Source organism: Burkholderia arboris, assembly GCF_038723655.1.
GTDB lineage: Bacteria > Pseudomonadota > Gammaproteobacteria > Burkholderiales > Burkholderiaceae > Burkholderia > Burkholderia arboris.
In genome coordinates this window covers 2,506,367-2,562,786 of the sequence record NZ_CP109822.1, presented here as the reverse complement: position 1 = coordinate 2,562,786, position 56,420 = coordinate 2,506,367, and the positions used below count along the sequence as shown (strand labels likewise).

Below are 56,420 nucleotides of genomic sequence, written 5' to 3'. Positions count from 1 at the left end.
CGTGTCGCTCGCGCTGGCACGCATCTGCGAGGAAGCCGGCGTGCCGAAGGGCGTGCTGAGCGTGCTGCCGGGCAAGGGCTCGGTGATCGGCGACGTGCTCGTGCGTCATCCGCTGGTGAAGAAGGTGTCGTTTACCGGCGGCACCGAAGTGGGCCGCGGCATCGCGCGCATCGCGGCCGAGAAGCTGATGCCCGTGTCGCTCGAACTCGGCGGCAAGTCGCCGACGATCGTGTGCGACGACGCCGATCTCGATCACGCGGTCAACGGTGTGCTGTACGGCATCTTCAGCTCGTCCGGCGAGGCGTGCATCGCGGGTTCGCGACTGTTCGTGCAGCGCGCGGTGTACGACGAATTCATGAAACGCCTGGTGGCCGGCGCCCGCAAGCTGCGCGTGGGCGACCCGACGCGGCCCGACACGCAGATGGGGCCGTTGATCACCGCGAAGCATCGCGAATCGGTCGAGCGCTACGTCGCACTGGGCCTCGAGGAAGGCGGCCGCCTGCTGTGCGGCGGCGAGCGGCCGTCGGGTGACGGGCGCGAGCACGGCTTCTTCTATCAGCCGACGATTCTCGAAGGCCTGCCGAACAGCGCGCGCATTTGCCAGGAAGAAATCTTCGGGCCCGTGCTCGTCGCGATGCCGTTCGACGACGAAGCGTCGCTGATCGCGCAGGCAAACGACAGCGTGTTCGGCCTCGCGGCCGGCATCTGGACGCGCGATTACAAGCGCGCCTGGCGCATCGCGCGCGCGCTCGAAACGGGCACGGTGTGGATCAACACGTACAAGCTGTTTTCGATTTCCACGCCGTTCTCGGGCTGGAAGGAGAGCGGGATGGGGCGCGAGAAGGGCCGTCTCGGCATTCGCGAGTACATGCAGCAGAAGAGCCTCTACTGGGGCTTGAACGACGCGCCGCTGCCGTGGGCGAACTGAGCGAAGGGGAATGACGCAATGAGCATTTTGGGAATCGAGCAGATCACGTACGGCGTCGACGACCTCGCGACCTGCCGGCGCTTTTTCGCCGACTGGGGGATGAAGGAAGTTGCGCACGACGACACGTGCGCGCGTTTCGAGACGCTGAACGGCTGCACCGTGCTGGCCGTCAAGGCCGACGATCCGGCGCTGCCGCCGGCATTCGAAGCCGGCCCGACGCTGCGGGAAGTCACGTGGGGCGTGCCGACGCAGGCCGAACTCGATGCGCTGCGCACGAAGCTCGCCGGTCAGCCCGGCTATTACGCACAGGACGATGCGGTCGGCTGCATCGACCCGAACGGGATGGCGATCCGCGTCGAAGTCACGCGCAAGCGCGAACTCGACATCACGGGCTCGCCGTCGAACGTGTGGGGCCAGACGCTGCGCGTCGACCAGCCGAGCCCGATCTATGCACGTGCGGAGCCGGTCGAGGTCGGGCATGTCGTGTTCTTCACGAACTGCCTCGACGCGCAGGAAAAGTTCTATCACGAGTTGCTGGGCTTCGAGACGTCCGATCGCTACCCGGGCCGCGGTGCATTCATGCGCTGCGCGCCGCACGGCGGCCATCACGACCTGTTCCTGCTTGCATTGCCGAACGGCAAACGCGGCCTGAACCACGTCGCGTTCACCGTGCGCGACATCCACGAAGTGTTCGGTGGCGGCATGCACATCGACCGCTGCGGCTGGGAAACGCAACTCGGCCCGGGCCGCCATCCGGTGTCGTCCGCGTACTTCTGGTACTTCCAGAATCCGGCCGGCGGCCTGATCGAGTACTACGCGGACGAAGACATGCTGACGCCCGAGTGGCAGCCGCGCGAATTCGAGCCGGGCCCGACCGTGTTCGCCGAATGGGCCGTCGACGGCGGCCTCGACGGCAACACGCGCCGGCAGAAGGACGCGAAGGCGCCGGAAGGCAAGTTCATGACGGAGCGCAAATCATGACCGAAGCGAATACGCCCGCGCAGCCTGCGCCGGGTACGGTCGTCGTGATCGGCGGCGGCCAGGCGGCCGGCTGGGTACTGAAGACGCTGCGCGCGGAAGGTTACGCGGGCCGTCTCGTGATGATCGCCGACGAGGCGCATCTGCCGTACGAGCGTCCGCCGCTGTCGAAGGCCGTACTGGCCGGCGACGCCGACATCGAAACCGTGCGCGTCGTGCGTCCCGACGAATTCGACGCGCTGAACGTCGAAGCATGGCAGCCGGAGCGTGCGGCCTCGATCGACCGCGCACGCCGCGTGGTGGCGACCGCGAGCGGCCGCGAGATCGAATACGACCGGCTCGTGATCGCGACCGGCGGCACGTCGCGCCGCTTGCCCGATGCGATCGTCAATACACCGAACCTGCATTACCTGCGCACGCTCGACGAAGCGGCCGCGCTCGGCGAGCAGCTGCGCGCGAGCCGGCGCGTGCTCGTGATCGGCGGCGGCTGGATCGGCCTCGAAGTCGCGGCGACCGCGCGCAAGCTCGGCGTCGACGCCGTCGTGGTCGAAGGCGCGCCGCGGCTGTGCGGCCGCTCGGTGCCGCAGATCGTGTCGGATTTCCTGCTCGACCTGCATCGTTCGAACGGTGTCGACGTGCGGACCGGCGCCGCGCTCGCGTCGCTCGATGCGCAGCCTGACGACGCATCGAAGGTGCGTGCGACGCTGGCCGACGGCACGACGATCGACGCCGATTTCGCGGTGGCCGGCATCGGCCTCGCACTGAACGCGTCGCTCGCGAGCGACGCGGGGCTGGCGGTCGACGACGGGATCGTCGTCGACGAATACGGCGCGACCAGCGACCCGGCGATCTTCGCGTGTGGCGACGTCGCGAACCACCACAACGGCTGGCTGAAGCGGCGCGTGCGGCTCGAATCGTGGGCCAACGCGCAGAACCAGGCGATCGCGGCGGCGAAGGCCGTGCTCGGCGTGCGCGCACCGTACGCGGAGATTCCGTGGTTCTGGTCCGATCAGTACGACGTGAACCTGCAGATCCTCGGTGATCTGCCGGCCGATGCGCAGCTCGTCGTGCGCGGCGATCTCGCCGCGCGCCGTGCGACGCTGTTTTTTGTGGGCGACGGGCATGTGAGAGGTGTCATCGCCGTGAACAACGCACGCGAGCTGAAGCTCGCGCGCAAGTGGATGAACCAGGGCCGGGCAGTGGATACGGAAGCCCTGGCAGACACGACCAAAGCGCTTGCCTGACGGCCAATACGGCAAAAAGATCCAGGAGACACCCCGCATGAGCACTTTCGACAACGTCGTGGCCGGTCGCGCCACGATGGAAGCTGCCGCCTCCACGCCCGGCGCGATCATCGCGCGGCTCGAGCGGCTTCCGGCCAACTCGATGCAGATCCGTGCGCGCGTGCTGATCGGCACCGCGACGTTCTTCGACGGCTTCGACGTGATCACGATCGCGGCGACGCTGCCGTTGCTGATCCACAAATGGGGGCTGTCGCCGACGCAGATCGGCATGCTGATCGCGTCCGGCGCGATCGGCCAGCTGATCGGCGCCTTCCTGTTTCCCGCGCTCGCGGAGAAGCACGGCCGCGTGAAGGCGATCGCGTGGAGCTCGGCCGTGATCGGCATCACGAGCATCGCGTGCGGCTTCGCGCCGACCTTCGAAGTGTTCGTGCTGCTGCGGATCCTGCAGGGGCTCGGGCTCGGCGGCGAGCTGCCGGTCGCCGCGACGTACATCAACGAGATCACGCGTGCACATGGCCGCGGCCGTTTCGTGCTGCTGTACGAGATCGTGTTCCCGATCGGCCTGCTCGTGTCGATGGCGCTTGGCGCGTGGCTCGTGCCGCGCTTCGGCTGGGAGATCATGTACTTCGTCGGCGGGCTGCCGCTGATCCTGTCGCTCGTGCTCACGCGCCTCGTGCCGGAATCGCCGCGCTGGCTCGCGTCGCGCGGGCGGCTCCCGGAAGCCGGGCGTGCGGTCGGCGTGTTCGAAGCGTCGGTGCGCGGCGAGCTGCCGCCCGTCACGCAGGCGGCCGCGTTCGACGAGATGGTGCGCCAGCATCCGAAGCGCAAGATGAGCGACCTGTTCAGCGCCGCGTATCGCAAGCGCACGCTCGCGGTGGCGACGCTGTGGGCGACCTGCGGGTTCATCCAGTACGGGCTGTCGACGTGGCTGCCGACGATCTACAAGAACTTCTATCACGCGCCGCTGCAGCTCGCGCTGAACCTCGCGGTGATCGGCTCGGTGATGGGCGTGCTCGGGTCGCTGGCCTCTGCATTGCTGGTCGACAAGCTCGGCCGCAAGCCGGTGATCGTGTGGTCGTTCGTGCTGTGCGCGCTGTCGCTGGCGTTCGCGGGCATCTATCACGCGTCGTCGGTGTACGTCGTCGCGATCTTCTGCTCGCTGTCGCTCGGGTTGATGGCGTCAGGGTTCATCACCGCGTACGTCTACACGCCGGAGCAGTATCCGACGAGCATCCGCGCGTCGGGCTGCGGGCTCGGCAGCGCGTGGCTGAAGATCGCGTCGTTCGTCGCGCCGATGGTCGTGCCGCACGCGATCATCGGCGGAAACCTCGCGCCGGCGTTCTACCTGATCGGCATCGTGCCGCTGATCGCGGCGGTGACCGTGCACTTCGTCGGGATCGAGACGAAGGGGAAGGTGCTGGAGGCGCTGGAGGCGTAAGCACATTCCGCAATGCCGGATGAAGCGAAGGGAAAGGCCCGGGCGATGTTCCCCGGGCATTTTCGTTTTGGGGCGATCCGGTCGCCGCGAACGGGCGCGATTGTTGACGGTCGGCTTGCGTGTTCTAATTCACGATCCCGATTTCGTCAGACCATTGCCATGCCCCTGTTCGAACCCGTCACGCTGGATACCTCCCGCCTCGTCCTGCGGCCGCTTCGCGAAACCGATGCGCAGGCGTTCTTCGAAATCTGGTCGGACGCGCAGGCAATGCGCTATTTCTCGTTCTCGCCGATGACGCAGATCGAACAGGCCGCGGCGCGCGTCGCGCGCAACCTGACGACGTCCGCGAGCGGGCAGGACCTGATCTGCGTGCTCGAACTGCGGGAAACCGGCGAAGCGCTCGGCGAATGCGTGCTGTTCCATGCGAACGAACAATGCCGGCGTGCCGAGATCGGCTTCAGCCTGCGGCGCAAGTTCTGGCGCGGCGGATACATGCGCGAAGCGGCGACGGCCGTGATCGGCCACGCGTTCGGCACACTGAAGCTGAACCGGATCGAGGCCGACATCGATCCGCGCAACGTCGCGTCGGCGCAGCTGCTCGAACGGCTGGGCTTCGTCAGGGAAGGGCTGCTGCGCGAACGCTGGATCGTCGGCGGCGAAGTGTCGGACAGCGCGCTGTACGGGCTGCTGGCGAGCGATCGCCGCTGACGTTGCGCCTCAGCCGGATGACTTCGCGGCGGGAACGATCGCGAATGCATCCACTTCGACCAGCACATCCGTGCGGAACAACGACGCCACGCCTACGAGCGCGCTCGCGGGCGGGCATGCGGTATTGACCCAGCGGTCGCGCACCTCGCGAATCTGCGGCAACAGGCTCGAGTCGAAATCGCGGACATAGATCGTCAGCCGCGCGACGGACTCGAAGCCGACGCCCGCGGCACGAAGCGTAGCGGCGATGTTCCGGAACACCTGATCGAGCTGCGTCGCATGATCGGCGCCGACGACGGCGCCTTCGGCATCGAACGGGACATGTCCGGACAGATACAGCGGCTGACCGCCTTCGACGAGTATCGCCTGCGAAATGCCGGGAATCGTGGCGCCGGGGGGATTGATTGCACGCAGCATCGGAGCATCCTCTCAGGTTGATGCAGTTGTTCGGGGCGGCCGGATCGGGCTCGCCAGGTTCGACTCAACGGACGGCCGGCGGCCGTGCATGTCGCTCACAGCTTCGCGAGCCAGCCCTCGACCCGCTCCTTCCCGCGCAGCGTCGCGACCCATCGATCGGGCAATGCCGGTTCGCCATACAGCGCACCGGCGAGGCTGCCGGCGATGGCCGCGGTCGTATCGGTGTCGTTGCCGAGCGCGATCGCGTGCTTCACGCAGTCCTCGTAGCTGCCTGTCGACAGCAGGCAATGGATCGACGACCAGAAGCTGTCGACCACGTAGCCCGATCCTTGCGGTGCGTCGAAGCGGCCGTCGAGCACGATCTTCAGCTCGATTTCGTCGGCCGTGCCTTCGTAGCGCATCAGCAGTTCGTTTTCGGCTGCGCGCACCGCATCGGGCGCGGGTTGACCTTCGACGATTCCCATTGCAGTGAGGCTGTAGAGCGCACAGCCAAGCTGCGAGCGCACGTGGCCGTGCGTGACGACACTCTGCCTGCACGCGAGCCGGATCGCTTCATCGCGCGATGCGGCGACCATCACGACGGGAAAGCAGCGCATCAGCGAACCGTTGCCGTTGTCGCGCTCGTCGGCCGGCCCGGCGGCTGAAGGCGCCGCGCCGGCCGCCAGCGCATGGAACGCGCGCTGCGTCTGCAGGCCGACATCGAACACGCGGCCGTCCGGCGTGAATGCGCCGCGATGGAACCAGTCCTGCAGGTTGCCGGCGAACGTGTCGAGATTCAGGTCGCGGTCGTGCCCTAACGCGTCGAGCAGCGCGAGCGCCTGTGCGCCGTCGTCGCTCCAGGTGCCGGGTGGCACGCCGTCGTGCGCGCGTGCGAAGCCGGGCGGCGGCGTCATGTCGATCGCAGCGGGCGGCGGGATCGACGCGGCGTCGTGGAATTCGTACGGCACGCCCAGCGCGTCGCCGATCAGCAGGCCAAACAGGCCGCCGCGCAGGCGGGCGCTTCGGTTCGGAGTCGAGGTCATCGGAGGCGGTCGGGTAGGCGGCTTGCGTCGCGGAATACCGTGCAGACTAGACCAATCGCCCGCGCATGCCTAGCCGATACGCTGCGGCCGGTGCGAACGAATGCCGCATGGCCCGTGTGTGCTGCTGAACTAGAGTCGAACGGTAGCGGATCAAACGACACCGGGAAGACGACACATCATGGCCAAGAAATTTCCGCTGCATCCCGTGCATCCGGAGCGGATCTGCTGGGGATGCGACAACTACTGCCCGACACACGCGATGCGGTGCGGCAACGGCTCCAGCCGCACGCAGCACCCAAGCGAGCTGCTCGGCGACGACTGGTACCGATATGGCGACTGGGGCATCGAATGCGCGGATGCCGGCAACGACAGCAAACACGAACACACGACCGAAACCGGCGAGCGGTCGTAGCGACAAGTTGCCTTACCCGCACACGTTCCGTTTCTTGATCTGCATCACGGCCACGAAAAGCGCGCCGAAACATCATGAACAAAGATGCACACGAAAAGCATCTTGAAGCGGGCGGGATGCCCGGCGGCCAGGAACCTGCGTTCCGCCGCCGTCGCGCCGACCCGCGTCCCCATGATCGAGAAAGGAGAGCAGCGTGTATTGCTATCAATGCGAACAGACCGACCGGACCGGCGCGCGGCCCGGCTGCGCATCGGCGAAAGGCAACTGCGGCAAGGATGCGACAACCGCCGACCTGCAGGACCTGCTGGTCCACGCAGTGAAGGGCATCGCGCAATACGGCGCGATCGCGCGTGCGGCGGGCGCGCCCGATCGCGACGCGGACCGGTTCGTGCTGTACGCGATGTTCACGACGCTGACCAACGTGAATTTCCACGCGGCGCGCTTCGTCACGCTGCTGCGTGAAGCGGCGCAGACGCGCGACCGCGTGAAGACCGCATGCGAAGCGCATGCGCGGGCGGCGGGAGCGATCGTGCCTGCCCCGCAGGGGCCGGCGACGTGGCAGCCGGCGGCCGATCTGACCGGCTTGCTGGAGCAGGCCGCCTCCGTCGGCGTGGACAACGGGCTCGACATCGTCGGCGCGGACATCGTCGGCCTGCGTGCGCTGGTGCTGTACGGGCTGAAGGGTGTGTGTGCGTATGCGCATCATGCGCGTGTGCTCGGCTACGAGCGCGACGACATCTACGAAGGCGTCGAGGCGGCGCTCGCGTTTCTCGCGAGCGACCCCGACGACGTGAATGCGCTGCTCGCGCAGGCGCTCGAACTCGGCCGGCTGAACCTGACGGTGATGGAACTGCTCGACAGCGCGAACACCGGCCGCTTCGGCGCGCAGCAACCGACGGCCGTGCGCGTGTCGCCGGTCGCGGGCAAGGCGATCCTCGTGTCGGGCCATGATCTCGGCGACTTGCATGCGCTGCTCGAACAGACGGCCGGCACGGGCATCCACGTGTACACGCACGGCGAAATGCTGCCGGCGCACGCGTACCCGATGCTCAAGGCCTTTCCGCATCTCGTCGGCAACTACGGCGGCGCGTGGCAGGACCAGCAGAGCGATTTCGCGCATTTCCCCGGTCCGATCCTGATGACGTCCAACTGCATCATCGAGCCGATGCCGCAATACCGGCAGCGCATCTTCACGACGGGGCCGGTCGGCTGGCCGGGCGTGCGCCATCTCGAACATCACGATTTCTCGATGCTGATCCGCGCGGCGCAGGCGCTGCCCGGTTTCCCGGCCACGGCGCCGGAGGAATCGATCACGGTCGGGTTCGGCCGGCATGCGGTGCTCGGCGTCGCGGACCAGGTCGTCGAGGCGGTCAAGGCCGGACAGATCCGCCATTTCTTCCTGATCGGCGGCTGCGACGGCGCGGCGCCGGGCCGCAACTACTACACCGAGTTCGCGGAGCAGGCGCCCGGCGATACGGTCGTGATGACGCTCGGCTGCAACAAGTACCGGTTCAACCGGCATGCGTTCGGTGACATCGGCGGCATTCCGCGCCTGCTCGACGTCGGGCAGTGCAACGACAGCTATTCGGCGATCCGGATCGCCACGGCGCTCGCCGACGCGTTCGAATGCGGCGTGAACGACCTGCCGTTGTCCCTCGTGATCTCATGGTTCGAGCAGAAAGCGGCGGCCGTGCTGTTGACGCTGCTCGCGCTCGGCCTGCGCAATATCCGCCTCGGGCCGACGCTGCCGGCATTCATCACGCCGGGCGTGCTCGCGGTGCTGGTCGAACAGTTCGGCATCCAGCCGATCGGCGACGCCGGGTCCGACCTGGCCGCGTCGCTGGCGCGCAACGCCGCTTGAGCGGGATCGTTCGATGACCTACCGGATCGAGATCACGACACGCGACGGCGAGCGGTTCGGCTTCGGGTGCGATGCCGGACAGGATCTGCTGTCGGCGGCGGCCGACGCCGACATCACGCTGCCGTCGCAATGCCGGCGCGGCAGTTGCGGCGCGTGCCAGGCGACCGTCGTCGACGGCGCGTACGAGATGCAGCCCGACACCGCGGGCGTGCTGCCGGCCGGGCAGCGCGGCGCGGTCCTGCTGTGCCGGACCACGCCGCGTGGCGATCTGCGCATCGCCGCACCGTACGACCGGACCAAGGTGCTGCTGCATCCGGTGCCCGTGCGTGCCGCGCGGATCGCGGCGCTCGAGACGATCGCGGCCGACACGATGCGCGTCGAGTTGCAGGTCGAACCCGACGACGCATCCGGTACGGCCGTGGAGTTCGAGCCCGGCCAGTTCGCGGAGCTGGAGGTGCCGGGCAGCGGCCTGCGTCGCCCGTATTCGCTGGCGAACACGAGCAACTGGGACGGGCGCCTCGAATTCCTGGTCCGGCTGCGGCCGGGCGGGTGGTTTTCGACCTACCTGCGCGAGCGTGCACGGCCGGGCGATCCGCTGACCGTGCGCGTGCCGATGGGCGGCTTCGGGCTGTTCGCGGACAGCCTGCGGCCGCGCTGGTTCGTCGCGGGCGGCACGGGGCTCGCGCCGATCCTGTCGATGCTGCGGCGCATGGCCGACTATCAGGAGATGGCGGACGCGCGGTTGTTCTTCGGCGTCAATCAGGAAAGCGAACTGTTCATGCTCGACGAACTGGCGCGATTGCAGTCCGAGCTGCCGCAGTTGCGCGTCGATCTGTGTGTATGGCGGCCGGATGCGGAGTGGGCCGGGTATCGCGGTACGCCGGTCGATGCGTTGCGCGCGGCGCTTGCGCGGGCGGGGGCGCCGCCGGATATCTACGTATGCGGGCCGCCGCCGCTCGTGCAGGGCGCGCGCGAGGCGGCGACGGCAGCGGGGGTGCCGGATGCGCAGTTCGCGAGCGAGCGGTTTAGCGTGTGAGGTCGATGCGCGGCCGTTTCAGAGGTGGATGACTTGCCGGATTCACGGGGCGAACGTACGCTTTGCCGATACCACGGTCCACCACGGGTTCTCGACCATGCAAGCCCATCCCCTGCGTCTTTCCCCCGGCGACGACCTGCGCGGCGCCATCGAGGCGGCATTGCGCCGGCACGGCGCGCACGCCGCCTTCGTGATCCAGGGCATCGGCAGCCTGAGCGTCGCGCAGTTGCGCTTCGCCGGCGTCGACCAGCCGGCCGAGCTGCGCGGCGACCTCGAAATCCTGACGCTGGCCGGCTCGGTGTCGCCGGACGGCGCACACCTGCACATGGCCGTCTCGGATGCGGACGGCCGCGTAACGGGCGGCCATGTGGCGAGCGGCTGCGTGGTACGCACGACGGCCGAGATCCTGCTCGCGCTGCTGCCTGCGCATCGTTTCTCGCGCGAACCCGACGCGGGCACCGGCTTCAACGAACTGGTGATCCGGCGCGAACCAGGCGGCGACGCCGCATAAAAAAATGGCGCCGCGGCCATTCGGCCTGCGGCGCCATTGCGCGGTGCTGCGACGTCGACCACCCGCCGCAGCCCGACTTCGTGATTACATCTGCACGGTGTCGGCCACTTCCTTGAAGTCTTCGATCTGGTCGAAGTTCATGTACTTGTAGATCTGGTCGCCGTTCGCGCTGAGCACGCCCATGTCGGCCATGTACTCTTCCTTGGTCGGGATCTTGCCCAGACGCGAGCAGATGGCCGCCAGCTCCGCCGAGCCGAGGTACACGTTCGTGTTCTTGCCGAGGCGGTTCGGGAAGTTGCGGGTCGACGTCGACATGACCGTCGCGCCTTCGCGCACCTGAGCCTGGTTACCCATGCACAGCGAGCAGCCCGGCATTTCGGTACGCGCACCGGCCGTGCCGAACACGCCGTAGTGGCCTTCTTCCGTCAGCTGCTTCTGGTCCATCTTGGTCGGCGGCGCGACCCACAGCTTGACCGGGATGTCGCGCTTGCCTTCCAGCAGCTTCGACGCGGCGCGGAAGTGACCGATGTTGGTCATGCACGAACCGATGAACACTTCGTCGATCTTCGCGCCTGCGACGTCGGACAGCGTCTTCACGTCGTCCGGGTCGTTCGGGCAGGCGACGATCGGCTCGTGGATGTCGGCGAGGTCGATCTCGATGACGGCCGCGTACTCGGCGTCGGCATCCGGCGACAGCAGTTGCGGGTCGGCCAGCCACTGTTCCATCGCCGCGATACGGCGCTGCAGGCTGCGCGGATCCTGGTAGCCCTGCGCGATCATCCACTTCAGCAGCGTGATGTTGCTGTTCAGGTACTCGATGATCGGTTCCTTGTTCAGGTGCACCGAGCAACCGGCAGCCGAACGTTCGGCGGATGCATCCGACAGCTCGAACGCTTGCTCGACCTTCAGGTCGGGCAGGCCTTCGATTTCGAGAATGCGGCCCGAGAAGATGTTCTTCTTGCCTTGCTTGGCGACCGTCAGCATGCCTTGCTTGATCGCGTACAGCGGAATCGCGTTGACGAGGTCACGCAGCGTGACGCCCGGCTGCATCTTGCCCTTGAAGCGAACCAGCACCGATTCCGGCATGTCCAGCGGCATCGTGCCGGTGGCGGCCGCGAACGCGACCAGGCCCGAACCTGCCGGGAAGCTGATGCCGATCGGGAAGCGCGTGTGCGAATCGCCGCCGGTGCCGACGGTGTCGGGCAGCAGCATGCGGTTCAGCCAGGAGTGGATCACGCCGTCGCCCGGGCGCAGCGCGATGCCGCCGCGCGTGCTGATGAAGTTCGGCAGCGTCTGGTGCGTCTTCACGTCGACCGGCTTCGGATACGCGGCGGTGTGGCAGAACGACTGCATCACGAGGTCGGCCGAGAAGCCGAGGCACGCGAGGTCCTTCAGTTCGTCGCGGGTCATCGGGCCCGTGGTGTCCTGCGAGCCGACCGAGGTCATCTTCGGTTCGCAGTACGTGCCCGGGCGCACGCCCTGGCCTTCCGGCAGACCGCATGCGCGGCCGACCATCTTCTGCGCGAGCGAGAAGCCCTTGCCGCTGTCGGCCGGCTGGTGCGGCAGGCGGAACAGCGTCGACGGCGCGAGGCCGAGCGCTTCACGCGCCTTCGCGGTCAGGCCGCGGCCGATGATCAGCGGAATGCGGCCGCCGGCGCGCACTTCGTCGAACAGCACGTCGGACTTGACCTGGAATTCGGCGATCACGTTGCCGTCCTTCAGCGCCTTGCCATCGTACGGGCGCAGTTCGACCACGTCGCCCATTTCCATCTGCGACACGTCGAGTTCGATCGGCAGCGCGCCGGCATCTTCCATCGTGTTGTAGAAGATCGGGGCGATCTTGCTGCCGAGGCACACGCCGCCGAAACGCTTGTTCGGGACGAACGGGATGTCTTCGCCGGTGAACCACAGCACCGAGTTGGTGGCCGACTTGCGCGAGGAGCCGGTGCCGACCACGTCGCCCACGTAGGCGACCAGGTGGCCCTTTTCCTTCAGCGATTCGATGAACTTGACCGGGCCGCGCTTGCCGTCTTCTTCCGGCGTGATGCCCGGGCGCGCGTTCTTCAGCATCGCCAGCGCGTGCATCGGGATGTCCGGGCGGGTGGTGGCGTCCGGGGCCGGCGACAGGTCGTCGGTGTTGGTTTCGCCCGTCACCTTGAACACGGTGATGGTCAGGCTTTGCGGCACTTCCGGACGGCTCGTGAACCATTCGGCATCGGCCCAGCTCTGCAGCACGGCCTTCGCGTGCGCGTTGCCCTTGTCGGCGAGTTCCTTCACGTCATGGAACTGGTCGAACATCAGCAGCGTTTTCTTCAGTGCGTCGGCTGCGACTGCCGCGACTGCGTCGTCGGACAGCAGCTCGATCAGCGGCTGGATGTTGTAGCCGCCCAGCATCGTGCCGAGCAGTTCGGTGGCGCGCGCGCGCGAAATCAGCGGGCAGGCGGTCTCGCCCTTGGCCACGGCGGCCAGGAAGCCGGCCTTCACGCGGGCGGCTTCGTCGACGCCGGCAGGCACGCGATGGGTGATCAGGTCGACGAGCGTCTGCTCTTCGCCGGCCGGCGGGTTCGTCAGCAATTCGACCAGTTCGGCGGTCTGCTGAGCCGTCAGCGGCAGGGGAGGAATACCGAGCGCGGCGCGGGCGGCCACGTGAGCACGAAAGTTTTCAAGCATGGGGAGACCTGCTGATATTGCGTTTGAGGGGAAGGCCTTGCCGGCACTCCGGGGCTATTCCAGGCACTGCTTTGAGCGGGATTCTAATCTCAATGGTCTGGAACGTCAAATGTCTTATGTCTTATATAAGAGTTGATGCGCGTGGGGCCGGGAATCGTGGCGGCATCGCGCAGCCGGCCTTGTCTGGCGTGGCCCGGTGGGTGGCTTGCGGGGGCCGGATCCGGTGACAGGCACCGCACATTTCTGCACAAGCCCGCAGGAAACGGTACATACGAGGCGCGCTCGCACGTCTAGGCTTCCTGTCACCCGGCTTGCGATCAGGTTTCAAAAGCACGGGGCGGAAACGGGTGCGTGCCCGTCGATTCGTCCCGGGCGGTCGCGATCCCTCTTACTCCGACGGTCAAGAACATGCGTTCCAGAGATTCGATAGTCCTGATGCTGTTGCTCGTCGCGTCGTCGGTCGTGCATGCGGCGGCGACCGGCGACGCATCGCGTGGCGCGGCCAGCCGGCCCGTTGCACTGGTCTATCGCGGCCCTGCGGCGTGCGACGGCTGCCCCGAGGCCATTGCCGCGCGCTTGCAGGAATCGGACTACCGGTTCCGGGTGATCTACGTCGGGCCGGCGGAACGGCTCAAGATCACGCCTGCGGCGCTGGCCGGTGCCGCGTTGTACGTGCAACCCGGCGGCGGGCAGGATATCCCCGGCGCGGCCACCAGCATCGGGCGCAATTCAATCAAGGCCGTGCGGCAGTACGTGGCGAACGGCGGGCGATACCTGGGGCTCTGCATGGGCGCGTACCTGGCGGGCGAACGGGGTTTCCGGCTGGTCGCCGGCGACATCGACTCCGAGGTCGACCGGCCGGGCTCGACGCTTCACGGTATCGCCGATACGGTGACGCCGGTCGTATGGCGCGGGAAGCAGCGCTGGATCTATTACCAGGACGGCGCGATGCTCCCGGCCGTGCCGGCCGGCTCCGGCGGCGTCGTGCTGGCGACCTATCCGAACAACGACATCGCGGCCGCGACCTACCGTTACGGCAAAGGGCGCGTCGGGCTCGCCGGTCCGCATCCCGAAGCCGATGAAAGCTGGTATCGCCAGAACCGCCTCAAGAACCCGGACGGCGTGTTGCCGGACATGGCCTACGACCTGATCGACGCGACGATGAAGCCATAGCGGTGCGCGGCTTACTTCCGTTTGGCCCGATACGCGTCGAGATTCTTTCGGGCCTGCGCCCGGATCGCGCGCTGCATGAACGGCGTCCAGCCGAGCAGCGCGCCTTTCAGCCCGAGCGCCTGACGCGCCCAGCGCCACAGGTCGAAACGGTCGCGATGCTCGACGATGCGTCCGTCGCGAAACCGGAACCGCGCGTCGATCCGGTTGACCACCATCCGGCCGGTCGCGGTGAACCGGTAGTGCGCGATCCACTCCGCGCGCCCGGTGTGTTCGTCTGCCGCGACCTCGCCGAACGTCAGCGAAAACTCCTGCGCCCGCGCGACCAGCATGCGCCACATGTCGCGTGCACGTTCGCCGTGCAGTTCGCCGAACGCCGGATCGCTGAAGACGATGTCGTCCGCATAGCACGCGAGCATCGCGTCGATGTCGCGCTGCTGGAAGGCCGTGTAAAAACGCTGGATCAGTTCGGTGTTCGGATGACTCATCTTTTGATTGGATGTCGTTGTCGATGAAGCGGAATCGCGACGCGGCGGCCGGGCGCCGGGCAAGCCACTGTAGCGGAAATCGAATGCGCTGTCGCCGACCGGCGCGGCGGCATGAGCCGGTTTCTTCCGGCTGTTTCGCCCGCCGGGCAATTGATGGACAATCCGCGCTGGAGGCCGGCAGGGCCTCGATCCGCGAGCGCGCCATGACCGTCGAGAACCCATTCGTGAAATTTCGCGTTGAAGCGCCGTTGCGGCCAACGTGGCCGCTCGTGCTGCTCGCGCACGCATTCCCCGCTTTCGCGGCAGGGCTCGACTGTGCGCAGGCATCCAGCCCGACGGAAGAGGCCGTGTGCGCGTCGAACGACCTGCATCTGGACGACGGCCGGCTGTCGGCCTTTTACCGGAAGTTGTCCGGCGTGTTGCCTCAGGATCAACGCGCTGCGTTGCGGACCGCGCAACGCGGCTGGCTGACGACGCGCGATCGATGCGGCGCCGATCATGGCTGTATCGAGCAACGCTATCTGACGCGGATCGGCGACCTGCAATCGCAATTGGCCATGGTGCTCGCCTATCGCCCCGACGCCGAAGACAAGGCCGCGCTCGACGATTTGCGTACGCGCGTCGATCAGGCGCGCCGAACGGATGCGAGCTCGCCCGTCGAGCAGGTGATCGCAGGGCTGCGGATCAGGACGGCAGTCACGCGGTTTTCCAGCGCGTCCGATGACGGGCAGGGCGCGGCGTTTCCGACGACCCGGCCCGACGGCGTGACAGCCGACGAATGGAAGGCGTTGAAGGCGTCGCACGTCGATGGCGACGACACGGAGGCGAGCGCGTCCTACACGCTGATCGATCTGGATGGCAACGGGCAGCGCGATCTGGTGATCGAGTCGGCGGCGAACGGAACGGGGTTGTGGTCGTCGGTCGACGTCCTGCGCCGTAACGGCGGCAAGTTCGAGGTGCCCGGCGATTCGAACGGGGCGATCGAGCGCAGCCTGTACACGACGAATGGCCGCGGCGCGAATCAGGCGGCCGACTGGATTCGCTTGCGCGGGCGCGTCTATGCGCTGTATCGCGACAGTCACTACGGCGTCGATGATTTTTACTTGCTGCGACCGTTTACCGTCGTCGACCGGGTGCCGATGCTGACGGTGCATTACCGCTACCGCCTGTCGGTGCCGATCGAACAGCACAAGGACGGCAAGACGGGTTCAACGATGCTCGACGGCCCGCTGCAGATGGCGCTCGAGCAGGCGCTGCGCGATGTGAGCGACAGCCAGGCGCGCGATGCGGGCGCCGGCAAGCCGCTGTGCCCGGTTCCGTCCACGGTGCAGGGCGATGACCGCGCCGCGTATTCGAACTATGGGCCCGGCCACTATTCGTACGAGATCGTCGGCGACATGCCGGTGCATGTCGGCGGCACGTGCTATATCGGCCGCTTGATCGACTGGTTTGGTCAGTACGGCAAGGACGGCCTGATGGCGCAACTGTCGATGCGTCTTCCCGCCAACGATACGGACCGCGAGCAGACGTTCAGCGTGAACGGTGTCCGGACCGTGACGTCCGTCGCGGCGTCGATCGGGAAAATGACGGTCAACAGCGGGAATTGACGCGGGCGCGCGCGGCTTCGGTTCGGCCGTTTCGACTTGAACGCGACCGGCACGTCACCGGATTCCCGTCAACGGTTCGCCAGCGCGACGTCCTGATTGCCTCGACCGGTCACCAGGCAGCCCGACATGAAGGCCTCGCTCTGGCTGCCGGCGGCGGCTTCGCCGAAACCGCGGCCAAGCGCGTCGGCCTTGACCTGCGCTGCGCCTTGCTCGCACGCGAGCGGGCTGGCGTCGCGGCCCTGCGCATGCAGGATCGCGCGATCGCCGATGAGATAGGCCAGCAGCGCAAAAACAGCGATATGTACGGCTCGTCTCATGGTTCGTCTCCTCGTTGCCCAAGCGTAACGCGGACACGTTTGACGAAGCACTTGGGGCTTCCCCCGGTAAACGTCTGCTGAAAAAGGTGGCGGGGCGGGCGGGGTGATCCCGTCCTGTTTTCCGGATTTTGCGTGGAAAGGAGGGGGCGCGGCCCGGCGCGCGATTCGCGCGAGTTTGACGAATGTCAGGGTACGGTCAGGCGGAGACGGTTGTCCGGACGTTCAAAGCGATAGCATGAATGCATGATTTGACGGAACGCGATGGCGGATGAATGCATCGGTTCCGGCAAGCAGGTGCGTGTTGAACATCGCTGTCGAAATAGTGAGGAATCCAAATGTTGAACGTCTCTTCCGTCCTGATCAGTCTTGCCCCGTTGTGGGCCATCCTGCTGGTGGCGTCGTCGGCTGCCGCGTATTTCGTGTTCTGGCGCAAGGTCATCGACTGAGTGCTGCACGATGGCGGGTACGCGTGCGATGCACGGCGCCCGCACGTCCCTCGTCCCTCGTCCTTCGTCGCACGTTCGACGGTCGCGGGCGCAAGGCTGCGGGCCCGTCGGGCGGCCGGCGTCAGCTGCGCCGCCGTGCCGGATGCCCGTCATTGCACGGCCGTCACCGGCACGTTCGAAATGCGCACCAGCCGGCTCATCACGCTGCGGCGAAATACCGACATCAGCGCATGCAGCGGATCGTGCCGCGGCGCGACCACCACGATCTCGTCGCAGCCGGTCTCGGCTGCCGCGGTCGCGATCGTGTCGGCCACCGGGCCGACCTTCATCACGACGGTGTATCTGACACCGGCCTCTCGCAGAATCCGTTCCGCCATCGCCAGATCGTCGGACGCGAACTTCTCCTCGATCGAGCGCAGCCGCGACAGCGGGTAATAGGCCTCGAGCCGCGTCGATTCGAGCGGCGCCTGCACGTTGATCAGCACGATCTCCGACGCGCATCGTTCGCGATAGAGGAATGTCGCGTGGCGAACCGCCTGAAGCGAGCGGGGCGAGTGACCGACCGGAACCAGCAGCTTGAGCATGAACGATGTCCAGGGAACGAGATGCTTCCAGCGTAGCGTGCGGCCGGATCGAGCCATCTAAAGAAATCGGGCGGCCGCATAAAAATCGCGTTAACGCGTGCGGCCGCGTGACGCGCCTATTAGAAATATAAGAAATTTTAGTTTATGCGCATAAACGATTTCATCGGCCGGAACGGCGTGAGCGGTCCGGTAGGCGCTGCCCCGATTTAGTCGGATCCGCAATGAATCGCGACGGAAAATATCGGAGGTCGCCGATCCGGCGTCGCGTAGAGTAGAACATCGGCCGCGGCGCGGCCTCTCCCGGCCGGCCCGGGAGCGATCGCCGCCGCTACGCGGCCCGCCATTCCATCCCGATTCCAGGAGACCCCGCATGCCGCACGGCGCCCCGCAGTTTCTCGCCTCCGCTTCCATTTCCGTCGATCCGATCGTGCGCCTGTCGGCCAGCGAGCTCGCCGCGGCGATCCGCAGCCAGGCGGTGTCGTGCGTCGAGACGATGCGCGCGTATCTCGACCACGTCGAGCGCGTGAACGGCGCGGTCAATGCGATCGTCGCGCTGCGCGATCGCGATGCGCTGCTCGCCGAAGCGGCGCAGAAGGATGCCGAGCTGGCGCGCGGCGAGTACCGCGGCTGGATGCACGGGATGCCGCAGGCGCCGAAGGATCTGGCGATGACGAAGGGGCTGCGGACGACCTACGGCTCGCCGATCTTCCGCGAGAACGTGCCGCAGGCCGATTCCGTCGGCGTCGCGCGGATGCGCGCGGCCGGCGCGATCTTCATCGGCAAGACCAATACGCCCGAGTTCGGGCTCGGTTCGCACACGTTCAACGAGGTTTATGGCGCGACGCGCAATCCGTACGACCTGACGAAGAGCGCGGGCGGCAGCAGCGGCGGCACGGCGGCGGCGCTGGCGGCGCGGATGCTGCCGGTGGCGGACGGCAGCGATTTCGGCGGTTCGCTGCGCAATCCGGCCGCGTTCTGCAACATCTACGGCTTTCGTCCGTCGCAGGGCCGCGTGCCGCGCTGGCCGGGCGTCGACGTGTACATGCAGCAGCTCGGCATCGAAGGGCCGATGGGCCGCACCGTCGGCGACGTCGCGCAGCTGCTCGCGATCCAGGCCGGCTACGACGCGAACGATCCGCTGTCGCTCGCGGAAGATCCGGCCGTGTTCGCGCAGCCGCTCGATGCGGACCTGCGCGGCAAGCGCATCGCGTGGGTCGGCGACTGGAACGGCTATCTCGCGACCGAGGCCGGCGTGCTCGCGCAGTGCGAGCAGGGGCTGGCGACGCTGCGCGAGATCGGCTGCGACGTCGATGCCGCGCTGCCGGCGTTCGCGCCCGACCGGATCTGGCGCCTGTGGCTCGCGCACCGGCACCTGCTGTCGGGCGGCGGGCTGCTCGCGCACTATCGCGACCCGGCGCGACGCGCGCTGCTGAAGCCCGAGGCGATCTACGAGGTCGAAGGGCTGCTCGCGATGCAGGGCGCGGCCGTGTTCGACGCGAGCGTCGAGCGCACCGCGTGGCATCAGGCCGTGCTGCGTTTCTTCGACCGCTACGACTTCATCGCGGCGCCGACCGCGCAGGTGTTCCCGTTCGACGTCGACCAGCGCTGGCCGAAAGAAATCGCGGGCCGCCCGATGGACACCTACCACCGCTGGATGGAGACGGTCGTGCCGTGGACGTTGGCGGGCTGCCCGGTGATCAACGTGCCGGTCGGCTTCAACGACGCGGGGCTGCCGATGGGGATGCAGCTGATCGGACGCCCGCGCGCCGATCTCGCCGTGCTGCAGCTCGCACGCGGCTACGAGCAAGCGGCCGACTGGGTCAGCCAGCGGTTGCCGGCGTGGATGGCAGCGTAACGTCGCGACCGGCGGGAAGCCGGTAGCAGGCGGGCGAAACGGGCGGCGGCGAGCCGCCCGTTTCGTTTTGAGGCGATGCGTTGTGCCGCCGGCGCATGCCGGAACCTGCCTCCATTGATGCAACCGGAGAACGAATCGCAGGACGTGCATGACATCGCGCGGCAAACGCGCGCGAATCTGCGCGCCGGTGTCCGTTGGTCGCCGAATTGCAAGCGGTCGCGTGGCCTGATTTCGTTTCGATGTGTTTCAGTCGTTGCGGCGGCGCGCGACGCGCTTCGACAATATCGCCTCGACAATTCGGGCACGAGGGAAACACATGAAGCACATTCGCGCGACGGGCCGGCACCTGGCCTCGGCAGGCATCGCGTTCGGCATCCTGATCAGTAGCGCCGCACACGCGCAGCTCGACCTGCAATCGATCGGCGCATCGCTGCTCGGCGGCGCCGGCGGGCAGCAGCAAGCTGCGCCCGCGCAGGGCGGTGTCGCGCAGTTGCTGCAGGCGTATGTCGGCGCGAACCAGCAGGTGCTGACCGGCCAGTCGTCGCTCGCGTCGGCGATGGGGCTGACGGGTGCGGCCGGGCAGGCGCAGCAAGCCGCGAGCCAGCTGTCCGGCGGCGATGCGCTGACGCCGGCCGCGCTGTCGCAGATGGGTGGCGCGCAGCAGTCGGTGTCGCAGGCGCTCGGCCAGGCGTTCGCGAGCGGCGGCGCAACGCACGGCCCGGTCGACAAGCAGGCGTTCAGCAACGGCCTCGCGTCGCTCGGGCAGGGGCTCACGCAGTATTCGCAACTGCAGTCGGGGCTCGGCAATCTCGGTTCGACGAGTGCGGCGTCGCTGCTGCAGTCGGGCCTGAATCCGCAGAACATGCAGGCCGCGTCGTATATCGCGCAAAGCGCGCCGGGCCAGTTGCAGTCGCTTGCCGCGACGCTCAGCCAGGCCGTGCAGTTCGCGACGAGCCAGGGCATTTCGGTGCCGTCGGTCGCCGCGTCCGCGCTGAAGCTGCTGCCGTAACGCCGTGCAGGTGCGCGCGATGCGGTGCCGGCATCGCGCGCGGCGACGGACGATCGCGCCGCACAACATGGGGATGTCGCGCGATGCTATCGTGGCGTGTCCCTTTTATCGGTGCCGGTTCATGACTGACTCGTTCGACCTCTCGCGCTATTTCTCCCGCATCGGCTACGACGGCCCGGTCGAGCCGACGCTCGACGTGTTGCGCAGGCTGCATCTGCTGCATCCGCAGGCGATCCCGTTCGAAAACCTCAATCCGCTGACCGGCGCACGCGTCGCGCTCGACCTGCCCTCGATCGTCGACAAGGTGATCGAGCGCCGCCGCGGCGGCTACTGCTTCGAACTCAACAAGCTGTTCCATGCCGCGCTCACGACGATCGGCTTTCGCGTGACGCCGCTGATCGCGCGCGTGCGCTGGATGCGGCCGCCCGAGATCGTCACGGCGCAGACGCACATGCTGCTGCGCATCGATCTCGACGGCGCGGCGTGGCTCGCGGACATCGGCTTCGGCAGCGCGACGCTGACCGCGCCGCTGCGCTTCGTGCCCGGCGAGCGGCAATTGACCCCGCATGGCGCGTTCCGCGTGGTCGACGCGCCGGTCGACGGCGAATTCGACATGCAGTTCGAGATCCCCGACGGCTGGCAGACGACCTACCGCTTCTCGTTGAAGCCGGCCGAATGGATCGATTACGACGCCGCGAACTGGTTCACGTCGACGTATCCCGAATCGATCTTCGTGAACGACCTGATCGCATGCCGCGTGCTGCCGGACGGCCGTGCGGCGTTGCTCAACACGGCGCTGACGCTGCGCGACGCGGCGGGCGCCGGGCGCACCGTCACGTTCGACAACGCAGCCGAGTGGGGCGCGTGCCTGCGCGACACGATCGGCATCAATACGGCGGGTTTCGATCTCGACGCGCTGTTCACGCGGCTGGCCGCGCGCGCCGCGCGGTAACGCGCACGCACGATGCGCGCAAGCGGCCCGCCTGCGGGCCGCGCCTCGATGCAATCGATCCATTCCGCCGCAGGCGCGGTTGACATTTGCTAGATTGCTAGCATACTAGTATTCATGACCGACGAAGAAGTGAAGCAATTCAACGTGTACCTGCCGCTCGGCCTGATCCGGCAGGTCAAGCATCGCGCCATCGAAACGGAGCAGTCGCTGTCCGCGCTGGTGGCCGATGCATTGCGCGCGTACCTGGCCGCGCCGCCGCCGGGCGCGGCGCCGTCCACCAAGGAGGAGTGACATGTCATCCGAGCGAATCGAAGCCGTGTACCTGACGACGCACAACTGGGGCAAGTCGGCGAAGTTCTTCCAGGCGCTGGGCTTCAAGCTGGAATTCGAAACCGATCACCACTCGGGCCAGTTGCGCAGCGGCGACGGTCCGTTCCTGTTCATCGCCGAAGTGCCGCCGGGCGAGACGCCGGCCATGCAGGTCGTGCTCAAGGTGCCCGATGAGCAGGCGGTGCAGCCGCAGCCGATCGTCGAGGTCGTCACGCCGTTCGAGGATACTCACTGGGGCACGCGCGACATGACCGTGCGCGACCCGGACGGCCGCGTGTGGCGCCTGCAGGCGCCGGGCAAGCAAGGCGCGTGAGGCCGGCATGACCGACCTCCGCGAAGACGCCCCCGACAGCACGGCCGCCCGCGTCGCGCTGTGGCGCGCGCTGCACGTCGAACTCGACGCCCCCCCGCATGTGCTTGCCGACGAAGTCGGGCTTCGATTGCTCGCGCCGGAACCGGGCTGGCAGCAGCGCGGCGACATGGATCCGCAATTCACGCGGCCGTTTCGCGCGTCGATCGTCGCGCGGGCGCGCTTCATCGAGGATCTCGTGGCCGAGCAGGCCGCGCGCGGCGTGAGCCAGTACGTGATCCTCGGCGCCGGGCTCGACAGCTTCGTGCAGCGCCGGCCGGAGATGGCGTCGCGCGTGACCGTCTTCGAAGTCGACCCGCCGGCGCCGCAGGCCTGGAAGCAGCGCCGCCTGGCCGAGCTCGGCTACGGCGTGCCCGGCTGGCTGCGGTTCGTGCCGGTCGATTTCGAGGCGAAGCAGTCGTGGCGCGACGCGCTCGTCGGCGCCGGCTTCGATGCCGGCAAGCCGGCCGTCGTGGTGTCCACCGGCGTCAGCATGTACCTGACGCGCGAGGCGAACGCGGCCGCGCTGCGCGAAGTCGCGTCGCTCGCGCCGGGCTCGACGCTCGCGATGACGTTCCTGCTGCCGCTGGAACACGCGGACCCGGACGTGCGTCCGGGGCTGGAAATGGCCGCGAAGGGCGCGCGTGCGAGCGGTACGCCGTTCATCAGCTTCTTCATGCCGGCGCAGATCCAGGCGCTTGCGCTGGCGGCCGGTTTTGCGAAGGCCGCGCACGTGTCGGCCGCCGACCTGACGCGCCGTTACTTCGCCGATCGCACGGACGGCTTGCGGCCGCCGAACAACGCCGAAGCGCTGCTGGTCGCGACGGTCTGATCCGTCGCGTTCGTGACGCCCGTCACGCGCGTTCGAGTACGGCCATTTCCCGCACGACCACGAGCAGCACCGCCAGGCTCGCACCGCCCGATGCGCGCAGGTCCGTGAGCAGGTGCTCGTAGCGGGCAAGGGCGCTCTCGCGGCGTTCGCGCCACGCGCCGACGATCGTCTCGGGCGTCGTCGAATCCGGCGATTCCGCGAGCGCGCTCGTCGTCAGCGTGCGCTTCAGGCGCGCGACTTCCGCAAGCGCGGCCGCGCGCGCCAGCATGTCCCAGTGCGTCGGCGTCGGCAGTGTCGCCGCGCGCTCGCTGATCCATCCGTAGTTGAGCAGCGTACCGAGCGAGAAATAGACGCCCGCGACGAGTTCGAGGCTGCGGTTGCTGGTCGCGGCCACTTCGGCGATGTCGAGCAGCGCCGCTGAAATATCGCCGCTCGCGACGCGCACCGCGAGCGCGCTGTCGACGCCGGCTTCGACCAGCACGCGCTGCCGCTCGGACAGCGCATCGAGATCGTCGGCCGGCAGCAGCGACGGCAGTTGCGGCGCCAGCCGCTCTGCCGCATCGCGGCAGCGTGCGATCAGCTCGGCGACGCCGCCGTCGGCCACCGCGCCGGACTGCAGATGCCGCAGGAACCACAGCGCCGCGCGCTCCAGCAGCCGCGCGACGTCGACGAACATGCGCGCCTGCACGTCGTCGGCCACGCGGTTGTCGAGCGCGTCGATGTCGCGCCATACCGCATCGAGATCGAACACGTCGCGCGCCATGATGCACGCGCGCACGATGTCGCCCGGCTTCGCGTCGGTTTCCTCCATCAGCCGGTGCACGAATGCGCAGCCGACGCGATTCACGAGCGCGTTGGTCAGGTGCGTCGCGAGAATCTCGCGGCGCAGCGGATGGCGGCCCATCGGTTCGCTGAAACGCTGCTGCAGCGGCTTCGGGAAGTAGTCGACCAGCATCGCGGCCACCAGCGGATCCTCGGGCACGTCGGATTCGAGCAGCGCGTCGTAGAGCCACATCTTGCTGTACGCGAGCAGCACCGCGCGCTCCGGCGACGTGAGGCCGAGCTTCGCGGCTTGCCGCTCGGCGACTTCGTCGTCGGTCGGCAGGAATTCGATCACGCGGTTCAGCCGGCCCGCGCGTTCGAGCCAGCGCATCAGCCGCGCTTCGGCGTCGAGCAGTTCGACCGCATAGCGGCCCGCGATCGACAGCGCCTGCGTCTGGTAGTAGTTGTCGCGCAGCACGAGCAGCCCGACTTCGTCAGTCATTTCCGCGAGCAGTGCGTTGCGCTGCTTCTCGGTCATTTCGCCGTCCGACACGACGAGCCCGAGCAGGATCTTGATGTTGACTTCGTGATCCGAACAATCGACGCCGGCCGAGTTGTCGATCGCATCCGTATTCATGCGGCCGCCGCGCTGCGCGAACTCGATGCGGCCGAACTGCGTGCAGCCGAGGTTGCCGCCTTCGCCTACGACCTTGCAGCGCAGGTCCGCGCCGTTCACGCGCACCGCGTCATTGGCGCGGTCGCCGACCTGCAGGTGGGTTTCGCGCGCGGCCTTCACGTAGGTGCCGATGCCGCCGTTGTACAGCAGGTCGACCGGCGCCTGCAGGATCGCGCGGATCAGCTCGGTCGGCGGCAGCGCGTGCGCGTCGATGCCGAGCGCGGCCTGCACGGCCGGCGACAGCGGGATCGTCTTCGCGGTGCGCGGATACACGCCGCCGCCCGACGAAATCGCGGCCGGGTCGTAGTCGGCCCAGCTCGAGCGTTCGAGCGCGAACAGGCGTGCGCGCTCCGCGAAGCTCGTCGCGGGATCGGGGTTCGGGTCGAGGAACACGTGCCGGTGATCGAACGCGGCGACGAGCCGGATATGCGGCGACAGCAGCATCCCGTTGCCGAACACGTCGCCCGACATGTCGCCGACGCCGACCACGGTGAAGTCGGTCGTCTGCGTATCGATGCCCATCTCGCGGAAGTGCCGCTTCACCGATTCCCACGCGCCGCGCGCGGTGATCGCCATCTTCTTGTGGTCGTAGCCGACCGAGCCGCCGGACGCGAACGCATCGTCGAGCCAGAAGCCGTATTCGTGCGAGATCGCGTTCGCGTAGTCGGAGAAGGTGGCCGTGCCCTTGTCGGCGGCGACGACCAGGTACGGATCGTCGGGGTCGTGACGCACCACGTCGGGCGGCGGCACGATCGCGTTGCCGGCCAGGTTGTCGGTCAGGTCGAGCAGGCCGCGCAGGAAGGTCTGGTAGCACGCGATGCCTTCGCGCATCCACGCTTCGCGATCGCTCGGCGGCGGCGGGTTCTTCACGACGAAGCCGCCTTTCGAGCCGACCGGCACGATCACGACGTTCTTCACCATCTGCGCCTTCATCAGCCCGAGCACCTCGGTGCGGAAATCCTCGCGGCGATCCGACCAGCGCAGGCCGCCGCGCGCGACGCGCCCGCCGCGCAGGTGCACGCCTTCGACACGCGGCGAATACACCCAGATCTCGAACATCGGCTTCGGTTCGGGCAGGCCCGGTACCTTCGCCGGATTGAACTTGAACGACAGGTACGGTTTCGATTCGCCGTTCGCGTCGACGAGGAAGTAGTTCGTGCGCTCGGTCGCGTTGATCACGCCGAGGAACTGGCGCAGGATGCGGTCCTCGTCGAGGTTCGGCACCTGGTCGAGCGCGCCTTCGATCGCTTTCAGCAGCCGTTCGGCCTGCACGTCGCGCGTGTCGCCGGTGGCCGGGTCGAAGCGCAGCAGGAACAGCTCGACGAGTTGCCGCGCAATGGCCGGATTGCCGGTCAGCGCGCGTTCGATATACGCGTCGCTGAACGTCGAGCCGACTTGCCGCAGGTATTTCGCATACGCACGCAGGATCGTCACTTCGCGCGCGCTCAGGTGCGCACGCAGCACGAGACGGTTGAAATCGTCGTTCTCGATCCGGCCGCTCCAGATCCGGTCGAACGCGTCTTCGAACAGGTCTTTCACGCGTTCGATGTCGAACTCGGTATCGTCGGCGAGTTCAAGACCGAAGTCGTGTACCCACGCGTGCGTCGCGTCCTGCGTCTGGATCCGGTACGGCCGCTCCTCGTCGACGCGCACGCCGAGATGCTCGAGCATCGGCAGGCTGCGCGACAACGCGATCGGGTCGCCCGCGCGATAGACCTTGAAGCGGAACGCGCGCGGCTCGGCCTCGATCGGGCGGTACAGGTTCATCGCGAGCTGGCCGGTGTCCTTCACGCGCTCGATCAACTCGATGTCGCGCACGGCCGTGCGCGCCGGGTAGTCGTCGCGATAGCCGGCCGGGAACGAATCGGCATAGCGTTGCAGCAGGCGGTTGCCTTGCTCTTCGCCGAATGCGTCGAGCAGCGCGTCGGCGAGATCGTCCTGCCAGCGGCGCGTGACCTGCACGAGCCGCGTTTCGAGCTCGCGCGTGTCGACGTCGGGCATCGTGCCCGGTTCGGCATGGACGACGAAATGAATGCGCGCGATCGCCGATTCCGACAGCAGCGGCGTGAATTCGACGTTCACGCCGTTGAACGCGTCGACCAGCAGCTTCGCGATGCGGCGGCGCAGGTCGGTGTTGTACTTGTCGCGCGGCACGAACGCGAGGCACGACACGAAGCGGTCGAACCGGTCGCGCCGCACGAACAGCCGCGTGCGCTGGTGTTCCTGCAGCCGCAGGATGCCGAGCGCGATGTCGTAGAGCTGGTCTTCGTCGGCCTGGAACAGTTCGTCGCGCGGATAGGTTTCGAGCACCGTCACGAGTGTCTTGCCAAGATGCCCCTTCGGCAGGAAGCCCGCGCGCCGCACGATGTTCGCGCACTTGCGGCGCACGATCGGGATCTCGGCGCTCGACACCATGTACGCAGTCGACGTGTACAGCCCGATGAAGCGGCGTTCGCCGGTCACTTTGCCGTCCGCGCCGACGAGTTTCACGCCGACGTAGTCGAGATAGCCCGGCCGGTGCACGGTCGCGCGCGAGTTCGCCTTGGTCAGGAAGATCGGCCACGCGCCGGTGATGATGTCGGCGGCGGCCTGCGGCAGCGGCGTCACATCGGGTGCGCCCGACGGGCGCAGCGATTCGCGCAGGATGCCGTAGCCCGAGCCTTCGATGCCGCGCAGGCCGAAGCCCGTGCCGTCCGAGACCAGCGCATAATCGCGCTGGCCGAGGAACGTGAAGTGATCGGCGGCCATCCATTCGAGGAACGCGCGCGCCTCGATGTCTTCCGCGGTCGATTCGCGCGCTTTCATCTCCTTGATCGTCGCGCGGGCAATGTCGACGATCTTCGGCCAGTCCTCGACCGATGCGCGCACGTCGCCGAGCACGTGCGCGATGTCCTCGCGCAACGTGTCGAGCAGCGCGGCGTCGCCGCAGCGGTCGACTTCGAAATGGATGAACGACGCGAGTTGCGACTGGCCGTCGCCGGGCGTCGCGCCGCCCGCGTCGACGCGCTCGATGCCGCCGCCCGCGCCGCGCCAGATCCGGAACACCGGGTGCAGCGCCGAATGCAGCGCGAGCCCGAGGCGGTTGACGGCCATCGTCACCGAGTCGACGAGGAACGGCATGTCGTCGTTGACGATCTCGATCACCGTGTGATCGGAATGCCAGCCGTGCTGTTCGAGGATCGGGTTGTACACGCGCAGCCGTTCGCTGCCGGGCACGAATTTCTGGGCGGTCTGCCAGTGCGCCATTGCGGCGCCGTACAGGTCGGCGATGCTGCGGTTCTGCAGATCGTCGGCGTCGACGAAATCGTAGTAGTGACGCAGGAAGGGTTCGACGATCCGGAAGGTGGCTTCGGGCAGGCGCCCGCGCGCGAATTCGACGACATCGGAGAGCAGGTGTGCGACGACTTCCTCGTTCTTCGCTTCCATGGCGGTCTCCTCGTCGGGTGGCCATTGGCTGCTGCGTCTGTCCGGCATTATGGCGCCGATTGCGTGACAAAGCGATGTGCGGGCGCACAACGCAGGCGGCCCGGGGCGGCCGCGTGCGGCGCCCGTCGCGGGCGCCGCAGCGTGTGAATCAGTGCGGGGCGGGCGGTGCCGAAGCGGCGGCGCCGTCGACGCTCAGCGCTCGTCGCTCCACAGCTTGCCGGCCGTCGCCCAGTTCTCCTTCTTCACGTCGGTGAGGATGATATCGACCGAGCTCGGCGCGCAGCCGAGCGTCTCGCAGGTGACGCGCGTGATCGCTTCGACGAATTCGCGCTTCTGGTCGACGGTGCGGCCTTCGAACAGCTGGATATTGAAAGTCGGCATGACAAATGCTCCGGTTGGGATTGGACGATTCGGTTGAATGCAGCTGCGAGGTCAGTCGCGATACGACGGATCGATCCGGTCGAGGCGACGCAGCAGCGCCGGCCATTCCAGTTCGCCTTCGATCGCGCCGCCGTCGCGCAGTTGTTCGGCGGTGCGGTCCGCGATCGCCGGGTCGGGCAGCACGAGCGGCCCGCCGCCTGCTTGCGCACGCACCTGGATGTCGCAGGCCTTGATCAGCGTATCCATCAGCACATAGGCTTCGGCCACGGTGCGGCCGACCGTCAGCGTGCCGTGATTGCGCAGCAGCATCGCGGATCTCGCGCCGAGGTTCGCGGTTAGCCGCGCGCCTTCGGCCGGCGAGAACGCGAGCGCCTCGTAGTCGTGGTACGCGAGGTCGCCGTGAAAGCGCAGTGCGTGCTGCGACGCGGGCAGCAGCCCGTCGCGCTGGATCGACACGGCGATCCCGGCCGTATTGTGCAGATGCATCACGCAGACGGCATCGGCGCGCGCGGCGTGAACGGCCGCATGCAGCGCGAAGCCCGTCACGTTGACCGCATGCTCGCTGTCGCCGATCCGGTTGCCGGCCAGGTCGATCTTCACGAGGTTCGACGCGCGCACTTCGTCGAACGTGAGGCCGAACGGGTTGATCAGGAAGTGGCCGGGCTCGCCGGGCACGGTTGCCGACAGGTGCGTGTAGATCAGGTCGTCCCAGCCGTTCAGTGCGACGAGCCGGTAGGCGGCGGCGAGGTCGACGCGGCGTGCGCGTTCGGCGTCCGAGATCGGGCCGCCGGGTTTCACGGCATCAGGACGGTGTGCGAATGACGACATCGGGATCTCCGAGGGTGAAGCGGCGCGCGACGGCTACGGTCACCCACGACGCAAGCGCGAACGGGGCCGTGAACACGGGGAGGCCCGCGCGCATCGCGAGCCACTGGATCAGCGCGGCGAGGGCGGCGGCTGCAAGCGCCGCGCGCGGGCCGCGCGGCATCAGCGCCAATGCGGCGAGCGCGCCGTTGAAGCCGAGCAGGCCGTCGGCGAACAAGGCGCCGTTCGCGCCGAGCGCGACCAGCAGCACGGTCGACACGATCGCGCCGCCGAGCGCGAACGCGGCCGCGCGGCGCGACGCGATGGCGACGCCGGCGACGATCAGCAGTCCGGCCCAGGCGCCTTGCGCGAAGGTGGTCTGCGCGACGCCTGAAAGGAGGGCGTCGGCAGCGGAAGCAAGCGTCAGCGCGGGGGCGGCCGTCGCGCCGTCGGCATGCTGCAGCGCGACAAACGGCAGCCACGGCGCGGTGACGGCGAGACACGGGCTCGAATACGGGCACTGGCGCCAGCGGGCGAGCGGCCCGCGCATCGCGCGTTGCACGAGTGCCGCGCCGATCGAGACCAGCGGCACGAGCGCGACGGCGGCGAGTTGATGGGGCGCGAACAGCACGGCGATCAGCGCGGCGAGCGCGCCGTTGAAGCCGTGCAGCCCCTGTTCGACGTCGCGGCGCTCGGCGCCCGTCAGCACGGCGGTCATGCTGGCGGCGGCCGAGCCGACCAGCGCAGCGCTCGCGAGGTGCAGGTCGGTCAGCGCCAGCGCGGCGAGCAGCAGCGCGCCGGTGAGCGCATTCGCCTGCAGCACGACCTGCCCGATGCCGCGCAGCAGGATACGCAGGTCGATCGACGGCGGGACGGGGCGGGCGGTAGGCATGATGGCGGCGGAACAGGACGAGCCGCGAGCATAGGACACAATGCCATGCACCGGAATAGGGAATTCTGGATAGTCAGGATTTGTCGTGGATGCACCGAGGTGGGGAATGAGGCGCGGCGCCGCTGTTTGACCGGCGCTGCGTGAATGCTTTCCGATGCGAAATCGGCGTGACCAGCGAATGGGCGCATTCGCCGGCGTTTCCGTCGGCGGATTCGTGCGACGATGCCCGACATCGGGCAACCGGGAGGCGAAAGGATGCGCGAAGTGCGTTGGGCGTCGCTTGAGGGCGACGGGGTCGAACATCTGACGTTCGACCGGAGCGGCGGCGCGATCGTCGTCGAAAGCGCGGTGGTCGGCCAGCGGTACGGCCGCGCGTACGGGCTCGCGTATCGCGTCGAGTGCGATGCGCAATGGCGTGTCGCCTACGCGGTGCTCAAGGTGATGGGCGGCGGCACGCTCGAGTTGCGCAGCGACGGCGCCGGCCACTGGCGCGACGGCTCAGGCCGTGCGCTGCCCGGGCTCGACGGCTGCATCGACATCGACATCGCGGCGACGCCGTTTACGAATGCGCTGCCGATCGGCCGCCTGGGGCTCGCGCGCGGCGAGCGGCGGCCGATCGATGTCGCGTACATCTCGACGCCGGACCTGATGGTCACGCCGGTCAAGCAGGCCTACGCGTGCATCGAGCCGGGCCGGCGCTACCGCTACGAAGGGATCTTCCGGAATTTTACGGCCGAGATGGACATCGACGACGATGGGCTCGTCGTCGACTACGAGACGCTGTTCAGACGCCTGCCGGCACCGACGGGGCGCTGAACCGCGGCGGTCGTGACCGCCGGCCGCTCCTGCGCGGAGGCGAAGCGGTCGATCCGCTGCGCGATCATGTCGGGGTGGCGCAGCACGATCCAGTGGCTGCCGTCGATTTCCTCCCGCACGTGGTCGCCGAGCCAGCGGTCGAGGCCGACCGACATCTCGGGCGTCACGTAGCGATCGCGCACCGGCACGAGGATCTGCACCGGCGCCTGCGCGTACCGTTCGCGCGGCTTGCGTGCCCGCGCGAGGAAGTTCGCGCGGTACATCTGCATCCCGTTCAACGCATTCTTCAGCTGCACGGGATCGCGCTCGGCGCGCACGCGTTCGGTCAGCTGCAGCCAGCGCGGCCACAGCGCCGCGCCGCCGAGCCGCCACACCAGCGACGGCACGAGCGGCAGGTGGAAGAACGCGATGTACCACGACTTCAGGCTCTGCTTGAGCCGCATCTTCGCGCGGAACACGTGATCGAGGCACGGGCCCGAGATCGACGTGTACGACGCGATCCGGCCGCGGAACGCGGGGTCGGTCACGGCCTCCCAGCACTGGATCGAGCCCCAGTCGTGGCCGACGAGGTGGAACGGCCGGCCGCCGCAGGTCGCGTCGGCCACCGCCTTCAGGTCGGCGGCGAGCCGCTCGAGCGTGTAGTCGGCGCGGCGGCGCGGCGCATCGGACGCGCCGGCGCCGCGGACGTCGTATGCGATCACGCGGTAGCGCTTCGCGAGCCGCGCGCGGATCGGCGCCCACACGGCCGCCGAGTCGGGGTAGCCGTGCACGAGGATCAGCGGCGGCGCGCGACGCGACCCGCTCACGTAGACGGCGAGCTTCACGTCGCCGGACTGGACGGTCAGCATCTCGTGGGCGCGCGCCATGGCGTCATGCCTGCGGGACCGGGTGCAGCGGCACGCGACGCGGGGCGGCTTGCGCGGCGTAGCGCGCGTTGGTCGCGTCGATGTTCTCGAGCAGCGTGTCGAGCCCCTGCAGGTACTGGTGGTTGTCGTGGTCCCACGGGTGGAAGCCCGGGCGGAAGTAGTCGAGCCATTCGCGCGCGATGCTCGGAAACACGCCGTGCTTCGGGCCGTACAGATACTTCACGAGGCGCCACATGCCGCCGAACTTGCCGTGTTCGCGACGGTGCGCGCGCATCAGGCGCACGTGGAAGTCGAACACGATCGTCCAGAAGAACACGGTGGTCGTCAGCATCGTGCCGGTGCGCAGCAGGTAGCTGCCGAGGCCCGGCTTCATCACCGTGGTCCACACGTCGTAGGACACCGCCTTGTGCTCGGTTTCCTCCATCGCGTGCCACATCCACATCTGCTGATAGCCTTCGACCGAGCCGTCGATCCGGTGCTCGTGGCCCGACAGCAGCTGGTTCGCGAGAATGGCCGTGTAGTGCTCGAGCGCGATCGTGATCGCGAGCTGCATCGAATGCGGCAGCACCTTCTTGAACCAGCCGAGGATCGTCCAGAGGCGCTTGTCGAGCTTGTGCGCGGGCAGGCCCGACGACTGCAGCAGGTCGTTGTATTCGATGTGCTCGCGCGTGTGCATCGCTTCCTGGCCGATGAAGCCGAGCACCTGCTTCTTCAGCTCGGGATCCTCGATCCGGTCGCGGTAGTTGCGCACCGAATCCATGAAGAAGCGTTCGCCGGCCGGGAACAGCAGCGACAGCGCATTCATGAAGTGCGTGACCGGCACGCCCTGCACGTGCCAGTCGCGCGCGCGTTCGGGCGGCAGCGCGAAACGGATGTCGCGCCGTACGGGCATCATGTTCGGGGTCGTCATGATTGTTCTCCTCCCTGATTGCCTGCATTGTTGTAGGTGGCGTGCAGCGGTGCGGGCGCCGGCGTGCCGCGTGCGGCATCGCGGCGCGCGCGAGCGGCCTCGCGGCGCGTCGCGAGCACGACGAGCGCCTGGTACGCGGACGGCAGCACGCGCGCCATCCAGTCGCCGGCCTTCGCGTCGCGGCCGATCAGCACGCGGCGCTTGTTCTTGCGCACGCCCGAGAGGATCGTGCGCGCGGCATCGTCGGCGGTCGTGATGAAGAACTTCTCGAACGTGTCCCGGCCTTGCTGCTCGCTCGCGACCATGAAGCCGACCATGTTCTTCGACACGCGGCTCGCCTGTGCGATGTTCGTGCGGATGCCGCCCGGATGCACGCAGGTCGCCGACACGCCGCACTTCATCATGTCGAGTTCCTGGCGCAGCGATTCGGTGAAGCCGCGCACCGCGAACTTGGTCGCGTTGTAGCCGCTCATGCCCGGCTGCGCGAAGATCCCGAAGAGGCTCGACGTGTTGATCACGTGACCGTCGCCCGAGGCCTTCAGGTGCGGCAGGAACGCCTTCGTGCCGTGCACGACGCCCCAGAAGTTGATGTTCACGATCCACTCGAGATCGCTGTATTCCATTCCTTCGATCGTGCTCGACAGCGCGACGCCCGCGTTGTTGAAGATCAGGTTGACCTTGCCGTGTTCCTTCGCGGTGTCGTCGGCCCACGCGAACATCGCGTCGCGGTCGCCGACGTCCAGCACGCGCGTCGATACGCGCGCGTTCGGCGCGATCGCGCGGACGATCCGTTCGGTTTCGGCGAGGCCGACGCCGTTCTTGTCGGCGAGCGAGACGTGGCAGCCTGCTTGCGCGAGCTGGATCGCGAGCGAGCGGCCCATGCCCGAGCCGGCACCCGTGATCGCGGCGACCTTGTTGGCGAAATCTCTCATGTCGTTGGCTCCTTGTCTGGCTCAGGCCGCTTCGGCGGACGTCGATGCGGAAGCGGCGGGCGCGGCGACGGGCCGCGCAGTCGTGTCGTGTTGCGGCGCGCGATACGCGTGGTAATCGGCGATCGCGAAGCGCGCGGTCGCCTGGCGGAAGCGCCACGTGAAGCCCGGCCACAGCGTCGTGTTCTTGCCGGTGCGCGGGTCGAGGTACCAGCTCTTGCAGCCGCCCGTCGACCAGATCGCCTTTTTCAGCTTGCCCTGCAGGTCGCTGTTGAACTGCGCCTCGACGAGCGGGCGCACCTCGATCGCATCCGCTCGCTCGCGGTGCATTGCCTGCAGCGCGCCGAGGATGTATTCGATCTGCGACTCGATCATGAACACCATCGAGTTGTGGCCGAGGCCCGTGTTCGGGCCGACGATCATGAAGAAGTTCGGGTAGCCGGGCAGCGTCGAGCCGAGATACGCATGCGCGCCGTCGCGCCACGCGTCGACGATGTCGAGCCCGCCGCGGCCGACGATCGCGCCGCGCGGATACGGGTCGGCCACCTGGAAGCCGGTGCCGTAGATCAGGCAGTCGACTTCGTGGCGTTTGCCGTCGGTCGTCACGACCGCATCGGCTTCGATGTGGTCGATGCCGGTCGTGATCACGTCGACGTTCTTGCGCGACAGCGCCGGGTAGTAGTCGTTCGAGATCAGCACGCGCTTGCAGCCGAGCGTGTAGTCCGGCGTGACGGTCTTGCGCAGCTCCGGATCGGGAATCTGCTTGCGGATGTGGCGCAGCGCGAGCTTCTGCACGTTCTTCATCAGCGACGGATGGATCGCGAAGCCGAGCACGCGCGATTCGAGCATCCAGTAGATGCTGCTGCGCACGGCCTTCTGCGTGAACGGCAGCGTGCGGAACAGCCACTTCTCGAGCCCGGTCAGGTTGCGGTCGGGCTTCGGCATGATCCACGGCGGCGTGCGCTGGAACAGCGCGAGTTCCTTCACGCGCGGCGCGATCTGCGGCACGAACTGGATCGCGCTCGCGCCGGTGCCGATCACCGCGACGCGCTTGCCTTCGAGCGCGTAGTCGTGATCCCACTGCTGCGAATGGAACGCGCGGCCCTGGAAATTCTCGACGCCGGGAATCGACGGCAGCGCGGCGCGCGACAGGCCGCCCATCCCCGACACCAGCACGCGCGCGGACAGCCGCTTGCCGTTCGCGAACGTGAGGCGCCAGCGCTGCGCGGCTTCGTCGTACTCGGCGCGCTGCAACTCGTGGTTCAGGCGCAGGTGCGGGCCGACGCCGAAGCGCTGCACGCAGTCTTCCAGATACGCGCGGATTTCCGGCTGAGGCGCAAACATGCGCGTCCAGCGCGGGTTCGGCGCGAACGAGAACGAATAGACGTGCGATTGCACGTCGCATGCACACCCGGGGTAATGATTGTCGCGCCACGTGCCGCCGACCGACGCGGCCTTCTCGAGGACGACGAAGTCGGTCACGCCTGTTTGCCGCAGGCGGATTGCCATCCCGAGACCGGCGAAGCCGGTGCCGATGATGGCGATGTCGATGGTTTCGTCCTGGCCGTCGTGGCCGGGCGGACCGAAAGGCAACGTGCGAGCATTCATCCGGGTGTCTCCGATTTGGCTCATTTTCGAATGTTACATTGTTTGATGTAACGATAGTGGGTGAACCCGGAAACCGCAAGAGGCTAGAAGCGGCGCTCTAAGGGCCGGAAGCCAGACGGGAAAAGGCTGAGCGGGGTTTGGAACGGTTTGCTTTCCGCGATGCGGGATGGGCGGAAAGGGCCGTCGGCAGGACGAGACAGGTGCTGGACGAGACCGCCGGCGCGCGGCGGTCTGTTTGAAACAGTATCAGGGACGGATCGATCGGACGGCCGTCTCATGGAAAACCCCGGCCACGATCGTGACCTGCGCGAGCGCGTAGAGGCCCCAGATCAGGTAGTCGATGCCGGGAAAGCCGCCGAGGAACCGGCCGACGCCGATCAGCGTGTCGGAGCCGACGAAGATCAGGCTGCCGATCGCGACCAGCGCGCCGTGCGTGCGGGCCGCGAGCGCGAAGCTCGCCATCACGCACAGCACGAGCATGTAGACGGCGACCGGCGCCAGCAGCTCGCCGAGGTGCGGGAAGAATGCCGCATAGAAAGCCGGCGCGGCGATCCACAGCCCGATCAGCGCGACGATGCGCCAGCCGTGCGGCCGTGCGCGCCAGCGCATGAAGATCACGCAGTAGCACACGTGCGTGAGCAGGAACGCGCCCAGACCGAGGACGAACGACAGCGGCCAGTCGGGCAGCGCGAGCAGCACGTCGCCGAGCACTGCGGTGGCGAGCGCCGCGCACAGCCACGCGCGTTCGCGCGGCGCGCCGCAGGTGCTGCCCGCGGCGAGCAGCAGGATACCCATCGCGGCTTTCGCGACGGCCTGGCCCGGATAGGGCGCGGCGGCGAGCGACAGCCCGTACAGCAGCGCGGCGGCGATGGCGAGCGGCCAGAGCCGGCGGTAGGTGGCGGGAAGCGTGGCGATCAAGGCGGGTGTCTCCGGATTGTTGTTGTCTGCGGTGGACGGCGCGCCGTCGAGGGCGCGGCTGCCGGCCATTATCCGGAAGAACGGGCACGCAAAAACCGGCGAATCCTTCTAGTCATCGATGGCGACGGATGACGATGCCGCCGGCGGATTTCTCCGCGCGTTGCCCCGGCTGAACCGGGGCAACGACTTCAATTCGGCTTGCTATGATCGCCGCGGTATTGCCGTTGTCGATGTTCCGCCCGGCCGCGCGACTGGATGCGTACGCCGGTGCGTGCCCGATGAATCCATGCCGTGCCCGGCCCGCGCGCTCGTCGAAAGCGGGGCGGTGCCGGCTCCCCACGAAAACAGGTCCGACCCATGACCGAACTTCTCCACGGCGACGGCGCGATCCGTCGCACGACGCCTTACGGTTCCTCGATCGAAAACACCTATGCGGGCGTGCTGTCGTTCATGCGCCGCAACTATTCGCGTGCGCTCGACGGCGTCGACGTCGCGATCTCGGGCGTGCCGCTCGATCTCGCGACGACCTATCGGTCAGGCGCACGGCTCGGGCCGGCCGCGATCCGCGCGGCGAGCGTGCAACTCGCCGAGCTCAATCCGTATCCGTGGGGCTTCGATCCATTCGACGATCTCGCGGCCGTCGACTACGGCGACTGCTGGTTCGACGCGCACAACCCGCTGTCGATCAAGCCCGCGATCATCGAGCATGCGCGCACGATCCTGCGTTCGGGCGCGAAGATGCTGACGTTCGGCGGCGATCACTACATCACGTATCCGCTGCTGGCCGCGCATGCGGAGCGCTACGGCAAGCCGCTGTCGCTGATCCATTTCGATGCGCACTGCGATACATGGGCCGACGACGAGCCGGACAGCCTCAATCACGGGACGATGTTCTACAAGGCCGTGAAGGAAGGGTTGATCGATCCCGCGACGTCGGTGCAGGTCGGCATCCGCACGTGGAACGACGATTTTCTCGGGATCGAGCGGCTCGATGCCGCGTGGGTGCATGACCATGGTTCGCGCGCGGCGGTCGAGCGGATCGTCGAGATCGTCGGTGCGCGGCCCGCGTATCTGACGTTCGATATCGACTGCCTCGATCCGGCGTTTGCGCCGGGGACGGGGACGCCGGTCGCGGGCGGGTTGTCGTCCGCGCAGGCGCTCGCGATCGTGCGAGGGCTCGGGGCGGTGAATCTGGTCGGGGCCGATGTGGTGGAGGTTGCGCCGGCGTACGATCACGCGGACATCACCGCGATCGCGGCCGCGCATGTCGCGTGCGATCTGCTGTGCTTGTGGCGGCAGAAGAAGGTGGCGGGCGCGTTGAAGTAGGGGAGCGGGCGTGCAATGCAAGAGGCCGGCGGGCAGGTTGCCCGCCGGTTTTCATGCTGGTCGGCTCCGGTAACGCAAGTCCGTCGTCAACTTCGACGCGGAGATGGGGCGGCGTGACGACGCCGGCGAAGGGGCCATTCGAAAATTCGAATCGGGCGCCGCTCGAACCGGAAGGTTTCGAATCGGTTGCGCGCGATGTCGGGACACGCTTGGTCGCGTGCGCACCGATGACTCACAGGCGGCGGGTGCCGGTACCGGGGCGCTGCCGTTAGCCGCGCGCATCGACCCAGTTGTGTGCCCAGCGTGCCGAATGCTCCAGCGCCAGCGCTTCGCTCGCGAAGTAATCGAGCGAATAGAACTGGTAGCGGCCTTCGTTGCGCGGGCTACCGCTGCGTTCGAGCAGCAGGTTGGATGAAAAACTGCCATCGGGCAAGCGATGCGCCGACGGGTGGACGGCATAGCCGTTGTACTGTTGAATTCGATTGTTTTGCATTTTTAATTTTAATGATGTTCGAGTGCGCGCGTGCCGTGCGAAATGCGCACGGGTAGGCCGATTCAAAGCCATTGCGAGCTGAATCCGACGCAGTCGAGAAACGAAAATCAGGCGTTGCGGCCAGAGGGGGGATGAAGTGCAACGAGGCGTGTGGCGCTTGGCAAGCTGCTGAACAAACCGATGCAGCTAAAGGCGATCGCGCCAACTTTGGGAGGCAAGGCTCCGTGGGGGTGTCGCTGCGACCCGGCGTCCGTCGCGGGAGGCCGGGTCCTTCAAACTTTACAGCGGCGTGATGTTGGCCGCTTGCAGACCCTTCGGGCCTTGCTTCGTTTCGAAGCTCACTTTTTGATTTTCAGCCAGCGTCTTGAAGCCGTCGGCACGAATTTCCGAGAAGTGAGCAAACAGGTCGTCGCCGCCGTTGTCCGGGGTGATGAAGCCAAAGCCTTTGCTGTCGTTGAACCACTTGACGATACCGGTATCCATGAAGATTCCTTGAGAAAAAAATGAAAGATTTGCTCTGTTGAAGAGCGCGTGAAGCGTCAAGGAGGGAGAGGACAACGAATACCGCTGAGGAGCGATCAATTGATGAACAGCAATCGGACTTCTTGAACTTCGGACGATACGGTAACCGCCGGGCGGGGCTCGCGTCAACCGTTATCTTGTAACTGTTTCACAGCACGGCCCGTTATCGAGGGCGCAGCGATGCGACCCCGTCTGGCAGGAGGGGGCGACGGGTGGCGCGTCCGGCCGTTCGCCGACCGACGCAAGCGGTGGTTGCCACCTGCAACGGTTGCTGGTCTTTCCTCTGTCCGGACCGCGCGCGTTGTCGCGAACAGTCGACGCATGCGTGACGGCGGCGGTGCGGGTGATCCGGCGGGGGAAACGCATCGTCGAACGAACGCCATGCGAGACATCTTCGGGGCGTGGCTGTTACCGCTCGATCGAAAGAATCGTCGCGTCGTCGATGGCGCCCGCACACGAAGCATTGCTGATCATGAACGAGACGGCAGCCGCCCTAGGTGTGGTCGCCGTTGCCTTGCGTATCGGATGTATCGGACGTATCCGGCGCGCCGGACTGCCGCGCCGCTTCATCGCTGAGCTTCTTGTCGAGGATCGTTGCAACGCGGCCGCCGAGATACGCGCTCGCGGCGGTTTCGAGCGCGCGGTTCGTCTCGCCTTCGACGAACACGGCAGCGAGCGGGCGCAGGCGCCAGATCGCGTCGACCAGTTCGGGCACGTCGGTGGCCGGCGGCAGCGTGCCGGCGTCGTAGCGGTCGAGCCGCTTCACGACGAGATCGACGAGCAGCCGCGCGATCGCGTCGAAGTGCGGGCGAGCGAGGCTGATCACGTCGAGCAGCTCGCGCGGCGGAATCCCTTCCTTCGTCATCGCGGCGGCCGCCTCGAGCAGCGCGGGACTCTTCGCGACGAACGACAGGCCGCGCCGTTCGAGCAGCCCGAGCTCGGTCACACGCGACAGCTGCGTGGTCGCTTGCGGGCCGAACATCTGCGCGAGCGCGGCGAGCGAATAGGTCTTCGGCAGCTCGTGCGACCAGCGGCCGCCGATCGCGTTTTCGAGGCCGAGGATCGAACGCAGGTCGTGGCCTTCGTCGATCGCCTTGATGAGATCCTGGATGTTCGACAGCGTGTAGCCGCGTGCGAGCAGATGGTTGATCAGCTTCAGGCGCGCGACGTGCGTGTCGTCGTAGATGCCGACGCGCCCGCGTTTTTCCGGCGGCGCGAGCAAGCCGCGATCCTGGTACGCGCGGACATTGCGCACGGTGGTGTCGGACACGCGCGCGAGTTCGTCGACCGTGTACTCGTTGCGGGAATCCGGTGCAGCCTCGTCGGGCGTGGAATGAGTCTGTTTTGACATGCGGCCATTCTAGCGCGACGCGGCGGGAGCGGGCGAGGCGGGGAGCGTTCGCGCGCCGTCGCCGAGCGGGCGCTGCAGCAGCGCCGTATCGATCCACCGGCCATGCTTGAAGCCGACCGCTGTCAGCGTGCCGGCCGGTTCGAAACCGAATGCGCGATGCAGCGACGTCGAGCCGCCGGTGCCGCCGTCGGCGATCACCGCGATCATTTGCCGCCACGGGCCGGCTTCGCAACGCGCGATCAGCGCCGCGAGCAGGGCGCGGCCGATTCCGCGCCCGCGCTGCGCATCGTCGATGTAGATCGAATCCTCGATCGCGAAGCGGTACGCGCTGCGCGTGCGGTACGGCGTCGCGTACGCATAGCCGGCCACGCGGCCGTCGCATGCGGCGACCAGATACGGCAGTCCGTGGCGCAGTACCGCGTCGCGGCGTGCGCGCAGCTCGGCGACGTCGGGCGGCGTTTCCTCGAACGACGCGACGCTGTGGTGAACGTGGTGCGCATAGATCGCGTGAATCGCGTCGAGGTCGGCGTCGGTTGCGTCGCGAACGACGCAGGCGGGAGCGGTGGACATGGCGGCGGGGCGGACGAACGCAAATCGCTACTATGCCGCCCGCCGGCGCGTGTGGCAAAGCCGTTCGGCGGATTGCGGCGCGGGTTGCCTACAGCCGTCCATCCGCCGCATGAACCGCATCGGCGATGGCATCGGCGACGCGCTGCACGCGCGGCGACCGGCGCACGTCGGGGTGAACGACGAGCCAGATCTCGCGCTCGATGTCGCAACGCGGCGCGTCGGTCAGCTCGACGAGCGGCGCGCCAGCGTGCCCGACGGGATCGTCGACGAGAAACCGCGGCAGCAGCGCGACACCGGCCCCCGCCGCGCAGGCGCGATGCAGCGCGGCGAGGTCGTTGGCGATGAACGCAAAGCGCCGTCCGGCCGCGAAGCGTTCGAGCCATTGCTGTTGCGGGGTTTGCGCGAGCGCGTCGTCGTAGCCGACGAACGCCCAGGTGTCGGGCGGCGCGTCGGCCCATTCCGGTGCGGCACACAGCGCAAAGCGCATCGTGCCGAGCCGGCGTGCGGCGAGCCCCGGTTCGCTCGGCCGCGACAGCCGCACCGCGAGGTCGGCTTCGCGCGCATACAGGTTCGCCGCATGCATTTCGCCCATCAGGTCGATGCGCAGTGCCGGCCACGCGCGCTGCGCGCGGGCCAGGCGCGGCGCGAGGAAATGGCTGGCGAACACCGGCGACGCCGACACGCGCACCACGCCGTCGAGCGCCGCCGCCCCCTGCGCGGCGCGCGCGAACGCATGCGCATCGGCTTCGAGGCGCGCGGCGTGCTCGGCGAGGTGCAGTCCTTCGTCGGTCGGCGGCCAGCCGCGCGGCAGCCGGTCGAACAGCCGGACCCCGAGCGAGGATTCCAGCGCGTCGATGCGCCGCGCGACCGTCGAATGCTGGACCTGCAGCGCGCGGGCGGCGGCAGACAGGCTGCCGCTGCGCATCACCGCAAGAAAGTAGCGGATGTCATCCCAGCTCATCGGCAGCGCGGAGGGGGGAGCGGCAATCGGGTCGGTCGATTTTTGCACAGTAAATGGGCGATCAACGTGAATTCCGTTCGATTATGCACGATGGGATGATCGTGTCACTTCATTCGATAGCGAGGAACGTCATGACCCAAACAGCCAACGCCATCCGGATCGGGATCGACCGTTACGGCGACGCCGGCGTGCTGCGCCGCGTCGATGCGCCCGTCGCGCCGCCTGCCGCCGGCGAAGTGCGGATTCGCCAGACCGCGATCGGCGTGAATTTCGTCGACATCTATTTCCGGACGGGCGCGCACGCGTTGCCCGCGCTGCCCGATGCGCTCGGTGTCGAGGCGGCCGGCGTGATCGACGCGGTCGGGCCGGGCGTGACGGATCTCGTCCCCGGCCAGCGCGTCGCGTATGCGGGCATGCCGACCGGCAGCTATGCGAGCCTGCGCACGATGCCGGCCGAACGCGTGCTGCCGATTCCCGACGGCCTGAGCGACGAAGCCGCTGCCGCCGGGCTGCTGAAGGGGATCACCGCCTACATGCTGCTGCATCGCGTCCGGCAGGTCGGCGCCGGCGATACGGTGCTCGTCCATGCGGCGGCTGGCGGCGTCGGGCTGCTGGCGACGCAGTGGGCGCGCGCGCTCGGCGCACGGGTGATCGGTACGGTCGGATCGGCCGCGAAGGCTGCGCTCGTGCGCACGCACGGCGCCGAAGCGGTGGTCGACTATCGCGAACAGGATTTCGTCGCGGCCGCGCGCGCGTTCGGCGGCGGCGCGGGCGTCGATTACGCGATCGACGGCATCGGCGGCGACGTGCTGACGCGCACGCTCGGTGCAATCCGTCCGTTCGGGATGGTCGCGAGCATCGGGCAGGTGGCCGCGATCGGCGCGCGGCAGACCTTCGATCTCGACGAACTGGGCCCGGTCCGTTCGATCGCGCTCGCGCGGCCGAGCGTGCTCGGCTTCATCGCACGGGACGTGGCGGGTTATCGGGAAGCGGCGCGCGCGACGCTCGAACGGCTCGCGGGCGGGATGCACGTGGAGATCGGCGCGCGGCTGCCGCTCGAACAGGCGGCCGATGCGCATCGGCTGCTGGAGTCGCGCAAGACGACGGGGGGCGTGGTGCTGGTGCCGTGACGGCCAGCGGCGGGGCCGGTGCTTCGCAGTGACGATACCGGCGCGCCGCCACCTTGCTGGTCAGTGATGCTTGCGTAGCGGCGCGCTTTCGACGAACCACGCGAGCACGAATGCGATCGCGATCACGGCCGCCGCCGCGAGATACACCACATGCAGCGATCCGGCGAACGCATGCAGGTACGCGTCGCGCACGGCGTCCGGCAACTGGTGCACGGCGGCCGGGCCCATCGCGGGCGGCAATTCCGTGCCGGCCGGCAGCGCCTGCATGATCCGCGACTGCAGCCCGTGCGAGAACAGCGCACCGAACGCGGCGACGCCGAGTGAGCCGCCGATCGAGCGGAACAGCGTCACGCCCGACGTCGCGACGCCCATGTGCCGGAACTCGACCGTATTCTGCACCGCGAGCGTCAGCACCGGCATCACCATGCCGAGCCCGATCCCGAGCAGCGCCATGTACGCGTACATCGTGTGCAGCGGCGTGTCGAGCGACAGCGTCGACAGCAGCGCCATCGCGATGCCGCCGATCAGCGTGCCCGCGATCGGAAACGGGCGATACGTGCCGAGGCGCGAGATCAGCCGGCCGCTGATGATCGACATCGCGAGCATCCCGCCCATCATCGGCAGCAGTTGCATGCCGGCCTGCGACGGCGTCGAGCCTTTCACGACCTGCAGGTACAGCGGAATGAACGTGACCGAGCCGAACAGCGCGATGCCGACGACGAAGCCGATCAGGCTCATCAGCACGAAGGTGCGCTGACGGAACAGCGCGAGCGGCATGATTGGCTCGGCCGCGAGGCGCTCTTCATAAATGAAGCCGCCGATCGCGACGAGGCCGAGCACGAGCGTCATCCACAGTTGCGGCGACGTCCACGGCAGCAGCGACCCGCCTTCGCTCGTGAACAGGATCACGCAGGTCAGCGCGGTGGCGAGGAACGCGGCGCCCATGTAGTCGATCCGGTGCTTCACGTGCGCGGTGTGCGGCCGGAACGCCATGCCGATCACCGCGAGCGCGAGCAAGCCGAGCGGCAGGTTGATCGTGAAGATCCAGCGCCACGACAGGTGCTCGACCAGGAAACCGCCGAGCAGCGGGCCGACGATCGTCGCGAGGCCGTAGACGCCGCCGAACATCCCCTGGTAGCGCGCCCGGCGATCGGGCGGGACCAGATCGCCGATCGCGGCCATCGTGACGACCATCAGGCCGCCGCCGCCGAACCCCTGCAGCGCGCGCAGCACGATCAGCTGCGTCATGTCCTGCGCGACGCCGCACAGTGCGGAGCCGGCGAGGAACAGCACGATCGCCGCCTGCAGCACGATCTTGCGGCCGTACAGGTCGCCGAGCTTGCCGTACAGCGGCAGCACGACGGTGGACGACAGCAGGTACGCGGTGACGACCCAAGACAACTGGTCGAGCCCGCCGAGCTCGCCGACGATCGTCGGCAGCGCGGTCGATACGATCGTCTGGTCGAGCGCGGACAGCAGCATGACGAGCAGCAGCGCGGCGATGATCAGCCCGGTCGGCGCGTCGCGGCGGGCCGTTTCGGCGGCCGGCGGAGTGAGGAGGGTGTTGGTTGTCATCGAGATATCTGCCGTGGCAGGGAATTGAGCCGAAATATAGCCACATATACTTGACTAGTCAATTTCTGCTCAGACTCAGTCTGTTGCAGTCGTAACAGGAGATTGCCGGCAGGAAAAATTGACCGTGATCAGACGGAAAGCAGGGACGGACTCAAGTTTTTTGCAGGCAAACCGTAATACAGAGTGCTGCGGACCGATTGCCGCGGCATTTTTCATCGCTCACGTGCCGTCATGAACCTGAACGCCCTGTTTTCCCGTTTCTCGATCCGTACGCGGATCTTCTCCACGCTCGGTCTCGTTGCCGCGCTGCTCGTCGTGTCGGGGCTGATCGGCCTTGCCGGCATGCAAAGCTCGAACCGCGCACTCGACGAGGCCTATACGCAGCAACTGGCTGCGAAGACCGCGCTGTCCGCGGCGAGCCTGAACCTGACGATCGTGCGCACGACGCTCGACCGCGCGCTCCTGCATCCGGAGGCGCCGGAAGTGCCGGATCTCGTGAAAAAGGCCGAAGGCTATCTCGCGAAGGCCGACACCGCCTGGCGCAATTACGCGGCGATGCCGCACGACGGCGACGAGGGCCCGCTCGCGAGCCGCCTCGACGCCGCGCGCCAGGCGCTGATCGGGCAGGCGCTGAAGCCGATGATCGACGCGATCCGCGAAGGCCGGCGCGACGAGGCCGACCGGCTGCTGATGACGGTCGCGCCGCCGCTGTCGGTCGCGCTCACGCAGGCGACCGATGCGCTCGATGCGTACCAGGTCGCGCGCGGCAAGGACGTTTACGACACCGCGCAGACCTATTACGGCTGGATGCGTATGGGCGCGATCGCGGGCATCGCATTCGGGCTGGCCGCGTGCCTCGGCTGTGCGATCGGCCTGCATTTCGCGATCACGCAACCGGTGAATCGCCTGTTGTCGCATTTCCGCCGCCTGTCGGACGGCGACCTGACGTCGGAAGTGCGCTGGTCGTCGCGTGACGAAATGGCCGAGCTGGTGAAGGGCGTGACGGGCATGCAGCGCAGCCTCGCGGACACGGTGCGCCAGGTCAGCCAGGGTTCCGAAGCGATTTCGACGGCCACGCACCAGATCGCGGCCGGCAACACGGACTTGTCGCAGCGTACCGAGGAACAGGCGTCGGCGCTGCAGGAGACGGCCGCGAGCATGGAGCAGTTGACGGCGACCGTGAAGCAGAACGCCGACAACGCGCTCGAGGCGCAGGCCTGCGCGGACAGCGCGAGCGAAATCGCGACGCGCGGCGCGACGGTGGTGGGCGAGGTGATCGGCACGATGAACGAGATCGACCAGAGCTCGCAGAAGGTCGCCGACATCATCGGCACGATCGAGGGCATCGCGTTCCAGACCAACATTCTTGCGCTGAATGCGGCGGTCGAAGCTGCGCGCGCAGGTGAGCAGGGCCGCGGTTTTGCCGTGGTCGCAGGCGAGGTGCGCACGCTTGCGCAACGCTCGGCGTCCGCGGCGAAGGAAATCCGCACGCTGATCGGCGAATCGGTCGAACGCGTTGCGATCGGCTCGCGGCTCGTCGGCACGGCCGGTGCGACGATGCAGGACATCCAGCAGGCGATCGGACGCGTGACCGGCATCATGACGGAGATCGCGGCCGCATCGAGCGAGCAGCGCGACGGGATCGAGCAGGTGAACCGCGCGGTGTCGCAGATGGATCAGGTGTCGCAGCAGAACGCGGCGCTCGTCGAGCAGGCGGCGGCGGCGGCTGCGTCGCTCGAGGAACAGGCTGACGGGTTGCGCCGTGCGGTGGGGGCGTTCCGGGTGGCTTGAGCAACGCAGGCGCGAGGCGAGTGGTGGCGGGTTGGTCGGGTGGTGCGATCGACCTCGCGGATTGGCCTGTATTTTTGCGGATGATCTGGTCGCGAGATCAGAAAAGAATACAAAGCCCCGCCAGCGGGGCTTTTTTTATAAAAATATGCTGGAATTTCTTCAAAATAAAGGCAATCTGGCAAGAATCCAATCCCATCTGGTGGGGGGGATTGGGACCGATCTCATTACTTCATTGCTGGAACTATCGTAGTAAATAATTGAATCCCTGGTGTCGGCTAGGTTTCGCTCTGTCGCTGAGTTGATGTAGTAGGAAAAGTATCTCAGGGCGATTAATTCTCCAGCGGCGTCAAAAATCTGAAGCTTTATTTCGGTTCCGTTCTCGATGTCTGTACCGCATAGCTTCACAAAATACGTCGTTCCGCGGATGATTTTGCTTCCGCCATTTAATTCATTGGTGTAAAAACCGCAACGTCCATAGCTTGGGCGATTGAAGTGAAAGAATAATCCAATGCCAAGATAAATGACGAGCGCTAGGCCAATGTATCTGATGATTCGAGTCTGCATATCTCGCCAAGTTTAAATTCAATTGGTTTTTTCAATTTCAAGTAAACTGGTTTTGAATATATCATGAAATCACTTCCTCGATGATGCTTTTCGCGCCAGCGGCAATAATCCGCATTGTGTACGGGGAAGTAAACGTCTGGCTCTCTGAATTTTCCAATCATGCTTCCTCGTGTGTCAACGGGCTTGTTGATGCTCTTTACCCAGATGTCAATGTCAGAGTTGCGTTTTGGGATGCTGGATTCAAAAAGTAGTGAGCCTGGCGCTACGATAACGCCGTGTTTGTTCCAATGTCCCAAATATTGTCGACCATTAAATGAATAATTGTCTTTTATGTAGGCATAAACGTGCGTAATTTTTCCGATTGCCTCGATGCAGTAAAAATTGCTTGTTTTATCATATCTGAAATATTTTTCACCAGATACTTCAGCAATTCCTATGGCGACATAAATATTGAAATTTGCCAGTGCGCCTGTAAGATCGGTGGGGGCCAAGTTTTCCAGGGTGTCCCAGCTGCTGATCGACGTGATCTGAAATTGCCAGTTCTTGTGAAATTGAAGAATATTATTTACGGATTGGCTGGTATTGATGTTGAGATTTGCTCCCCGGTTTTCCAAAAATCGTTTCTCTATTTCTGCGAGAATCTTGTTTCTTGCCAAATCGATTGCTTTCTGTCGATAAATGTCGTTCGAAATAAGATTTTCAAATTTCCTTTTGACATTTCCGAATCTCAGCGTCCAATCGAGAGTGACGTCGTTAAGATTAAACGGTTGAATTGATATCGGATCATTGTTGTAAATGTGCGCAGCACCCGCAAACCAGATTCGCGCAAGTTTGGCTGAAACCTTCCAGCCCAATTTGTCCATCGCGATTGGTACGTCCTGGAGATCGAAAGGTGGCGGGTTATTGCAAACTTCCGATTCCGCCTGCCGCGGTGATCCTTTGGTTATTGTCTGGTCGGCTTGCGGCGGCGGTTGAGGTGCTGGAGGGAGCTTCGGCGCGTTCGAGGGCTTGGAAATCGGTTTGGGAGGAGGCGGTGGTGGAGGCTTTTCCCCCGGTGCGAGCCTGTCGATCGATACGACTCTTTGAGTATCAAGCGGAATGCATCCTTGGGAACCCTTGTATTCCTTCAACTCCGATCCGAACCACCCATTTTTCGGCTTGTAGTAAGGCACCTTCTTTACGTCGGCCATGGACTCTTCCGTTTGCAACGAATAGCCTGGCATCGTAAAAGCCGACTGCAAGCGGACAAACCATCAGGTGTTGCCGAAACAGGGCGAAGCGCGATTGGACAAGGGGCCGGGGCAGAAAGAAATGTGCCCGATTGTGTCGGCCATCATGACGTCGAATAGTGTCCCCGGGCCGGGCGAACCGTTTCGCCGCGTCAGACCGCCGCGAGTTGCGCGGCCGCGCGCGACGACGCGACGATCAGCAGCTTCATCGTCGCGCGCGTCGCACCGACGAACAGCTTGCGCGCGGCCCGCGCGTCGAGCGTGTCGAAGTCGACTTCGGTGAGGATCACGCACGGCGCCGACTGGCCCTTGAAGCGGTAGATCGAATCGAGCAGCACGTCGCCTTCGCGATATTCGGGGTTGCCGAACAGGTCGTACTTGCCGGTGAAGCGCTTGATCCGGTGCGGACCGAGCTGGTCGAGCGGCGCGAGCACCGAGCCCTCGCGGCCGCGATACGACAGCACCGCGATGTCCTGCTTGCGGAAGCCCAGCGACAGCGCGTGCGTGATCGCGCGCTTGGTCGCGTCGATGCAGGCTTCCGTCAATGCGTCTCCCGACGCGCCATCGTCCCCGTATGCCGACACCGACGGATCCGAACCGTCGAACGGGCTGCCCGCGCGCAGCTCGGCCGCGAGCGGCTCGACCCGGCCGACGACGTCGCGCACGAATTCGAGCAGGTCGCGCGGGCTGCGGTAGTTCGTCAGCGCCTTCAGCGTGACCCAGCCGGCCAGCGCGACGGGTTCGCGCATGTACAGGTTCTGCAGCGGATCCTCGAGCCACCACCATGCGCCGTCCGGCGCGAGCACGCGCGCCAGCGCGGCCGCCCACGGCGCATGGAAATCCTGCCCTTCGTCGACGACCAGCACGTCGAAGCGCCAGTGCTCGGGAATCGGCGCTTCCGCGAAACGCGCTTCGAGCCGCTCGAATTCGCCGGGCACCTGGAAGTCGGGCACATAGCCGCCGTCACGCGCGACCCAGTCGCACAGCTGGTGGTAATTCGCGATCTTCGCGCCGGGCGGCGCGATGCGCGCGATGTAGTCGGCGAGCGGCCGGTTGAAGCACACATAGAGCACGCGCTTGCCCGCCGCGACGGCATCGCGCATCGCCTGCACCGCGAGCTGTGTCTTGCCCGAGCCGGCGGTGCCGGTGACGCGCAGCCGGAACGGCGCGAACTCAAGCTGGCGCGCCCATTCGGCGAGCCCGCCGGACAGCCGCGTGACGAGCGTGCCGGCCTGCCCGACGAGCGCGCTCGTGTCGGGCGTGAGCGCGAGCTCGTCCGCGAGGAAATGGTGGAGCTTCGGCGCGTTCGGAAAGTGTGCGTCGTCCTCGGGCAGGATCTGCAGGACGACCTGCGCGAGCTGCGCCTTGCGCGACGCGTCGACGATGCGGTCGGCCGCGACGCCGGCGATCGACGCGTCGCGGATCGAGTAGTCGGGGCAGTACAGCAGCGCCTCGACCCCGTAGACGCCCGCGCCGAGCGCGGCCGTCAGCCGCCGGTGCAGTGTTTCCTGCGTGCGCGCGAGCTGGATCGGGACATTGCGCTCTTTCTGCAGATAGACCTTCACGAGCCCCTTCGGTGTTTCGCGCAGGAAGCCGGCCTTCTGCTCGATCAGCAGCACGCGGCCTGCCGGGCTCACGACGACGAACGCCGCTTCGCCGAACACCGAGAACGCCTGATCGGCGCGCGTCCAGTGGACGCCGTGATACACCGTGTAGCTGTCGGGCAGTGCGTGTTCGAGCGCGGCGAGCGTTTCGCGTTCGCGTTCGGCCGCGCCGGTCGCGGCGAGGCTTTTCCAGTCGTCGGGGATGAGGCGGGCCATGGCGTCGGGCGGCGGATGCCGGTGCGGGCGTGAACAGGTGCGGCTATTGTACTGAGGAACCTGTCCATGCCAGCGGCATTGCGCGCCCGCTGGCCACCCTGAGGTGAGGCGGGCCGGCGGGGATTATCCGCGCGCGAGCCGTTTCGCGAGATCCGCGCTGAGGATCGCCATGCGCGCGGGTTTTTCGTAGCAGACCACGTCGAACGCGCGGATGACTTCGCTGATGTCGGCTTCGCTTGCGCGGCCGGTGAGCAGGTCGCCCGTCAGGACGAAAATCGGCGCGCCCGGGTTGTCGGACGTGCGCACGGCCTTGATCGCGGTCGCGGCCGTGCTGTCGTCGAACAGCCATTCGGTCAGCACGGCGTCGAAGGCCTGGCCCTGCAGGGCGTCGACGAACGGCGCGAGACCGTCGAACGCGGCCGTCGCGAAACCCTGCCGTTCGAGATAGCGGCACAGCTCGGTCGCGCTGACGCGATCGGGGTCGATCACCGCGACGACGAGCTTGTCGCTCTCCGCGCGGCGCGGATAGATCTCGATCTTGTGCACGTCGTACGCATTCTGGTACAGCACGCCGGTATGACGCAGCACGCGCCAGCGGCCGTTCTGTTCGTACGCGACGAACTCGGGACGCGCGCCGGCTTCGAGCGGCGCGCCGATCCACGCGGTACACGGGATCTCGGCGACGCCCGCATAAAGGACGGCTTCCTGGGAATAGGCACCGACCATGCCGGGGTCGAGCGTTTGCGCGCCGAACAGCTGGGCGGCGGGTTCGCCGTACGCTTCGGCGACTTTCTTGATCTGCGAGAGCGTCCAGGGGCTGCTGCCGCGCAGTTTGCGGTGGCCTTGCGAGAAACTCAGGTCGAGGATGCGGCACAGCTCGGTGGTCTGCTGGCGCTTGCCGATGCCGTTGCGGGTCATCAGCTCGCGCACGCGCTCGGCAACCGCGAGGGAATCCGTGGTGATTGCTTCAGTGGTCATGCTACGGGAACGGATCGTGACGTTCAGAACGACGCCTTGCGGCAGTCTCGACGGACAGTCTTCATGACGTCCAATGGCGAGCCGACCGGCCACGCGCGCAAAAGATAACTTTACCGCAAAATGGTCGTCATTCAGTGTCGTGAAAGGTGCGATTGTGTGAAAGGTGTGTCACGAAGTTACCGCAAGCACCCGCATCTCGAACGCATTAACGACTGACAGGAAACAATGACGACAACCTATCCGTTGCACGATGCCCTGACCCGCGCCGAAACGGCGTTCCCGGCCGAAGCCGACGTCGTGATCGCCGGCGCCGGCATCATGGGCTGCGCGGCCGCGTACTACCTGGGCCTGCGTGGCCTGAAGGCCGTCGTGCTCGACAAGTCGCGCATCGCCGGGCAGCAGTCGACGCGCGCATGGGGCTTCGTGCGGCAGCAGGGCCGTGAAGCCGCCGAGGTGCCGCTGATGATGGCGGGCATGCGGATCTGGGAGGGGTTAGAGGAAACCCTCGGTTTCGATCTCGAATGGCGGCAGGGCGGCTGTCTCTATATTGCGGACAACGAAACGGACTGGTCGTCGTTCAACGCGTGGCTCGCCGTCGCACGCGAGCATGGGCTCGATACGCGCACGCTGACGCGCGCGCAGATCGACGAGCGCGTCCGTGGCCTTTCGCCGCAGGCACGCACGCTTGGCGGGCTGTACACCGCGACCGACGGGCAGGCCGAGCCGCGTCGCGTGGCCGCCGCGTTCGCGGCGCGCGCGACCGAGGCCGGCGCGCGTTTCTTCGAAGGCTGCGGCGTGACGGCGATCGAGACGGCCGGCGGCGCGGTCGTCGGCGTCGTGACCGAGCGCGGCACGATCCGTACGCGGCGCGCGATCTGTGCGGCCGGCGCGACCAGTTTCCGGTTGCTCGACGGCGTCGGCATCCGGCTGCCGCAGCAGGCCGTGCGCGGCACCTGCATGCGCACCAATGTGGTGCCGCCGGTGTCGGCGGCGACGGTCTGGGGGCACGGCCTCGGCATCCGGCAGCGCGAGAACGGCGCGATCAATCTCGCCGACGACATGCAGGTCGACGTCGATCTGACGCTCGGCCACCTGCGCGGGTTGAGTCTCTTCTGGCCGGAGTTCTGGTCGCAGCGCGACAAATTCCGGCTGCACCTGAATGCGTCTGCCTGGCGCGACGCGCTTGCCCGCATCAGCGGCGCGACCGGGCCGGTCGAGCCGCGCGATCCGCAGCCGCAGCCGAATCGCGCCCACGCGCCGCGCGCACTCGCGAAGCTCAAGGCGATCTTTCCCGCGCTGAAGGACGCACAGATCGTCGAGGCGTGGGCCGGCCTGATCGACGTGTTGCCCGACGGCATCCCGGTGATCGATGCACCGGGCACGCCGTCGGGGCTCGCGATCGCGACGGGGTTCTGCGGTCACGGTTTCGCGATGGGGCCGATCGTCGGCCGGCTGCTCGCCGAATGGATCGATACCGGGACGCCGTCGCTCGACCTGTCGGCGTTTCGCGCGCGGCGCTTCGTCGACGGAACGATGGTGCGGCCGCGCAGCATGCTGTGACGGCCGGGCGCGCGCGTTCCCGTCGTAAAATCGAGCCCGCATTCTTCAGGAGACTCCCCGTTGGCTTCGCCATCCGACCAGCGCCGCTCGTTGCGCTTACGCCTGCGTCGTGCCCGCAATCCGTGGCAGGCGCCGCGTACGCGTACGCTGTTCACGCGTCCCGCGACGTCGCCGCGGCGCACGCTGCTGTTCCGCATCGGCGCGGTCGTGCTGCTGTGCACGCTCGCGTTCATCGTGCTGTATCTCGATCGCGACGGCCTGCGCGATTCGACCAAGAGCACGCCGATGACCGTCGCCGATCTCGTCTATTTCACGATGGTCACCGTCGCGACGGTCGGCTACGGCGACATCGTGCCGGTCACCGCGCGGGCACGCCTGCTCGATGCGTTCTTCATCGTGCCGATCCGTATCGTCATCTGGTTCATTTTCCTGGGCACGGCGTATCAGTTCGTGATCCAGCGCGTTATCGAGGAATTCCGCATGAAGCGCCTGCAGAAGCAGTTGTCCGATCACATCGTCGTGTGCGGTTATGGCCTGTCGGGGTCGATCGCGGTGCGCGAGTTGCTGGAAAGCGGCGTCGATCCCGCGACGGTCATCGTGATCGATTCGCAGCAGCAGGCGCTCGAGGCCGCGACGTCGCTCGGCGTGACGGGATTGCTTGGCGATCCTGCGCATGAGGATCTGCTGCAGCAGGCGCAGGTGCGCGCGGCGAAGGCCGTGATCATTTCGGTGACCGACGATCCGACCGCGATCCTGCTGACGCTGTCGGTGCGCAGCATCGCGCCCGATACGAAGATCGTCGTGCGGATCCAGGAGAACCTGTACCAGCGGCAACTGCGGCAGGCCGGCGCGGACGTGATCGTGTCGTCGACGAAGATCGGCGCGCTGCTGCTCGCGGATGCGGTGCACAGCCGCTATATCGTGCCGTTCGTGAACGACATGCTGTCGACGCGCGGGCGTGCGACGCTGCTGGAGCGCGAAGCGTTGCCGCAGGAGATCGGGTGCCTGACGAACGTCGTGCCGGGTGCGATCGTGGTCGGGCTCGATCGCTGCGGGAAGATCTATTCGTTCTACGAGGATCCGCCGTGCAGGATCGAGGCGGGGGATACGCTGGTCGTGATTCAGTCGGCGCGGATTCCGGATCCGGATGTGTGAGGGCATTCAATCCGGTGGGGCGATCAGGATTCCTCGATTGGCAAAGTAGCGATCGAAGGTTTCGCGCCGCATCGTCACGTTTTCCTGCGTGTCCCGTTCAAATCCTGACGGGTTATGAAAGATCCAGTCGCCGGATTGTGCGTCGACGCCAAGCACGAGCACCAGATGGCCGCCACGCGCCGGCGGCTCGACATCCCGATGCCGGATTCCCGGATGGACCGACGCCATCAGCCTGTGTCCGTCGCGTAGCCTTGCTTCAAGGACCGCCGATTCCGTATGCTCGACGACGCTGCCTCGCATCTGGAAACGCTCGCCGAGCCATTGCACGAACGGTCGGTACAGCAGGCGTTTGCCGCCATCGCCCAGTTCAGGGCGGTAGACGCCGAAGGTCACGGCGTCGTGGACCAGTTCGAGCAACGGGAGCACGCGCTTCGTACGCTGCGCGAGCAGCATCTTCAGGCATGCGATGCCGCAGATGTGCGGGCTCCATTGCGCGTACTCTTCGGGGCTGCGGGCGCCCGACTCGCGCCAGAGCGGATCGTCTTCCGAACGCAGCGCGCCGGACAGAAACTTGTCGATCAGCATCCTCGATTCCCACTGCGAGAAGTAAGGTACGTCGGTCATTTTTCATCCGGTAAACAGTATCGCGACGAAACGGTCGATCGTTGCGCCGAAGATATCGTGCGGGCGTAACGCCGCGCATTGGCATGCGGCGCCGCATCGTGCCGCCGCATCACGCACCATCCGGTTCCATCGCGGAGCCGGTCAATTCTTTTGCGCCCGTGGCCTCGCCGAGGAACGCACGGGCTCGGCCGACGCCAGCAGGCTGCGCAGGAACACCATGATCATGTGCCCGATCGGCACCTCCGACAGGATCGACTCGTGCAGCGACAACCCTTGCGAGAGCCCCATGAACGACACGGCCAGGACGGTCGGCGACTCGGGCGGCACTTTCCCGAACCGGGCAAAAATCTGTTCGATGCAACAGGCAAGGCCATCGCGGTGGGCATCCAGTAATGCCTGCGCCGCCTTCGCAAAATCGGGATTGCGACGCCCCTGAAGCTTGAATTCGACGCCCAGCACGGACCACTCGGGCTCGGCATCGACGGTCCGCGACCACACTTCCAGCGCATCCAGTATGTCGTTCCCGGACGCGGACGGGTCGCTCAGCGCCCGGGCGATGTCTGCCACTTGCGCCGTCGAGCGCGACTGCATCAGTTCGACGAACAACGCTTCCTTGCTCGCGAAATTCGAATAGAACGCGCCCTGCGTGTAGCCGGCCTCGGCCGCGATATCCCTGAGGGACGTCGCGCCGAAACCGCGATCGACGAACAGCCGCTTCGCCGCGGCAAGCAAATGCGCGCGGGTCTGCAGTCGACTTTCTTCGCGGGTCAGCCGCGGGGGAAGGGGTGCCGTGATCATGGCCGGAAGGATATCAGTTGATATTTGAGATGGAAATCATTACGATCGCATTCCAGATATCAGTTGATATTTGAAACGCCGGGCACGATTGTGCACCCGAATGTCCGCAGTGGGCGGGGACCAGGCGGACGATCGTGCCGGTGCGGGGGCGTCGATGCGGTGCCGGTGCGCCAGGGATAGTCGCGCCGCCGATGCGCAGAGCGCGTCGCCGGTCGATCAGGTATGCCGGCCTCGTGCGTCGTGATGAAACAGTCGGTTAGTCATGCGAATCATGTCGATTTGCATGTGGATGCGTGGCAGGAAGCGGAAGATGAGCGTGAGCAAGACCTATGCGCAGCTCGTTGTGGAGCTGTCCGAACTGGACGAGGAAATCGAGCGCGCCCGCGAGCGCGAACGCATCGATGCGATCGAGAAGGTTCACTCGTTGATGGACACCTATGCGATCAAGCATCGCGACCTGGTCGGCCGCAACGGCCGCCGTGGCTCGTACATCGTGAAAGCGTTGCCGGCGCGCTATCGCGATCCGGCGAGCGGCAAGGAGTGGAGCGGGCGCGGTAACGCGCCGCTCTGGATCCGGGGCAAGGACCGCCGTCAGTTCGTCATATGCAAGCCGCCGGCCTTTGGAAAGAAAGCCAAAAGGCGATGACGGAACCGGGTGGGCGTGGACCGTGCGTTGCCGGGGTGAGCTAAGGCGATGCGGGCTGCTGCGGCGTGTGGCCCGGCGGCGTCAGCACGACGAGCAGCGTCGCGCCGTCCGGCGACGGCGCCACGTACGCATGCGGCCGGTGCGAAGAGAACAACGCGCTTTCCCCGGCACGCAACCGTGTCGGCTCGCCGTGTTCGAAATGCAGCGCCAGTTCGCCCGACAGCACATAGCAGAACTCGTCGCCCTCATGACCGGCGAGCCCGCCGGCTTCGTCCACGGTGCGCGCGTCGACCTGCATGCGCAGCGTGATCATCCCGGCTGAACTGTCGCGATGCAGCAGCGCGTATGTGTACGGGATGTTCGCAATCCGCGTCGTGACGATGTCTTCCGCGTGGCAAACGCTCAGCGAAGCCCGATGGCGCGGGTGGTGGGTCAGCACGTCGCGCCAGTCGAAGCCCATCCCTTCGATGATCCGGTGCAGCACGCCGAAGGTCGGCGACATCTTGTTGGTCTCGATGCGCGAAAACGTCGCCGCGGGCACGCCGGTCAGCCGGCTGGCCTCGTTCAGCGTGAGGTCGCGCGACTGGCGCAGCGCGCGCAGCCGTTGCCCGATCTGGTCGGCGGGAACCTGCAGGTGCTCGCGACGCTGAGGCTTGAGCGGCAGTGCCGACAGGAGCGACGCGACGCGGGATTTCTTGCTCATTGACGTTCACCGGGGAGAATGATTTTACTGATACGTAATAAAAATATACCGCATCGGCACGAAACCGGCCGATGAAATGTGCGAGGCTTGTCGCTGGCCGGCATCGAGGCGTACACTTCCGGCGTGTTGACGTGACGAAAGCGGGGCATCTTCGATGCCTCGTTTTTTTGGCTCCTGTATTTACGTATATGTAAATTCAGGAACTGAACGCAACGCATTTCGTCCCGGCTGTCGGCGCGCGATGCTGCATGCATGATGAATGGAGGCACAAGCGGTAGCGCATTGGCATGACCAGAAATTTACGTATCGGTAATTTCGGAGAGGCTGACATGAATCTGCAAGACGACCGGATGAATGGCGCGTATCGCGCGGAAGGCTGGGTGCAATGGCCCGGCGAGCCGGAGTTGAGTTTCCAGTTCGCGCGCACGCTCGGCGGTGCGCAGGAAGGTGCGAGCCTGATCAGCGAGTGCTT

Annotated in this window: 52 protein-coding genes (2 of these 52 running past the window's edge); 25 read left to right on the top strand and 27 right to left on the bottom strand. The window is 66.8% G+C overall.

The genetic code is table 11. The features are described 5' to 3' along the window. The 5 genes from OHZ10_RS28790 to OHZ10_RS28770 form a co-directional block, all read left to right on the top strand. Positions 1–928, top strand: the 3' portion of a protein-coding gene (locus OHZ10_RS28790; protein ID WP_059240114.1) for an aldehyde dehydrogenase. 563 nt of this gene lie to the left of the window's left edge; only the last 928 of its 1,491 coding nucleotides appear in the window; the start codon falls outside the window, past its left edge; the stop codon is at positions 926–928. 18 nt (positions 929–946) lie between these two features. Further along, positions 947–1,909 (top strand): VOC family protein, encoded by a 963-nt coding sequence (locus tag OHZ10_RS28785; RefSeq protein WP_342705104.1) that lies wholly within the window; start codon positions 947–949, stop codon positions 1,907–1,909. After that, positions 1,906–3,150 carry an NAD(P)/FAD-dependent oxidoreductase gene (locus OHZ10_RS28780; RefSeq protein WP_256086192.1) on the top strand — a complete coding sequence of 415 codons (1,245 nt, stop codon included), beginning with the start codon at positions 1,906–1,908 and terminating at the stop codon, positions 3,148–3,150. Before OHZ10_RS28785 ends, OHZ10_RS28780 begins: the two co-directional genes overlap by 4 nt. 37 nt (positions 3,151–3,187) lie before the next feature. Beyond that, positions 3,188–4,588: an MFS transporter gene (locus OHZ10_RS28775; RefSeq protein WP_059240120.1), complete on the top strand. Its 1,401-nt coding sequence runs from the start codon at positions 3,188–3,190 to the stop codon at positions 4,586–4,588. Positions 4,589–4,747: 159 nt separating this feature from the next. Further along, positions 4,748–5,296: a GNAT family N-acetyltransferase gene (locus OHZ10_RS28770; protein ID WP_342705103.1), complete on the top strand. Its 549-nt coding sequence runs from the start codon at positions 4,748–4,750 to the stop codon at positions 5,294–5,296. A gap of 9 nt (positions 5,297–5,305) precedes the next feature. Here OHZ10_RS28770 and OHZ10_RS28765 read toward each other — a convergent pair whose 3' ends face one another. Together OHZ10_RS28765 and OHZ10_RS28760 are read right to left on the bottom strand one after the other, a co-directional pair. Further along, positions 5,306–5,713 carry a RidA family protein gene (locus OHZ10_RS28765; RefSeq protein WP_059240123.1) on the bottom strand — a complete coding sequence of 136 codons (408 nt, stop codon included), beginning with the start codon at positions 5,711–5,713 and terminating at the stop codon, positions 5,306–5,308. Between the two features lie 95 nt (positions 5,714–5,808). Further along, positions 5,809–6,735 (bottom strand): ADP-ribosylglycohydrolase family protein, encoded by a 927-nt coding sequence (locus OHZ10_RS28760; RefSeq protein ID WP_059240124.1) that lies wholly within the window; start codon positions 6,733–6,735, stop codon positions 5,809–5,811. Between the two features lie 178 nt (positions 6,736–6,913). Here OHZ10_RS28760 and OHZ10_RS28755 point away from each other — a divergent pair, with 178 nt between their 5' ends. From OHZ10_RS28755 to OHZ10_RS28740, 4 genes are all read left to right on the top strand, one after another. Continuing rightward, positions 6,914–7,147 (top strand): DUF3079 domain-containing protein, encoded by a 234-nt coding sequence (locus tag OHZ10_RS28755; RefSeq protein ID WP_059240126.1) that lies wholly within the window; start codon positions 6,914–6,916, stop codon positions 7,145–7,147. Between the two features lie 193 nt (positions 7,148–7,340). Then, positions 7,341–9,008, top strand: coding sequence for a hydroxylamine reductase (gene hcp, locus OHZ10_RS28750; RefSeq protein WP_342705102.1), 1,668 nt, complete (start codon positions 7,341–7,343; stop codon positions 9,006–9,008). A gap of 13 nt (positions 9,009–9,021) precedes the next feature. After that, complete coding sequence (locus OHZ10_RS28745; RefSeq protein WP_059240130.1) at positions 9,022–10,044, top strand: FAD-binding oxidoreductase; 1,023 nt, start codon at positions 9,022–9,024, stop codon at positions 10,042–10,044. Positions 10,045–10,141: 97 nt separating this feature from the next. Next, positions 10,142–10,555, top strand: coding sequence for a PPC domain-containing DNA-binding protein (locus tag OHZ10_RS28740; RefSeq protein WP_059240132.1), 414 nt, complete (start codon positions 10,142–10,144; stop codon positions 10,553–10,555). An 84-nt stretch (positions 10,556–10,639) separates the two neighbouring features. Here the strand turns inward: OHZ10_RS28740 and acnB are convergent, their stop codons facing one another. Then, on the bottom strand, positions 10,640–13,225 hold the full coding sequence (acnB, locus tag OHZ10_RS28735; protein ID WP_059240134.1) for a bifunctional aconitate hydratase 2/2-methylisocitrate dehydratase: 2,586 nt from the start codon (positions 13,223–13,225) through the stop codon (positions 10,640–10,642). A gap of 435 nt (positions 13,226–13,660) precedes the next feature. On the opposite strand from acnB, the gene OHZ10_RS28730 reads away from it, so the two are divergent. Further along, the gene (locus tag OHZ10_RS28730) at positions 13,661–14,398 is read left to right on the top strand and encodes a BPL-N domain-containing protein (protein WP_342705101.1); all 738 of its coding nucleotides are present in this window, start codon (positions 13,661–13,663) and stop codon (positions 14,396–14,398) included. Between the two features lie 11 nt (positions 14,399–14,409). Here OHZ10_RS28730 and OHZ10_RS28725 read toward each other — a convergent pair whose 3' ends face one another. Then, entirely contained in the window at positions 14,410–14,883 is a 474-nt protein-coding gene (locus OHZ10_RS28725; protein ID WP_059240138.1) for a nuclear transport factor 2 family protein, read from the bottom strand. A gap of 224 nt (positions 14,884–15,107) precedes the next feature. Here OHZ10_RS28725 and OHZ10_RS28720 point away from each other — a divergent pair, with 224 nt between their 5' ends. Then, the gene (locus tag OHZ10_RS28720) at positions 15,108–16,490 is read left to right on the top strand and encodes a lysozyme inhibitor LprI family protein (protein ID WP_342705100.1); all 1,383 of its coding nucleotides are present in this window, start codon (positions 15,108–15,110) and stop codon (positions 16,488–16,490) included. Between the two features lie 68 nt (positions 16,491–16,558). Here OHZ10_RS28720 and OHZ10_RS28715 read toward each other — a convergent pair whose 3' ends face one another. Beyond that, the gene (locus OHZ10_RS28715; protein ID WP_059240140.1) at positions 16,559–16,807 is read right to left on the bottom strand and encodes a hypothetical protein; all 249 of its coding nucleotides are present in this window, start codon (positions 16,805–16,807) and stop codon (positions 16,559–16,561) included. Between the two features lie 595 nt (positions 16,808–17,402). Further along, on the bottom strand, positions 17,403–17,837 hold the full coding sequence (locus tag OHZ10_RS28710) for a universal stress protein (RefSeq protein ID WP_059240142.1): 435 nt from the start codon (positions 17,835–17,837) through the stop codon (positions 17,403–17,405). Positions 17,838–18,207: 370 nt separating this feature from the next. Between OHZ10_RS28710 and OHZ10_RS28705 the strand changes: the two genes are divergently transcribed. The 6 genes from OHZ10_RS28705 (at position 18,208) to OHZ10_RS28680 (ending at position 23,164) form a co-directional block, all read left to right on the top strand. Further along, positions 18,208–19,692 carry an amidase gene (locus OHZ10_RS28705; protein ID WP_059240144.1) on the top strand — a complete coding sequence of 495 codons (1,485 nt, stop codon included), beginning with the start codon at positions 18,208–18,210 and terminating at the stop codon, positions 19,690–19,692. A gap of 316 nt (positions 19,693–20,008) precedes the next feature. Beyond that, entirely contained in the window at positions 20,009–20,701 is a 693-nt protein-coding gene (locus OHZ10_RS28700; RefSeq protein ID WP_174991273.1) for a hypothetical protein, read from the top strand. 121 nt (positions 20,702–20,822) lie between these two features. Next, on the top strand, positions 20,823–21,653 hold the full coding sequence (locus OHZ10_RS28695) for an arylamine N-acetyltransferase (RefSeq protein WP_342705099.1): 831 nt from the start codon (positions 20,823–20,825) through the stop codon (positions 21,651–21,653). A gap of 114 nt (positions 21,654–21,767) precedes the next feature. After that, complete coding sequence (locus OHZ10_RS28690) at positions 21,768–21,944, top strand: ribbon-helix-helix protein, CopG family (protein WP_059240150.1); 177 nt, start codon at positions 21,768–21,770, stop codon at positions 21,942–21,944. Position 21,945: 1 nt separating this feature from the next. Continuing rightward, positions 21,946–22,296: a VOC family protein gene (locus OHZ10_RS28685; RefSeq protein WP_059240152.1), complete on the top strand. Its 351-nt coding sequence runs from the start codon at positions 21,946–21,948 to the stop codon at positions 22,294–22,296. A gap of 7 nt (positions 22,297–22,303) precedes the next feature. After that, on the top strand, positions 22,304–23,164 hold the full coding sequence (locus OHZ10_RS28680) for a class I SAM-dependent methyltransferase (RefSeq protein WP_226196360.1): 861 nt from the start codon (positions 22,304–22,306) through the stop codon (positions 23,162–23,164). 22 nt (positions 23,165–23,186) lie between these two features. On the opposite strand, the gene OHZ10_RS28675 is transcribed toward OHZ10_RS28680, so the two are convergent. The 4 genes from OHZ10_RS28675 to OHZ10_RS28660 form a co-directional block, all read right to left on the bottom strand. Continuing rightward, positions 23,187–28,028 carry an NAD-glutamate dehydrogenase gene (locus tag OHZ10_RS28675; RefSeq protein ID WP_342705098.1) on the bottom strand — a complete coding sequence of 1,614 codons (4,842 nt, stop codon included), beginning with the start codon at positions 28,026–28,028 and terminating at the stop codon, positions 23,187–23,189. Between the two features lie 192 nt (positions 28,029–28,220). Further along, positions 28,221–28,409 carry a 4-oxalocrotonate tautomerase gene (locus OHZ10_RS28670; protein WP_342705097.1) on the bottom strand — a complete coding sequence of 63 codons (189 nt, stop codon included), beginning with the start codon at positions 28,407–28,409 and terminating at the stop codon, positions 28,221–28,223. 51 nt (positions 28,410–28,460) lie between these two features. Further along, positions 28,461–29,237, bottom strand: a complete 777-nt coding sequence (locus OHZ10_RS28665; RefSeq protein ID WP_059240158.1) for a class II aldolase/adducin family protein — start codon at positions 29,235–29,237, stop codon at positions 28,461–28,463. Next, on the bottom strand, positions 29,212–30,105 hold the full coding sequence (locus OHZ10_RS28660; RefSeq protein WP_342705096.1) for an urea transporter: 894 nt from the start codon (positions 30,103–30,105) through the stop codon (positions 29,212–29,214). The genes OHZ10_RS28665 and OHZ10_RS28660 overlap by 26 nt, the downstream gene beginning before the upstream one ends. 255 nt (positions 30,106–30,360) lie before the next feature. Here OHZ10_RS28660 and OHZ10_RS28655 point away from each other — a divergent pair, with 255 nt between their 5' ends. Then, on the top strand, positions 30,361–30,921 hold the full coding sequence (locus OHZ10_RS28655) for a putative glycolipid-binding domain-containing protein (protein ID WP_059240162.1): 561 nt from the start codon (positions 30,361–30,363) through the stop codon (positions 30,919–30,921). Here OHZ10_RS28655 and OHZ10_RS28650 read toward each other — a convergent pair. The 5 genes from OHZ10_RS28650 to OHZ10_RS28630 form a co-directional block, all read right to left on the bottom strand. Next, positions 30,876–31,787, bottom strand: coding sequence for an alpha/beta fold hydrolase (locus tag OHZ10_RS28650; protein ID WP_059240163.1), 912 nt, complete (start codon positions 31,785–31,787; stop codon positions 30,876–30,878). The genes OHZ10_RS28655 and OHZ10_RS28650 overlap by 46 nt on opposite strands. A gap of 4 nt (positions 31,788–31,791) precedes the next feature. Further along, positions 31,792–32,697, bottom strand: a complete 906-nt coding sequence (locus OHZ10_RS28645; protein WP_059240165.1) for a metal-dependent hydrolase — start codon at positions 32,695–32,697, stop codon at positions 31,792–31,794. Beyond that, the gene (locus tag OHZ10_RS28640; RefSeq protein ID WP_059240167.1) at positions 32,694–33,629 is read right to left on the bottom strand and encodes an SDR family NAD(P)-dependent oxidoreductase; all 936 of its coding nucleotides are present in this window, start codon (positions 33,627–33,629) and stop codon (positions 32,694–32,696) included. Before OHZ10_RS28640 ends, OHZ10_RS28645 begins: the two co-directional genes overlap by 4 nt. A 21-nt stretch (positions 33,630–33,650) precedes the next feature. Continuing rightward, on the bottom strand, positions 33,651–35,234 hold the full coding sequence (locus tag OHZ10_RS28635; RefSeq protein ID WP_256086202.1) for a flavin-containing monooxygenase: 1,584 nt from the start codon (positions 35,232–35,234) through the stop codon (positions 33,651–33,653). 246 nt (positions 35,235–35,480) lie between these two features. Beyond that, positions 35,481–36,152 (bottom strand): lysoplasmalogenase, encoded by a 672-nt coding sequence (locus OHZ10_RS28630; RefSeq protein WP_222905047.1) that lies wholly within the window; start codon positions 36,150–36,152, stop codon positions 35,481–35,483. 357 nt (positions 36,153–36,509) lie between these two features. Between OHZ10_RS28630 and speB the strand changes: the two genes are divergently transcribed. Next, positions 36,510–37,478, top strand: coding sequence for an agmatinase (gene speB, locus OHZ10_RS28625; RefSeq protein WP_342705095.1), 969 nt, complete (start codon positions 36,510–36,512; stop codon positions 37,476–37,478). Between the two features lie 268 nt (positions 37,479–37,746). Here speB and OHZ10_RS28620 read toward each other — a convergent pair whose 3' ends face one another. The 5 genes from OHZ10_RS28620 to OHZ10_RS28600 all read right to left on the bottom strand — a co-directional run bounded on the left by OHZ10_RS28620 (position 37,747) and on the right by OHZ10_RS28600 (position 41,375). Next, positions 37,747–37,971 carry a hypothetical protein gene (locus OHZ10_RS28620; protein WP_059240171.1) on the bottom strand — a complete coding sequence of 75 codons (225 nt, stop codon included), beginning with the start codon at positions 37,969–37,971 and terminating at the stop codon, positions 37,747–37,749. Positions 37,972–38,250: 279 nt separating this feature from the next. Then, positions 38,251–38,454 carry a cold-shock protein gene (locus tag OHZ10_RS28615; protein WP_027790965.1) on the bottom strand — a complete coding sequence of 68 codons (204 nt, stop codon included), beginning with the start codon at positions 38,452–38,454 and terminating at the stop codon, positions 38,251–38,253. A gap of 532 nt (positions 38,455–38,986) precedes the next feature. After that, positions 38,987–39,844, bottom strand: coding sequence for a MerR family transcriptional regulator (locus OHZ10_RS28610; protein ID WP_342705094.1), 858 nt, complete (start codon positions 39,842–39,844; stop codon positions 38,987–38,989). A gap of 9 nt (positions 39,845–39,853) precedes the next feature. Beyond that, the gene (locus OHZ10_RS28605; RefSeq protein WP_174991265.1) at positions 39,854–40,414 is read right to left on the bottom strand and encodes a GNAT family N-acetyltransferase; all 561 of its coding nucleotides are present in this window, start codon (positions 40,412–40,414) and stop codon (positions 39,854–39,856) included. A gap of 88 nt (positions 40,415–40,502) precedes the next feature. Further along, complete coding sequence (locus OHZ10_RS28600) at positions 40,503–41,375, bottom strand: LysR family transcriptional regulator (protein WP_059240177.1); 873 nt, start codon at positions 41,373–41,375, stop codon at positions 40,503–40,505. A gap of 131 nt (positions 41,376–41,506) precedes the next feature. On the opposite strand from OHZ10_RS28600, the gene OHZ10_RS28595 reads away from it, so the two are divergent. Continuing rightward, the gene (locus OHZ10_RS28595; RefSeq protein WP_174991263.1) at positions 41,507–42,505 is read left to right on the top strand and encodes a quinone oxidoreductase family protein; all 999 of its coding nucleotides are present in this window, start codon (positions 41,507–41,509) and stop codon (positions 42,503–42,505) included. A gap of 60 nt (positions 42,506–42,565) precedes the next feature. On the opposite strand, the gene OHZ10_RS28590 is transcribed toward OHZ10_RS28595, so the two are convergent. After that, a complete protein-coding gene (locus tag OHZ10_RS28590) occupies positions 42,566–44,080 on the bottom strand; it encodes an MDR family MFS transporter (RefSeq protein ID WP_342705093.1) in 1,515 nt (504 codons plus the stop codon). A gap of 231 nt (positions 44,081–44,311) precedes the next feature. Here OHZ10_RS28590 and OHZ10_RS28585 point away from each other — a divergent pair, with 231 nt between their 5' ends. Beyond that, entirely contained in the window at positions 44,312–45,871 is a 1,560-nt protein-coding gene (locus OHZ10_RS28585) for a methyl-accepting chemotaxis protein (RefSeq protein WP_174991262.1), read from the top strand. Between the two features lie 530 nt (positions 45,872–46,401). Here the strand turns inward: OHZ10_RS28585 and OHZ10_RS28580 are convergent. The 3 genes from OHZ10_RS28580 to OHZ10_RS28570 all read right to left on the bottom strand — a co-directional run bounded on the left by OHZ10_RS28580 (position 46,402) and on the right by OHZ10_RS28570 (position 50,462). Further along, positions 46,402–47,625, bottom strand: coding sequence for a DUF6402 family protein (locus OHZ10_RS28580; protein WP_342705092.1), 1,224 nt, complete (start codon positions 47,623–47,625; stop codon positions 46,402–46,404). A gap of 191 nt (positions 47,626–47,816) precedes the next feature. Then, positions 47,817–49,484 carry an ATP-binding domain-containing protein gene (locus OHZ10_RS28575; protein ID WP_342705091.1) on the bottom strand — a complete coding sequence of 556 codons (1,668 nt, stop codon included), beginning with the start codon at positions 49,482–49,484 and terminating at the stop codon, positions 47,817–47,819. 123 nt (positions 49,485–49,607) lie between these two features. Beyond that, positions 49,608–50,462, bottom strand: coding sequence for a helix-turn-helix domain-containing protein (locus tag OHZ10_RS28570; RefSeq protein ID WP_059240186.1), 855 nt, complete (start codon positions 50,460–50,462; stop codon positions 49,608–49,610). A gap of 225 nt (positions 50,463–50,687) precedes the next feature. Here OHZ10_RS28570 and OHZ10_RS28565 point away from each other — a divergent pair, with 225 nt between their 5' ends. After that, a complete protein-coding gene (locus OHZ10_RS28565) occupies positions 50,688–52,022 on the top strand; it encodes an NAD(P)/FAD-dependent oxidoreductase (RefSeq protein WP_059240188.1) in 1,335 nt (444 codons plus the stop codon). 60 nt (positions 52,023–52,082) lie between these two features. Next, the gene (locus OHZ10_RS28560; RefSeq protein ID WP_059240190.1) at positions 52,083–53,177 is read left to right on the top strand and encodes a potassium channel family protein; all 1,095 of its coding nucleotides are present in this window, start codon (positions 52,083–52,085) and stop codon (positions 53,175–53,177) included. A gap of 6 nt (positions 53,178–53,183) precedes the next feature. Here the strand turns inward: OHZ10_RS28560 and OHZ10_RS28555 are convergent, their stop codons facing one another. Further along, positions 53,184–53,801, bottom strand: a complete 618-nt coding sequence (locus OHZ10_RS28555) for a hypothetical protein (protein ID WP_342705090.1) — start codon at positions 53,799–53,801, stop codon at positions 53,184–53,186. A 141-nt stretch (positions 53,802–53,942) separates the two neighbouring features. Next, complete coding sequence (locus OHZ10_RS28550) at positions 53,943–54,599, bottom strand: helix-turn-helix domain-containing protein (protein WP_342705089.1); 657 nt, start codon at positions 54,597–54,599, stop codon at positions 53,943–53,945. Between the two features lie 310 nt (positions 54,600–54,909). Between OHZ10_RS28550 and OHZ10_RS28545 the strand changes: the two genes are divergently transcribed. Then, positions 54,910–55,245, top strand: coding sequence for an H-NS histone family protein (locus OHZ10_RS28545; RefSeq protein WP_226196366.1), 336 nt, complete (start codon positions 54,910–54,912; stop codon positions 55,243–55,245). 40 nt (positions 55,246–55,285) lie between these two features. Here the strand turns inward: OHZ10_RS28545 and OHZ10_RS28540 are convergent, their stop codons facing one another. Continuing rightward, the gene (locus OHZ10_RS28540; protein ID WP_059240198.1) at positions 55,286–55,948 is read right to left on the bottom strand and encodes a helix-turn-helix domain-containing protein; all 663 of its coding nucleotides are present in this window, start codon (positions 55,946–55,948) and stop codon (positions 55,286–55,288) included. 329 nt (positions 55,949–56,277) lie between these two features. On the opposite strand from OHZ10_RS28540, the gene OHZ10_RS28535 reads away from it, so the two are divergent. After that, positions 56,278–56,420, top strand: the start of a protein-coding gene (locus OHZ10_RS28535) for an alpha/beta hydrolase family protein (protein ID WP_342705088.1). 1,069 nt of this gene lie beyond the right edge of the window; 143 of the gene's 1,212 nt are visible here — the first part of the coding sequence; its start codon is at positions 56,278–56,280; its stop codon lies off the right edge, out of view.

Bases quoted from the DNA above. Each gene is read 5' to 3' on its own strand.
- OHZ10_RS28785 (WP_342705104.1), top strand. From the start codon at position 947: ATGAGCATTTTGGGAATCGAGCAGATCACGTACGGCGTCGACGACCTC.
- OHZ10_RS28780 (WP_256086192.1), top strand. From the start codon at position 1,906: ATGACCGAAGCGAATACGCCCGCGCAGCCTGCGCCGGGTACGGTCGTC.
- OHZ10_RS28775 (WP_059240120.1), top strand. From the start codon at position 3,188: ATGAGCACTTTCGACAACGTCGTGGCCGGTCGCGCCACGATGGAAGCT.
- OHZ10_RS28770 (WP_342705103.1), top strand. From the start codon at position 4,748: ATGCCCCTGTTCGAACCCGTCACGCTGGATACCTCCCGCCTCGTCCTG.
- OHZ10_RS28765 (WP_059240123.1), bottom strand. From the start codon at position 5,713: ATGCTGCGTGCAATCAATCCCCCCGGCGCCACGATTCCCGGCATTTCG.
- OHZ10_RS28760 (WP_059240124.1), bottom strand. From the start codon at position 6,735: ATGACCTCGACTCCGAACCGAAGCGCCCGCCTGCGCGGCGGCCTGTTT.
- OHZ10_RS28755 (WP_059240126.1), top strand. From the start codon at position 6,914: ATGGCCAAGAAATTTCCGCTGCATCCCGTGCATCCGGAGCGGATCTGC.
- OHZ10_RS28745 (WP_059240130.1), top strand. From the start codon at position 9,022: ATGACCTACCGGATCGAGATCACGACACGCGACGGCGAGCGGTTCGGC.
- OHZ10_RS28740 (WP_059240132.1), top strand. From the start codon at position 10,142: ATGCAAGCCCATCCCCTGCGTCTTTCCCCCGGCGACGACCTGCGCGGC.
- acnB (WP_059240134.1), bottom strand. From the start codon at position 13,225: ATGCTTGAAAACTTTCGTGCTCACGTGGCCGCCCGCGCCGCGCTCGGT.
- OHZ10_RS28730 (WP_342705101.1), top strand. From the start codon at position 13,661: ATGCTGTTGCTCGTCGCGTCGTCGGTCGTGCATGCGGCGGCGACCGGC.
- OHZ10_RS28725 (WP_059240138.1), bottom strand. From the start codon at position 14,883: ATGAGTCATCCGAACACCGAACTGATCCAGCGTTTTTACACGGCCTTC.
- OHZ10_RS28715 (WP_059240140.1), bottom strand. From the start codon at position 16,807: ATGAGACGAGCCGTACATATCGCTGTTTTTGCGCTGCTGGCCTATCTC.
- OHZ10_RS28710 (WP_059240142.1), bottom strand. From the start codon at position 17,837: ATGCTCAAGCTGCTGGTTCCGGTCGGTCACTCGCCCCGCTCGCTTCAG.
- OHZ10_RS28705 (WP_059240144.1), top strand. From the start codon at position 18,208: ATGCCGCACGGCGCCCCGCAGTTTCTCGCCTCCGCTTCCATTTCCGTC.
- OHZ10_RS28700 (WP_174991273.1), top strand. From the start codon at position 20,009: ATGAAGCACATTCGCGCGACGGGCCGGCACCTGGCCTCGGCAGGCATC.
- OHZ10_RS28695 (WP_342705099.1), top strand. From the start codon at position 20,823: ATGACTGACTCGTTCGACCTCTCGCGCTATTTCTCCCGCATCGGCTAC.
- OHZ10_RS28690 (WP_059240150.1), top strand. From the start codon at position 21,768: ATGACCGACGAAGAAGTGAAGCAATTCAACGTGTACCTGCCGCTCGGC.
- OHZ10_RS28685 (WP_059240152.1), top strand. From the start codon at position 21,946: ATGTCATCCGAGCGAATCGAAGCCGTGTACCTGACGACGCACAACTGG.
- OHZ10_RS28680 (WP_226196360.1), top strand. From the start codon at position 22,304: ATGACCGACCTCCGCGAAGACGCCCCCGACAGCACGGCCGCCCGCGTC.
- OHZ10_RS28675 (WP_342705098.1), bottom strand. From the start codon at position 28,028: ATGGAAGCGAAGAACGAGGAAGTCGTCGCACACCTGCTCTCCGATGTC.
- OHZ10_RS28670 (WP_342705097.1), bottom strand. From the start codon at position 28,409: ATGCCGACTTTCAATATCCAGCTGTTCGAAGGCCGCACCGTCGACCAG.
- OHZ10_RS28665 (WP_059240158.1), bottom strand. From the start codon at position 29,237: ATGTCGTCATTCGCACACCGTCCTGATGCCGTGAAACCCGGCGGCCCG.
- OHZ10_RS28660 (WP_342705096.1), bottom strand. From the start codon at position 30,105: ATGCCTACCGCCCGCCCCGTCCCGCCGTCGATCGACCTGCGTATCCTG.
- OHZ10_RS28655 (WP_059240162.1), top strand. From the start codon at position 30,361: ATGCGCGAAGTGCGTTGGGCGTCGCTTGAGGGCGACGGGGTCGAACAT.
- OHZ10_RS28650 (WP_059240163.1), bottom strand. From the start codon at position 31,787: ATGGCGCGCGCCCACGAGATGCTGACCGTCCAGTCCGGCGACGTGAAG.
- OHZ10_RS28645 (WP_059240165.1), bottom strand. From the start codon at position 32,697: ATGACGACCCCGAACATGATGCCCGTACGGCGCGACATCCGTTTCGCG.
- OHZ10_RS28640 (WP_059240167.1), bottom strand. From the start codon at position 33,629: ATGAGAGATTTCGCCAACAAGGTCGCCGCGATCACGGGTGCCGGCTCG.
- OHZ10_RS28635 (WP_256086202.1), bottom strand. From the start codon at position 35,234: ATGAATGCTCGCACGTTGCCTTTCGGTCCGCCCGGCCACGACGGCCAG.
- speB (WP_342705095.1), top strand. From the start codon at position 36,510: ATGACCGAACTTCTCCACGGCGACGGCGCGATCCGTCGCACGACGCCT.
- OHZ10_RS28620 (WP_059240171.1), bottom strand. From the start codon at position 37,971: ATGCAAAACAATCGAATTCAACAGTACAACGGCTATGCCGTCCACCCG.
- OHZ10_RS28615 (WP_027790965.1), bottom strand. From the start codon at position 38,454: ATGGATACCGGTATCGTCAAGTGGTTCAACGACAGCAAAGGCTTTGGC.
- OHZ10_RS28610 (WP_342705094.1), bottom strand. From the start codon at position 39,844: ATGTCAAAACAGACTCATTCCACGCCCGACGAGGCTGCACCGGATTCC.
- OHZ10_RS28605 (WP_174991265.1), bottom strand. From the start codon at position 40,414: ATGTCCACCGCTCCCGCCTGCGTCGTTCGCGACGCAACCGACGCCGAC.
- OHZ10_RS28600 (WP_059240177.1), bottom strand. From the start codon at position 41,375: ATGAGCTGGGATGACATCCGCTACTTTCTTGCGGTGATGCGCAGCGGC.
- OHZ10_RS28595 (WP_174991263.1), top strand. From the start codon at position 41,507: ATGACCCAAACAGCCAACGCCATCCGGATCGGGATCGACCGTTACGGC.
- OHZ10_RS28590 (WP_342705093.1), bottom strand. From the start codon at position 44,080: ATGACAACCAACACCCTCCTCACTCCGCCGGCCGCCGAAACGGCCCGC.
- OHZ10_RS28585 (WP_174991262.1), top strand. From the start codon at position 44,312: ATGAACCTGAACGCCCTGTTTTCCCGTTTCTCGATCCGTACGCGGATC.
- OHZ10_RS28580 (WP_342705092.1), bottom strand. From the start codon at position 47,625: ATGGCCGACGTAAAGAAGGTGCCTTACTACAAGCCGAAAAATGGGTGG.
- OHZ10_RS28575 (WP_342705091.1), bottom strand. From the start codon at position 49,484: ATGGCCCGCCTCATCCCCGACGACTGGAAAAGCCTCGCCGCGACCGGC.
- OHZ10_RS28570 (WP_059240186.1), bottom strand. From the start codon at position 50,462: ATGACCACTGAAGCAATCACCACGGATTCCCTCGCGGTTGCCGAGCGC.
- OHZ10_RS28565 (WP_059240188.1), top strand. From the start codon at position 50,688: ATGACGACAACCTATCCGTTGCACGATGCCCTGACCCGCGCCGAAACG.
- OHZ10_RS28555 (WP_342705090.1), bottom strand. From the start codon at position 53,801: ATGACCGACGTACCTTACTTCTCGCAGTGGGAATCGAGGATGCTGATC.
- OHZ10_RS28550 (WP_342705089.1), bottom strand. From the start codon at position 54,599: ATGATCACGGCACCCCTTCCCCCGCGGCTGACCCGCGAAGAAAGTCGA.
- OHZ10_RS28545 (WP_226196366.1), top strand. From the start codon at position 54,910: ATGAGCGTGAGCAAGACCTATGCGCAGCTCGTTGTGGAGCTGTCCGAA.
- OHZ10_RS28540 (WP_059240198.1), bottom strand. From the start codon at position 55,948: ATGAGCAAGAAATCCCGCGTCGCGTCGCTCCTGTCGGCACTGCCGCTC.